The sequence below is a fragment of the Sphingobium trunci genome (genome assembly GCF_022664535.1).
Classification (GTDB): domain Bacteria; phylum Pseudomonadota; class Alphaproteobacteria; order Sphingomonadales; family Sphingomonadaceae; genus Sphingobium.
The window spans coordinates 110,405-168,075 of record NZ_JAKUJY010000007.1; the positions used below are offsets into that span (position 1 = coordinate 110,405).

At 65.6% G+C, this 57,671-nt stretch carries 46 protein-coding genes (2 of these 46 running past the window's edge); 20 read left to right on the top strand and 26 right to left on the bottom strand.

Annotated elements, in window-relative coordinates; translation table 11 throughout:
* Positions 1 to 580: the 5' portion of a prolyl hydroxylase family protein gene (locus MJ601_RS08705; protein WP_242125398.1), read on the bottom strand. The gene continues 107 nt to the left of window position 1, outside the view; only the first 580 of its 687 coding nucleotides appear in the window; its start codon is at positions 578 to 580; the stop codon falls past the left edge of the window.
* Between the two features lie 109 nt (positions 581 to 689).
* A complete protein-coding gene (locus MJ601_RS08710; RefSeq protein WP_242125400.1) occupies positions 690 to 1,616 on the bottom strand; it encodes an RcnB family protein in 927 nt (308 codons plus the stop codon).
* Positions 1,617 to 1,865: 249 nt separating this feature from the next.
* On the opposite strand from MJ601_RS08710, the gene MJ601_RS08715 reads away from it, so the two are divergent.
* The 3 genes from MJ601_RS08715 (at position 1,866) to MJ601_RS08725 (ending at position 5,907) form a co-directional block, all read left to right on the top strand.
* Complete coding sequence (locus MJ601_RS08715) at positions 1,866 to 2,423, top strand: biliverdin-producing heme oxygenase (protein ID WP_242125535.1); 558 nt, start codon at positions 1,866 to 1,868, stop codon at positions 2,421 to 2,423.
* Positions 2,416 to 4,998: an HWE histidine kinase domain-containing protein gene (locus tag MJ601_RS08720; RefSeq protein WP_242125402.1), complete on the top strand. Its 2,583-nt coding sequence runs from the start codon at positions 2,416 to 2,418 to the stop codon at positions 4,996 to 4,998. Before MJ601_RS08715 ends, MJ601_RS08720 begins: the two co-directional genes overlap by 8 nt.
* A 99-nt stretch (positions 4,999 to 5,097) precedes the next feature.
* Positions 5,098 to 5,907 (top strand): DODA-type extradiol aromatic ring-opening family dioxygenase, encoded by an 810-nt coding sequence (locus MJ601_RS08725; protein ID WP_242125405.1) that lies wholly within the window; start codon positions 5,098 to 5,100, stop codon positions 5,905 to 5,907.
* A gap of 9 nt (positions 5,908 to 5,916) precedes the next feature.
* Here MJ601_RS08725 and MJ601_RS08730 read toward each other — a convergent pair whose 3' ends face one another.
* From MJ601_RS08730 to MJ601_RS08740, 3 genes are all read right to left on the bottom strand, one after another.
* A complete protein-coding gene (locus tag MJ601_RS08730) occupies positions 5,917 to 6,453 on the bottom strand; it encodes a (2Fe-2S)-binding protein (RefSeq protein ID WP_242125407.1) in 537 nt (178 codons plus the stop codon).
* Complete coding sequence (locus MJ601_RS08735) at positions 6,450 to 6,923, bottom strand: DUF2721 domain-containing protein (protein WP_242125409.1); 474 nt, start codon at positions 6,921 to 6,923, stop codon at positions 6,450 to 6,452. Before MJ601_RS08735 ends, MJ601_RS08730 begins: the two co-directional genes overlap by 4 nt.
* A 147-nt stretch (positions 6,924 to 7,070) precedes the next feature.
* Positions 7,071 to 8,279 (bottom strand): LL-diaminopimelate aminotransferase, encoded by a 1,209-nt coding sequence (locus MJ601_RS08740; protein WP_242125411.1) that lies wholly within the window; start codon positions 8,277 to 8,279, stop codon positions 7,071 to 7,073.
* A gap of 142 nt (positions 8,280 to 8,421) precedes the next feature.
* Here MJ601_RS08740 and MJ601_RS08745 point away from each other — a divergent pair, with 142 nt between their 5' ends.
* The 3 genes from MJ601_RS08745 to clpS all read left to right on the top strand — a co-directional run bounded on the left by MJ601_RS08745 (position 8,422) and on the right by clpS (position 11,742).
* Positions 8,422 to 10,161, top strand: a complete 1,740-nt coding sequence (locus MJ601_RS08745) for a PHA/PHB synthase family protein (RefSeq protein ID WP_242125413.1) — start codon at positions 8,422 to 8,424, stop codon at positions 10,159 to 10,161.
* Positions 10,162 to 10,304: 143 nt separating this feature from the next.
* A complete protein-coding gene (locus MJ601_RS08750) occupies positions 10,305 to 11,189 on the top strand; it encodes a phasin family protein (RefSeq protein ID WP_242125538.1) in 885 nt (294 codons plus the stop codon).
* A gap of 196 nt (positions 11,190 to 11,385) precedes the next feature.
* A complete protein-coding gene (gene clpS, locus MJ601_RS08755) occupies positions 11,386 to 11,742 on the top strand; it encodes an ATP-dependent Clp protease adapter ClpS (protein ID WP_491572896.1) in 357 nt (118 codons plus the stop codon).
* 106 nt (positions 11,743 to 11,848) lie between these two features.
* On the opposite strand, the gene yihA is transcribed toward clpS, so the two are convergent.
* The 5 genes from yihA to rpmH are packed head-to-tail and all read right to left on the bottom strand — an operon-like array spanning position 11,849 to position 15,041.
* Positions 11,849 to 12,496, bottom strand: a complete 648-nt coding sequence (gene yihA, locus MJ601_RS08760) for a ribosome biogenesis GTP-binding protein YihA/YsxC (protein WP_242125415.1) — start codon at positions 12,494 to 12,496, stop codon at positions 11,849 to 11,851.
* Positions 12,497 to 12,506: 10 nt separating this feature from the next.
* The gene (yidC, locus tag MJ601_RS08765; protein ID WP_242125417.1) at positions 12,507 to 14,210 is read right to left on the bottom strand and encodes a membrane protein insertase YidC; all 1,704 of its coding nucleotides are present in this window, start codon (positions 14,208 to 14,210) and stop codon (positions 12,507 to 12,509) included.
* A 32-nt stretch (positions 14,211 to 14,242) separates the two neighbouring features.
* On the bottom strand, positions 14,243 to 14,455 hold the full coding sequence (yidD, locus tag MJ601_RS08770) for a membrane protein insertion efficiency factor YidD (protein WP_082748686.1): 213 nt from the start codon (positions 14,453 to 14,455) through the stop codon (positions 14,243 to 14,245).
* A complete protein-coding gene (gene rnpA / locus MJ601_RS08775; RefSeq protein WP_242125542.1) occupies positions 14,455 to 14,874 on the bottom strand; it encodes a ribonuclease P protein component in 420 nt (139 codons plus the stop codon). The genes yidD and rnpA overlap by 1 nt, the downstream gene beginning before the upstream one ends.
* Before the next feature lie 32 nt (positions 14,875 to 14,906).
* Positions 14,907 to 15,041, bottom strand: a complete 135-nt coding sequence (rpmH, locus tag MJ601_RS08780) for a 50S ribosomal protein L34 (RefSeq protein WP_007683189.1) — start codon at positions 15,039 to 15,041, stop codon at positions 14,907 to 14,909.
* A gap of 241 nt (positions 15,042 to 15,282) precedes the next feature.
* Here rpmH and MJ601_RS08785 point away from each other — a divergent pair, with 241 nt between their 5' ends.
* From MJ601_RS08785 to MJ601_RS08795, 3 genes are all read left to right on the top strand, one after another.
* Entirely contained in the window at positions 15,283 to 16,791 is a 1,509-nt protein-coding gene (locus MJ601_RS08785; protein ID WP_242125419.1) for a glycerol-3-phosphate dehydrogenase, read from the top strand.
* Entirely contained in the window at positions 16,788 to 18,251 is a 1,464-nt protein-coding gene (locus MJ601_RS08790) for an FGGY family carbohydrate kinase (protein ID WP_242125421.1), read from the top strand. The genes MJ601_RS08785 and MJ601_RS08790 overlap by 4 nt, the downstream gene beginning before the upstream one ends.
* Before the next feature lie 148 nt (positions 18,252 to 18,399).
* Complete coding sequence (locus tag MJ601_RS08795; protein ID WP_242125423.1) at positions 18,400 to 20,184, top strand: sensor domain-containing diguanylate cyclase; 1,785 nt, start codon at positions 18,400 to 18,402, stop codon at positions 20,182 to 20,184.
* A 64-nt stretch (positions 20,185 to 20,248) separates the two neighbouring features.
* Here MJ601_RS08795 and MJ601_RS08800 read toward each other — a convergent pair whose 3' ends face one another.
* The 3 genes from MJ601_RS08800 to lipB all read right to left on the bottom strand — a co-directional run bounded on the left by MJ601_RS08800 (position 20,249) and on the right by lipB (position 22,089).
* Positions 20,249 to 20,929, bottom strand: a complete 681-nt coding sequence (locus MJ601_RS08800) for a hypothetical protein (RefSeq protein ID WP_242125424.1) — start codon at positions 20,927 to 20,929, stop codon at positions 20,249 to 20,251.
* 78 nt (positions 20,930 to 21,007) lie between these two features.
* Positions 21,008 to 21,301: a hypothetical protein gene (locus MJ601_RS08805; protein ID WP_242125426.1), complete on the bottom strand. Its 294-nt coding sequence runs from the start codon at positions 21,299 to 21,301 to the stop codon at positions 21,008 to 21,010.
* A 62-nt stretch (positions 21,302 to 21,363) separates the two neighbouring features.
* Entirely contained in the window at positions 21,364 to 22,089 is a 726-nt protein-coding gene (gene lipB, locus MJ601_RS08810) for a lipoyl(octanoyl) transferase LipB (protein WP_242125427.1), read from the bottom strand.
* 83 nt (positions 22,090 to 22,172) lie between these two features.
* Between lipB and MJ601_RS08815 the strand changes: the two genes are divergently transcribed.
* Positions 22,173 to 22,961, top strand: coding sequence for a DUF7847 domain-containing protein (locus MJ601_RS08815; protein WP_242125430.1), 789 nt, complete (start codon positions 22,173 to 22,175; stop codon positions 22,959 to 22,961).
* Here MJ601_RS08815 and MJ601_RS08820 read toward each other — a convergent pair.
* The 3 genes from MJ601_RS08820 to MJ601_RS08830 are packed head-to-tail and all read right to left on the bottom strand — an operon-like array spanning position 22,943 to position 24,868.
* Entirely contained in the window at positions 22,943 to 23,542 is a 600-nt protein-coding gene (locus MJ601_RS08820) for a GNAT family N-acetyltransferase (RefSeq protein ID WP_242125431.1), read from the bottom strand. The two genes, MJ601_RS08815 and MJ601_RS08820, sit on opposite strands and share 19 nt — an antisense overlap.
* A gap of 7 nt (positions 23,543 to 23,549) precedes the next feature.
* Positions 23,550 to 24,413, bottom strand: coding sequence for an oxygen-dependent coproporphyrinogen oxidase (hemF, locus tag MJ601_RS08825; RefSeq protein WP_242125433.1), 864 nt, complete (start codon positions 24,411 to 24,413; stop codon positions 23,550 to 23,552).
* Positions 24,410 to 24,868, bottom strand: a complete 459-nt coding sequence (locus MJ601_RS08830; protein WP_491572897.1) for a tRNA (cytidine(34)-2'-O)-methyltransferase — start codon at positions 24,866 to 24,868, stop codon at positions 24,410 to 24,412. Before MJ601_RS08830 ends, hemF begins: the two co-directional genes overlap by 4 nt.
* Positions 24,869 to 25,072: 204 nt before the next feature.
* On the opposite strand from MJ601_RS08830, the gene petA reads away from it, so the two are divergent.
* The 4 genes from petA to MJ601_RS08850 all read left to right on the top strand — a co-directional run bounded on the left by petA (position 25,073) and on the right by MJ601_RS08850 (position 28,421).
* Positions 25,073 to 25,639 carry a ubiquinol-cytochrome c reductase iron-sulfur subunit gene (gene petA, locus MJ601_RS08835; RefSeq protein ID WP_242125435.1) on the top strand — a complete coding sequence of 189 codons (567 nt, stop codon included), beginning with the start codon at positions 25,073 to 25,075 and terminating at the stop codon, positions 25,637 to 25,639.
* A gap of 11 nt (positions 25,640 to 25,650) precedes the next feature.
* A complete protein-coding gene (locus MJ601_RS08840; RefSeq protein WP_242125437.1) occupies positions 25,651 to 26,943 on the top strand; it encodes a cytochrome b in 1,293 nt (430 codons plus the stop codon).
* 16 nt (positions 26,944 to 26,959) lie between these two features.
* Positions 26,960 to 27,808, top strand: coding sequence for a cytochrome c1 (locus tag MJ601_RS08845; protein WP_242125438.1), 849 nt, complete (start codon positions 26,960 to 26,962; stop codon positions 27,806 to 27,808).
* Positions 27,809 to 27,884: 76 nt separating this feature from the next.
* Positions 27,885 to 28,421, top strand: coding sequence for an adenine phosphoribosyltransferase (locus MJ601_RS08850; protein ID WP_242125440.1), 537 nt, complete (start codon positions 27,885 to 27,887; stop codon positions 28,419 to 28,421).
* A gap of 81 nt (positions 28,422 to 28,502) precedes the next feature.
* On the opposite strand, the gene MJ601_RS08855 is transcribed toward MJ601_RS08850, so the two are convergent.
* Positions 28,503 to 29,105 carry a 5'-methylthioadenosine/S-adenosylhomocysteine nucleosidase gene (locus MJ601_RS08855; protein ID WP_491572898.1) on the bottom strand — a complete coding sequence of 201 codons (603 nt, stop codon included), beginning with the start codon at positions 29,103 to 29,105 and terminating at the stop codon, positions 28,503 to 28,505.
* A gap of 47 nt (positions 29,106 to 29,152) precedes the next feature.
* Positions 29,153 to 29,962, bottom strand: coding sequence for a class I mannose-6-phosphate isomerase (locus tag MJ601_RS08860; protein ID WP_242125443.1), 810 nt, complete (start codon positions 29,960 to 29,962; stop codon positions 29,153 to 29,155).
* Between the two features lie 182 nt (positions 29,963 to 30,144).
* Here MJ601_RS08860 and MJ601_RS08865 point away from each other — a divergent pair, with 182 nt between their 5' ends.
* On the top strand, positions 30,145 to 30,888 hold the full coding sequence (locus tag MJ601_RS08865; protein WP_242125445.1) for a copper homeostasis protein CutC: 744 nt from the start codon (positions 30,145 to 30,147) through the stop codon (positions 30,886 to 30,888).
* Positions 30,885 to 33,767, top strand: a complete 2,883-nt coding sequence (galA, locus tag MJ601_RS08870) for a beta-galactosidase GalA (RefSeq protein WP_242125447.1) — start codon at positions 30,885 to 30,887, stop codon at positions 33,765 to 33,767. Before MJ601_RS08865 ends, galA begins: the two co-directional genes overlap by 4 nt.
* A gap of 51 nt (positions 33,768 to 33,818) precedes the next feature.
* Here galA and MJ601_RS08875 read toward each other — a convergent pair whose 3' ends face one another.
* From MJ601_RS08875 to MJ601_RS08910, 8 genes are all read right to left on the bottom strand, one after another.
* Complete coding sequence (locus MJ601_RS08875; RefSeq protein WP_242125450.1) at positions 33,819 to 35,726, bottom strand: alpha-L-fucosidase; 1,908 nt, start codon at positions 35,724 to 35,726, stop codon at positions 33,819 to 33,821.
* Positions 35,723 to 37,972, bottom strand: coding sequence for a hypothetical protein (locus tag MJ601_RS08880; protein ID WP_242125451.1), 2,250 nt, complete (start codon positions 37,970 to 37,972; stop codon positions 35,723 to 35,725). Before MJ601_RS08880 ends, MJ601_RS08875 begins: the two co-directional genes overlap by 4 nt.
* On the bottom strand, positions 37,969 to 40,263 hold the full coding sequence (locus MJ601_RS08885) for a GH92 family glycosyl hydrolase (protein ID WP_242125453.1): 2,295 nt from the start codon (positions 40,261 to 40,263) through the stop codon (positions 37,969 to 37,971). Before MJ601_RS08885 ends, MJ601_RS08880 begins: the two co-directional genes overlap by 4 nt.
* Positions 40,260 to 41,678, bottom strand: coding sequence for a glycoside hydrolase family 125 protein (locus MJ601_RS08890; protein ID WP_242125455.1), 1,419 nt, complete (start codon positions 41,676 to 41,678; stop codon positions 40,260 to 40,262). The genes MJ601_RS08885 and MJ601_RS08890 overlap by 4 nt, the downstream gene beginning before the upstream one ends.
* A complete protein-coding gene (locus MJ601_RS08895; RefSeq protein ID WP_242125457.1) occupies positions 41,675 to 44,215 on the bottom strand; it encodes a glycoside hydrolase family 3 C-terminal domain-containing protein in 2,541 nt (846 codons plus the stop codon). The genes MJ601_RS08890 and MJ601_RS08895 overlap by 4 nt, the downstream gene beginning before the upstream one ends.
* Positions 44,212 to 46,833, bottom strand: a complete 2,622-nt coding sequence (locus MJ601_RS08900; protein ID WP_242125459.1) for a beta-mannosidase — start codon at positions 46,831 to 46,833, stop codon at positions 44,212 to 44,214. The genes MJ601_RS08895 and MJ601_RS08900 overlap by 4 nt, the downstream gene beginning before the upstream one ends.
* Complete coding sequence (locus MJ601_RS08905) at positions 46,833 to 49,100, bottom strand: beta-N-acetylhexosaminidase (protein WP_242125461.1); 2,268 nt, start codon at positions 49,098 to 49,100, stop codon at positions 46,833 to 46,835. Before MJ601_RS08905 ends, MJ601_RS08900 begins: the two co-directional genes overlap by 1 nt.
* 203 nt (positions 49,101 to 49,303) lie before the next feature.
* On the bottom strand, positions 49,304 to 52,081 hold the full coding sequence (locus tag MJ601_RS08910; RefSeq protein ID WP_242125463.1) for a TonB-dependent receptor: 2,778 nt from the start codon (positions 52,079 to 52,081) through the stop codon (positions 49,304 to 49,306).
* Between the two features lie 526 nt (positions 52,082 to 52,607).
* On the opposite strand from MJ601_RS08910, the gene MJ601_RS08915 reads away from it, so the two are divergent.
* The 4 genes from MJ601_RS08915 to ptsP all read left to right on the top strand — a co-directional run.
* Positions 52,608 to 53,348 (top strand): GntR family transcriptional regulator, encoded by a 741-nt coding sequence (locus tag MJ601_RS08915; RefSeq protein ID WP_242125465.1) that lies wholly within the window; start codon positions 52,608 to 52,610, stop codon positions 53,346 to 53,348.
* Between the two features lie 29 nt (positions 53,349 to 53,377).
* Positions 53,378 to 54,409: an SIS domain-containing protein gene (locus MJ601_RS08920; protein WP_242125467.1), complete on the top strand. Its 1,032-nt coding sequence runs from the start codon at positions 53,378 to 53,380 to the stop codon at positions 54,407 to 54,409.
* Positions 54,406 to 55,530 (top strand): N-acetylglucosamine-6-phosphate deacetylase, encoded by a 1,125-nt coding sequence (nagA, locus tag MJ601_RS08925; protein WP_242125469.1) that lies wholly within the window; start codon positions 54,406 to 54,408, stop codon positions 55,528 to 55,530. The genes MJ601_RS08920 and nagA overlap by 4 nt, the downstream gene beginning before the upstream one ends.
* A 120-nt stretch (positions 55,531 to 55,650) precedes the next feature.
* On the top strand, positions 55,651 to 57,671 hold the 5' portion of the coding sequence (gene ptsP, locus MJ601_RS08930; protein WP_242125471.1) for a phosphoenolpyruvate--protein phosphotransferase. Its footprint extends 478 nt past the window's final position; only the first 2,021 of its 2,499 coding nucleotides appear in the window; its start codon is at positions 55,651 to 55,653; its stop codon lies off the right edge, out of view.

The following is a 57,671-nucleotide window of genomic DNA, read 5'->3' on the forward strand; positions in this document are numbered from 1 at the left end:
CCCCGTCGCGGTCCATGTTGTTCCACATCAGCAGCATGCCCTCGACCGGCGGCACCATGAATTCGCAATGGGGGAAATGCGTCTCGCCCCCGCCCTCGACCGGCGAGAGATAGATCATCGCCGTCCAGCTCCGCTGCCCGCCCGACGCCCGCATCGCCGGCCAATAGCTGGCGGTCACCGGGAAATAGTCGCAATGGACCTTATATTCCTGCCCCCGTTCATAGCGTTGCCCCTGCAGGGTTTCGCCATGATCGGGCGCCAGCCCCATCAGCGCGCAGATCCGGTCGCTGACCCTGCTCACCAGCGGCTCCCAGGGGCTGAGATTGCAGCTCTGGCTGGTCCTGTATTCGGCATTGGCGCTGCCCGAAAACAGGCTGGACGGCTGCGCGCCCGCGTCGATCAGCGCCCGCAGCCCGGCACATTCCTCCGCGCTCGCAAAGCCATGCCGGCCATATATCTCCAGCTTCGGCGCATCGATCCGGCTGACCATCGGGTTGCGGTCCAGCCGCGTGCGCACGCTCTCGCCGATCCGCGCCCGCACCGCCGACGCCACGCCGCCATCATCCACCATCTCGCTCATGCCGCCCTCCTGCCACCGGCGCCCGGTCCCGCGCAAATGAAAAGGGCCCGAAGCGTCTCCGCTCCGGGCCCAGTGGTTCCTGAAGGCCAGCTCAGGAAGCCTTTCTTCCTTACCAGAAGAAATCGTAGATCACGTCGACCACATAGCCGTCGCGGATATCGACCAGCAACGCATCGTCATAATAGCGGACCCAGCGCAGCGTGCCGTAGGCGGGCGGCAGGCGGTAATAATAGGGATCGTCGATCCAGTAGCTGTTCGAATAGAGCAGGCTGTTCAGGAAGATCCCGATGCTGAAGCGCGAATAGCCATAGCTCCACCCGCGCGGCGCGTAATAGCGGCCAAGCCGGTAGCGGTCGCCATAGCGCGAGCGATAGCTGTACCAGTCATAGCGCCGGTCGTTGCGCCAGCCATTGTCCCAACGCCGCTGCCCTTCCCAGCGGGTGCGGTCGTCGAAACGCCGTCCATCGTTCCAGTCCCGGCCGCCGTTCCAGTTGCCGCCGTTCCAGCGCCGGTCGCCATCGCGCCAGCGGTCGTCGCGCCGGTCGTCGCGTCGATCGTCCCTGCGATCATTGCGCCAGTCCTGCCGGTCGTCGCGGCGGTTGTCGCGCCAATCCTGACGTCCGTCCTGGCGCCAATCCTGTCGATTGTCGCGCCGGTCGTCGCCGCGGGTCGTCACATCCCAGCGCTGCTGGTCGCGGTTCCAGCGGGTCACGGTGGGGGCGCCGCGCTGGTCCGGGCGGGCGTCATTGCCGCGCCACTGCCGCTCAGCTTGCGGCTGCTGTTGAGCCTGGGGCTGGGGCTGGGGCCGGGGTTGGGCCATCTGCGGCGCGGGCTGCTGCTGGCGCATCTCGCCGCGCCACTGGCCACGGCCTTCGCCGCCGCCGCGCTGCCAGTTGCCCTGGCCGCCATCGGCCCGGCCCGACCGCTCGCCGCCGCGTCCGCGCCACCGGTTATCGTCCTGTTGGGCGTAGGCGGGACCGATCGCACCCAACACCGTCGCGGTCATCAGCCCCGCCAGCATCATTTTCCTCAACATGCCACATGCCTTTTTATATCTTGGGGCCTGATGCCCCTCATAGAGCGCTTTTAGGACTCGCGCGATGACATGTTGCTGAACTTGTCTGTCAGCTATCTGAAAGAATTCCGGCGATGCCATGGACAAGTCGTGAGAATAGCTTCACATCAATGCTGGCGACCAAAAAGCCGATAATCGGGCTGGGTTAAGTAAAAGCTGATCCAGATCAGTGCGCTACCTTGCAACACGCCCTAGGAATGCCGAGTGACGATGATGCCCCATGCCGGCCGCGCTCGACAGGCGCTGCGCCAAGCGACGATGAAATGCCATCGGCAGGTCGACGATCTTTTCTCCCTTTTCTCGCTCGACGACCGTTCCAGCTACGCCGCCTTCCTGAAGGCGCATGCCCGCGCCCTGGCCCCCCTGGAGGCGATCGCCCGGCCCGACGCACCCCGCCTGCCGATGCTGAGGCAGGATCTGGCGGCATTGGGCGAATCCATGCCTGATCCTCTGGAAACGCCCGTGGGGGAGGGGGATGCCTTCCGCTGGGGCGCCCGCTACACGCTGGAAGGATCGCGGCTGGGCGGCGCCATGCTGGCGCGTCAGGTGGGCAGGGATCTGCCCCGCGCCTATCTGTCGGCGGTGCATGAGAAGGGCGGCTGGATCGCTTTCCAGCAAAGCCTGGACGCGGCCTGCGACCGGGGCGCCGAACAGGGCGCGGATCAGGATGGCGGGCAGTGGATCGACGAAGCGATTCGCGGCGCGGAGGCCGCCTTCGGCCTGTTCGCCAGCGCGGCCCGTTCCGAAGCGGCCGCCGGGCATGGCTGACGGCACGGACGCGGCGGCCGGCGCGGCAGGACAGGGCTTTTCCGTCGACCTCGGCAATTGCGACCGGGAACCGATCCATGTGCTGGGCACGGTCCAGCCCTTCGGCTTTCTGGTGGCGCTGACCGCCGACTGGCTGGTGTCGCGCGTATCGGCCAACAGCGCCGAATTTATCGGCCTGACCCCGGAACAGATGCTGGGCCAGCCGGTCAGCGGCATCTTCCGGGGCGATGCGATCCATAGCCTGCGCAACCGCATCACCCTGCTGCGCGGCCCCGACGCGGTGGAGCGCATCTTCGCCCTCACGCTGATCGACGGCGTCCCGCCCTTCGACGTCGCGGTGCATTTTTCCGGCTCGCTGGTCGTGATCGAGGCCGAACCTGCCTCCCATGACGAGATGGAGGCCAGCAGCACGGTCCGCTCCATGGTCGCGCGGCTGGCGCAGGCGGACGGGATGGCCGCCTTCCTGCGCGACGGCGCCCGGCAGGTGCGGGCGCTGACCGGCTTCGACCGGGTGATGGTCTATCGCTTCGCGGAGGGCGGCGATGGCGAGGTGGTGGCCGAAGCGCTGCGCCCCGGCATCGACAGCTTCTTCGGCCTGCATTATCCGGCCTCGGACATTCCGGCGCAGGCCCGCGCGCTTTATCTGCGCAACATCTTCCGCGTGATCGCGGACGTGCGGGCAAGGCCGGTGCCCGTCGTGCCGCAACTCGATCCTTCGGGCGCGGCGCTCGACATGTCGCTCTGCCTGACGCGGGCGGTGTCGCCGATCCATATCGAATATCTCGGCAATATGGGGGTGGGGGCATCGCTCTCCATCTCGATCATCGTCGAAGGGCGGCTGTGGGGCCTGTTCGCCTGTCATCATTATGCGCCGCGCCTGCCCAGCTTCGCGCAGCGCAGCGCCGCCGAACTGTTCGGCCAGATCTTCTCGATGATGCTCGAAAACCGGGAGCGCAGCGAGACCGCCGCCTATGAGGGCAAGGCGCGGCAGGTGGCCGACCGGCTGATGTCCGCCGTGGCCCAGGACCATGACCTGCTGTCCAATGCGCGCTGGCTGGGGGACGTGATCTTCGACACCATCCCGGCCGACGGCGTCGGCGTCTATATTGACGGGCAGATGACCTTTGCCGGGCTGACCCCGGACGAGCCCAGCTTCGTCGCCATCGTCACCATGCTGAACCGCGCGGCGGCGAGCCAGTTGTTCACGACCGACAGCCTGACCAGGCTGCTGCCCGATGCGGCCGCCTATGCCGACCGCGCGGCGGGCCTCCTCGCCATTCCGCTCTCCCGCCGGCCGCGCGACTATGTCGTGCTGTTCCGGGCGGAACAGCTCCGTTCGGTGCGCTGGGCCGGAAGCCCGGAAAAGCAGGTCGAATATGGCCCCAACGGCCCGCGCCTGACCCCCCGCAAGAGCTTCGAGGAATGGTCGCAGTTGGTGCGCGGCACCGCTCTGCCCTTCGGCGCCGCCGAATTGCGCGTGGCCGAGGCGTTGCGCACCGCGCTGCTGGAAGTGATCCTGCGCCTGTCCGATTCAGCGAATGACGAACGGCAGAAGGCGCATGAGAAGCAGGAATTGCTGATCGCCGAGCTCAACCACCGGGTCCGCAACATTTTGGCGCTGATCCGCGGCCTGATCTCGCAGACCCGCGACAGCGCCCGCTCGGTCGACGAATTTATCGACACGCTGGAAAGCCGCGTCCACGCCCTCGCCCGCGCGCACGACCAGATCACGGCCGATCGCTGGGCGCCCGCGCGGCTGCATGACCTGATCGAGGTGGAATCGGCCGCCTATCTGGGCGAGCGCCGCGACCGGGTGACGCTGGCCGGACCCAATGTGCTGCTGACGCCGTCGGCCTTCACCGTGCTGGCGCTGGTGATCCACGAACTGCTGACCAACGCCGCCAAATATGGCGCGCTGTCGGACAATGGCAGCGTCGCGATCGGCTGGCGGGTGGACCGGGACGGAAGCCTGCTGATCGACTGGTGCGAAAGCGGCGGCCCGGCGGTGGTCGCGCCGACGCGGCGGGGCTTCGGCTCGACCGTGATCGAACGGTCCATCCCCTATGATCTGGATGGCCGGGCGGAGGTCCATTACCGGCTTGCCGGGCTGGAAGCGCATTTCTGCATCCCCTCCGCCCATGTCGCCTCGGTGCTGCCGGACGTCAGCGCCATGGAGCGCGCCAGGCCCGCCGCCGCGCCGACCCCGACGCTGCTGTGCGGGCGCACGGTGCTGCTGGTCGAGGACAATATGATCATCGCCATGGACGGGGAGGATGCGCTGCGCGACCTGGGCGCCGAAGTCGTCACCGCGGCGACGGCGGGCCGGGCGCGGGAGGCGGTTGCGATCCATGCCGTCGACCTCGCCGTGCTGGACTTCAACCTCGGCAACGAGACCAGCCTTCCCATTGCCGACCTGCTGGCGGAAAAGGGCGTCCCCTTCCTCTTCGCGACCGGCTATGGCGACGGCCTCGACCTGCCCCCCCGGTTCGGAGACGTGACGCTGCTCAAGAAACCCTATTCCGGCGCCACGCTGGCCCAGGCCATCGCCCCCCTGCTGGAGGGATCGCAATCCTGATCGCCCCCTGCGCCCGCGCAGGCGGTATTTCCGGCCTCGAAACGCTCCGTTTCCCGACCCGCCGTTGCGCCGCCTCATGCTTCCACCGATCTAGCGGGCATGAGACAACCGACCCTCTTCATCCCGCATGGCGGCGGCCCCTGCTTCTTCATGGACCCGTCGGACCCCGACCGGCCGCACAGCGACCCGATGTGGCAGCCGATGCAGGATTATCTGGCGCAGATCATCGGCAGCCTGCCCGAACGGCCGAGCGCGATCCTGCTCGTCTCCGGCCATTGGGAGGAAAGCCGTTTCACCGTCCATGCGGGTGAAAGGCCGGGGCTGCTGTTCGACTATCACGGCTTCCCGCCGCACACCTATATGCTGCGCTGGGACGCGCCGGGCGCGCCCGCGCTGGCGCGCCGCGCGGCCGGACTGCTGGAGCAGGCGGGCTTCCCCACCGGCACGGAGCGGGAGAGGGGCTGGGACCATGGCGTCTTCATCCCGATGAAGGTCGCGCTGCCGCAGGCCGACATTCCCGTGGCGCAACTCTCGCTGCGCCACGACCTCGATCCGCAGGCGCATATCGCCGCGGGCCGGGCGCTGGCCCCGCTGCGCGACGAGGGTGTGCTCATCATCGGTTCGGGCATGAGCTTCCACAATCTGCGCGTTCGCGGCCCCCAGGCGACCGGACCCTCGGCGCTCTGGGACGAGGCGCTGACCGCCGCCGTCACCGATCCCGATCCGGCCGCGCGCGCTGCCCGAGTGGCAGCCTGGGCCGATCTGCCCCACGCCCGTTTCGCCCACCCGCGCGAGGACCATCTCCTCCCCCTGATGGTCGCGCTGGGCGCGGGCGGGGACGACATGGCGACGCAAACTCATAACGGAACCGTTATGGGTTGGACGGTCTCCGGCTATCGTTTCGGTTGACGGGATCCCTCATGGTTTCCGAAGCGCCGGAACCGCCTTTGCCGCCTCGTCGGGACTGATCCCCGACGGCGGCACCGCGTCCACCATTTCCTCGCCCCGCATCACTCTCCCGGCCCGCTGGATCGCTCCCCTCAGGCGCGGATAGATACCGCAGCGGCAGATATTGGTGATCGCGGCGTCGATCTCCTCCTCGCTGGGATCGCTGGTCCGGCGCAACAGCACCGACGCCGCCATGATGATGCCGGGGATGCAATAGCCGCATTGCGACACATTGTCCGCCGCGAACACCTGTTGCAGCGGATGGCCGCGATCGGGCGACAGCCCTTCGATGGTGGTGACGAACTTGCCCTCGGCCGCGGCTATGCTGACCTGGCAGGACCGCACCGCCTCGCCGTCGATATCCACGGTGCAGGCGCCGCAATCCCCCGTGCCGCAGCCATATTTCGTCCCCGTCAGGTTGGACGCGTCCCGCAATGCCCAGAGCAGCGGCGTCGCCGGGTCCATGCGATATTGGACGGGCCGATCGTTGACGGTGAACTTGGTCATCCCGCCTCTTCCTCCGCTTGATGATAGAGCACTTCGTTGCGGATATGGATGGTCCGCGACGCCAGCCGGATTTCCAGGATGAAGGTACCGAAGGCCGCCGCCTGCAACACCATTGCCAAGCTGAACAGGATCGCGATCGGCGTCCCCAGATGGGCGCCGAACAGATTGCCCGCGAACAGCAGGATGACCACCAGACAGACAGCGCAGGCCGACGCGACCGACAGGAAGATCGCGCCGTTGACCACGCTCATCCGCTGGTCGAGCACGCGAATCTCGCTGACCATCCGGTCATGCTCCTTGCCGCGCGAGTTGAGAACCTTCTCCTCCACGACCCGCGCGCGGTCGATGATCCGGGCCAGACGGCTGACGCACACATTCAGGAACGCTCCGATGCCCGCCAGCAGGAAGACAGGAGCAAGCGCAAGCTGGATTGTCTGCGCGACCTGGGAAACCTGTGGCAGTGCAATCATGTGAGCGTTGTTCTCCCCATGCCCCAAAGCAGCGCAGGGCGGCGTAAATGACAAGGCCCCAAATTGCATCCGGGGTGAAAAAGAAAGACGCCGCAGCCCGCCGGCCGCAGCGTCCTCAGCTTGTAATGGATGGTCCCGTTACCGTTTTCAGGCAGCGCCCTTGGCCGGGGTGTTGACGCCCATGGACTTCAGATACTGCTTGATGTTGCGCGCCGCCTGCCGCAGCCGCTGCTCATTCTCGACCATGGCGATGCGGACATAGCCCTCGCCATCCTCGCCATAGCCGACGCCCGGCGCGACCGCGACCTTGGCGTGGGTCAGGAGCTGCTTGGAAAATTCCAGGCTCCCCATCTCCTTGAGCGCGGGGGGCAGTGGTGCCCAGGCGAACATCGACGCCTTGGGCGCGGGAATGTCCCATCCTGCCCGGCCAAATGCCTCCACCATCACGTCGCGGCGCTTGTGATAGAGTTCGCGGTTCTTCTGAACGATATCCTGCGGCCCGTTGAGCGCCGCGCAGGCCGCCGCCTGGATCGGCGTGAAGGCGCCATAATCGAGATAGGATTTCACGCGCTTCAATGCCGCGATCAGTTGCTTGTTGCCGACCGCGAAACCGATGCGCCAGCCCGCCATGGAATAGGTCTTCGACAGGGAGGTGAATTCCACCGCCACATCCTTGGCGCCCGGCACCTGAAGGATGGAAGGCGTGGGATTGCCGTCATAATAAAGCTCGGAATAGGCAAGGTCGGACAGCACCCAGACCTTGTTCTCCTTCGCCCAGGCGACCAGCCGCTCGTAGAAGGCGAGGTCGACCGTCTCGGCAGTCGGATTGCTGGGATAGCCGACCACCAGGATCGAGGGACGCGGCACGGTAAAGGCCATGGCCCGTTCCAGCGACTTCCAATAATGCTCGTCCGGCGTCGTGGGTACCGACCGGATGGTCGCGCCCGCGATGATGAAGCCGAACATATGGATGGGATAGCTGGGATTGGGCGCCAGCACGACATCGCCGGGCGCGGTGATCGCGGTGGCCAGGCTGGCAAGCCCTTCCTTCGACCCCATGGTCACGACGACTTCGCTTTCCGGGTCCAGATCGACGCCGAAGCGGCGGCCATAATAATTGGCCTGTGCCTTCCGCAGCCCCGGAATCCCCATCGACTGGGAATAGCCATGGGCGCTCGGCTTCTGCGCGACCTCGCACAGCTTGGCGATGACATGGTCTGGCGGCGGCAGGTCGGGATTGCCCATGCCCAGATCGATAATGTCCTCCCCCGCGGCGCGTGCGGCGGCCCGCATCGCGTTCACTTCGGCGATGACATAGGGCGGCAGGCGCTTCATGCGGTAAAATTCTTCGGACATTTTTGGGGCTTTCCTGAAAGCTCTCGGTAAGGAATAGTGCGTGACACGCATTCGGCCTGTCACAATCCGGCTATAACCCGCCCGATAGCGACGCGCCAGTGAAAGCGGCGGACCGGACCATGCCAGGAGGAGGAAGGTGGCCATGAAAGCAGAAGATGTCATGGAACCCCGCCTCCCGACGTTGCAGGAAATGCAGCAATGGACGCAGGTATTGGGCCGCGCCCAGCAATTGATGCTGGAACAGGCGGCGGGTGCCACCGGCCGGGTGCTGCCCTTCGACCCGGAGACCGTCTCGCGCATCCAGACCGGCTTTGCCGATGAGGGGCTGGCGCTCTGGCAACGCTTCCTGGATTCAGGCGGCCTGCTGCGCGACCAGCCCGAACCGGCGCCGCAGGGCAGTCCGGCGGCTGCCAAGGACCGGCGCTTTGCCGACCCCGCCTGGACCGAACATCCCTTTTACGACCTGATCCGGCAAAGCTATCTGCTGCTCTCCGACTATCTGATGAAGCTGGCCGATGCCGTCGACGGCGTCGATCCCAAGCAGAAGGCCAGGCTGCGCTTTGCGACCAGCGGCATGCTGGATGCCATGGCGCCCAGCAATTTTCCGCTGACCAACCCCATGGTCGTGCAGAAGACGATCCAGAGCGGGGGCGAGAATCTGGTGAAGGGCCTCCAGCATATGCTGGCGGACATGGAGAAGGGGCAGCTCACCCATACCGACGGGACGGCCTTTGAACTCGGCCGCAATATCGCCGCGACGCCGGGCAAGGTCATCAAGGAGACCCCGCTTTACCAGCTGATCCATTATGCGCCGACGACCGGAACGGTGCTGGAAACGCCGCTGATCATCTTCCCGCCATGGATCAACCGTTTCTATATTCTCGACCTGTCGCCGGAAAAAAGCTTCGTCAAATGGGCGGTCGACCAGGGTATCAGCCTGTTCCTCGTCTCCTGGAAGTCGGCCGATGCCTCGATGAAGGATCTGGTCTGGGACGATTATATCGAAAAAGGCCAGATCGATGCCATCGACACGGTCCGCGATCTGCTGAAGGTGCCAAGCGTCCACGCCATCGGCTATTGCGTCGCGGGCACGACGCTGGCGGCCACGCTGTCGTTGCTGGCGGCGCGGGGTGAGGCGGACAAGGTCGCCAGCGCCACCTTCTTCACTGCCCAGGTCGATTTCGCCCAGGCCGGCGACCTCAGCCTGTTCATCGACGATGAGCAGATGAAGATGGTGGAACAGCTTTCGTCCGGCGGTTTCCTGGACGGGCGTTACATGGCTGCGACCTTCAACCTGTTGCGCGGCCGCGACCTCATCTGGAACTATGTCGTCAACAATTATCTGCTGGGACAGGATTATCCGCCCTTCGACCTGCTTTACTGGAACGGCGACACCACCAACCTGCCCGCTCGCTGGCACAGGGACTATCTGACCCAGCTCTATCGCGACAATCTGCTGGTGCAGCCCGGCGCGATCAGCGTTGCGGGGACGCCGCTGGACCTGACGCGGATCAAGACGCCTGCCTATGTCCAGGCGGGCCGGGAAGATCATATCGCGCCGGTGGAAAGCGTGTGGAAGCTGACCGAGCATCTGTCAGGACCGGTCCGTTTCCTGCTCGCCGGTTCGGGCCATATCGCCGGGGTGGTCAATCCGCCGTCGGCCCAGAAATATCAATATTGGGCCTGCGACGAAGCCCAGCCGAGTCTGGACGCCTTTCTTGCGCGGGCGAAAGAGACCAAGGGGAGCTGGTGGCCCGACTGGATCGAGTGGATTCGCAGTATTTCGCCCGCAACGGTGCCCGCCAAGGGTGCGCGCCAGCCGGGCAAGGGCAAACTCAAGACGATCGAAGATGCACCGGGCAGCTACGTAAAAAGCCGTTGATTGAAGGGGTTGGGAGCAATTTGCGGTAAAATGGCTTTTCCCCGCGCCGAGTGGTTTGTGAAGATTATGCTGCACTGCACAAAAAGCCTTGCAATCGACCCCTAAATCCCATATTGTGCACTGCAACAAATGGAGGATGGTCGATGGCCGTGACCCCGAAGCCAGCGCGTCGTAAGCCTGTAGCGAAGAAAGCGTCACCCACCCTGTCAGCCAGCGAGGCCCTGAAGGCGGCCGAAGCTGCGATCGGGACGCCGGTAAAGCCAGCCAAGCCTGCGGCGAAGAAGCCGGCTCCGCCCAAGGCCGCGGTTGCCAAGCCGGCTCCGTCCGCGGTGAAGCCGGAACCCAAGCCGGTGCGCGCGGCACCAGCCGATCCGGTGGCGGTGATCGCGGCCACCACGGCCGTTGATGCTGCGCCCGAGCCGTCCTTCGTTCCGGAAGTGAAGCCGGAGCCAACGCCGAAGATCGAACCGATCGCGAAAGCCGCGACGCCCAAGGAATTCAAGAGCCTGCCGAAGGCCGGGCCGTCAGAGCCCAAGATGCTGCCCGCCACAGAAGGAACCAAGATGATGAACGACATGATCGAGACCGGAAAGAAGTTCGCTGAAGAGACCAAGGCCAAGCTCGAGACGGCCTATGCCGATCTGAACGAGAAGGCGAAGGCGAGCGTTGAAAAGTCGACCAAGGCGATCGAAGAATTCAGCGACATCGCCAAGGGCAATGTCGAAGCGCTGGTCGAATCCGGCAAGATCGCGGCCAAGGGCTTCGAAACCCTCGGTCAGGAAGCCGTCGACTACAGCAAGAAGAGCTTTGAAAAGGCGACGGCTTCTTTCAAGAGCTTCTCGACCGTGAAGACGCCGACCGAATTCTTCCAGTTGCAGAGCCAGCTGCTTTCCAGCAGCTTCGACGAATTCACCAAGGAAGCCGCCAAGAGCAGCGAAGCGCTGATCAAGCTGGCTGGCGACGTGGCTTCGCCGCTGACCGCCCGCGTGACCCTGGTGACGGACAAGGTGAAGTCGCTCGCGGCTTGACCCGCGAATAAGGTGAAGTCGCTCGCGGCCTGATCCAGCCTCGAAATCTTCGAAAGCAAGTTACGGCCTCCGCCACGCGCGGGGGCCGTTTCTTTTTCCGGCAGCGCATGGGAAGGATGGTTTACGGCTCCTCCCACCCCTTGCCTTGAAAGCGGAAATGGCCATATTCTTCTGCATCATGAGCAGAATTTCGACGATGGCATTTCCCGTGAAGATGGCGGGACGGGATCAGGACGACCAGGGCGATGGCTCCGGCGGGCCCAATGTCGGCATTGCGACCCGCACCCGTGCCCGGACGAAAAAGCCGTCCCTTTACAAGGTGTTGATGCTGAACGACGATTATACCCCGATGGAATTCGTCGTCCATGTCCTCCAGCAATTCTTCCGCATGGACATGGAGGAGGCGACTCGCGTGATGCTGCATGTCCATCAGCGCGGCGTCGGCGTCTGCGGCATATTCAGCTATGAGGTGGCGGAGACCAAGGTCAACCAGGTGATGGACTTTGCCCGTCAGAACCAGCATCCGCTGCAGTGCACGCTGGAAAAGGCCTGAAAGTCGGCCATCGGTCGGTCTCGGCCAAAAGGGGGCCCAAAAGTCCTCCTGCAAGCGATAGTGTAGGGACGACCAGGGAAGTCCATTTTCCCAAAAAACCGCAGTCTCAGCCCTGCATCACGCTTTCCAGCACGGCGGCGCGCAGTTCGGCTATCCCCATGCCCTTTTCGCTCGACGTGGCGATGATGTCCGGATGCGCGGCGGGCCGTTTGCGGATGGCTTCCGCCACTGCTTGCTTGACCTCAGCCAGATGGCTGGCCTTCACCTTGTCCGCCTTTGTCAGCACGATGCGATAACTGACCGCCGCCGCGTCGAGCATGTCGAGAATGTCGGTGTCCACATCCTTGATTCCATGGCGGCTGTCGATCAGCACCAGCGTACGCTTCAGCTTCGCCCGCCCGCGCAGATAGTCGTTCACCAGGAAGCGCCACTTGCGCACCATATCCTTGGGCGCGCGGGCATAGCCATAGCCCGGCATGTCGACCAGCCGGAACCGTAGCGGATCGCCGACGTCGAAAAAATTCAGTTCCTGCGTCCGTCCCGGCGTGTTGGACGTGCGGGCGAGGCCGTTGCGGTTGGTCAGCGCATTGAGCAGCGAGGACTTGCCGACATTGGACCGGCCCGCGAACGCCACCTCGTTCACCGCCATATCGGGCAGGAATTTGAGGTCCGGCGCCGATTTGAGGAAGGCGATCGGCCCGGCAAAGACCTTGCGCGCTTCCTCGATCAGTTCAGCCTGTTCCTGTTCGGTCACCAATTCAGCCTTATTTCGCCGTCGCGGCGCTGAGTTGCGGATGGCGCCGGTAGAGGAACCACTGCTGCAACATCGACAGGCAGTTGTTGGTGATCCAGTAGACCAGCAGGCCCGCCGCGAAGGGCGCCATGATGAACATCATCATCCACGGCATGATCGCGAACACCTGCTGCTGCATCGGGTCCATCTGCGCCGGGTTCAGCTTGAACTGGAAATACATGCTGATGCCGAGCAGCAGCGCCAGCACACCGATGCCGAGGAAGGCAGGCGGCGTGAAGGGCAGCAGGCCGAAGAGATTGACGATATGCAGCGGATCGGGCGCGCTCAGATCCTTGATCCACAGGACGAAGGGCTGGTGGCGCATTTCAATCGTCAGCTGCAACACCTTGTAGAGCGCGAAGAAGATCGGGATCTGGATGAAGATCGGCAGACAGCCGGCGAGCGGGTTCACCTTCTCGCGCTTGTACAGCTCCATCATCTCCTGCTGGAGCTTCGGCTTGTCGTCCTTATATTTCTCCTGCAGCGCCTTCATCTTGGGCTGCACGGCGCGCATCGCGGCCATGCTGGCGAACTGGCGCTGGGCGACCGGGAACATCAGGCCCCGGACCACGAAGGTCAGGCAGATGATCGCCACGCCGAAATTTCCTATGACCGTGAACAGCCAGTGCAGCAGCGCGAAGATCGGCTGTTCGAACCAGTAGAACCAGCCCCAGTCGATCGCCCGGTCGAACAGCGGAATGCCCGCACGCTCATAGGCCTGGAGCGTCTTCACTTCCTTGGCGCCGACGAACAGCCGGTTGGTCTGGGTCACGGCCTTGCCCGGCGCGACCATGATGGGCGCGAGCGCAATATCGGTCTGATATTGCGTGCCGTCGCCCTTGCGCATCTGGCCGGTGAAGGCCGCCTGCTGGTCGGGCACCAGCGCGGAGAGCCAATATTTGTCGGTGAAACCGATCCAGCCGCCGGTCGACTGGAAGCTCTGGCTGGACGGCCCCTTGGCCAGATCCTTGTAGTTGACGTCATAATTGGCTGCGCCGTTGAACACGCCCATCGGGCCGACATGGATGGTCCAGGTATCGGGATCGGCCGAGGGATGCGCCCGGCTGACATAGCCATAGCTTTTGACGGCCACCGCGCCGGTGCCGCTGTTCGACACTTTCTGCTGCGCGGTGATCATGTAGTTTTCGTCGATGCCGTAACGAATTTCGAAAGTCTGGCCCGCGCCGTTGTTCCACGTCAGGGTGACGGGGCTGGTCGGGGTCAGTTCCTTCCCCGAAGCGGTCCAGACGGCACTGCCGTCCGGCGTCTTCACCCCTTCGCCCTGCCAGCCGAAGCCCGCGAAATAGGCGTCCTTGGTGCCCGACGGGCTGTAGAGGCGGATCGCGGGCGAATCCTTGGCGATCGTTTCCTTGTAGGTCGGCAGCACGATGTCATCGATGCGTGCGCCCTTCAGGTTGATCGATCCGGTGATCTTGGGCGTGCGAATGGGTATGCGCGGGCTGTCCCCGAGCACCAGCCCCAGATCGCGGATCACGGCCGGGCGGTCGGCGGCCGGAGCCGTTCCGGAAGGAGTGAGCGGCGTGGTCTTGCCGCCCTCGATCCGGGTCGCCGGGGGATTGGCGGTGGGGAAGAAATGCTTGGCGACATAGGGCCAGCCGAACAGGATCGCCGCGGTCAGGATCACCGCCAGAACAATATTCTTCTTGTCGTCCACGCTTGTCGGCTCCGCCGTGTGAAAGTCTCGTGTCAGGGGACCGGGTCGTAACCCGAACCGCCCCATGGGTGGCATCGCATTAGCCGCTTCGTGGCCAGCCAGCTACCCTTCACCGCACCATATTTGCGGATCGCCTGGATCGCATATTCGGAGCAGGAGGGAGCATAGCGGCAGCTGGGCGGCAGGATGCGCGAAGGGCCTAGCTGCCAGAAGCGCGCGATCAGGATGAGGATGCGCCCGATCATCAGCCCCGCCTCTGTTCCGATGCGTGCGGCTTGGGTGCAACCGGCTTCGGCCCGCCAGGCCTTTTCCGGGGTCGGCGCTTTTCAGGCGCCTCGCCGACGGGGCGGCTCATCACCTTGCCCAGCGCCTTTTCCAGCTCCTGGCGGAGCAGGCCGAAATCGCGTTCGATACCCTCGGAGCGCCCGATCAGCACATGGTCGGCACCCGCCACGCCATGGACCGGCAGCAACTCGCGGGCCAGGACGCGAAAACGGCGCTTCATCCGGTTACGGACGACAGCGCCGCCAATTTTTTTCGTGACCGTGATGCCGAAACGCATCGCCCGATCGCCGTCACCGCGTTCGCGCACCAGCAGGACGAAGCCCGGCATCGGCGCGCGACGTCCGCGATTCGCCGCCAGAAAATCGGCGCGCTTGCCCATGACGGCAGGCGCGCTCACCGGCGGCGCGTCGTTCAGGCGCTCAGGCTCTTGCGGCCGCGGGCACGACGAGCGCGCAGCACGTTGCGGCCACCGGGGGTCGCCATGCGAGCGCGGAAACCGTGACGGCGCTTCCGAACCAGATTGCTCGGCTGATAGGTGCGCTTCATCGTTCATTCCTCAAAAAACAAAAAGAATCGGGCGTGACAAAAAAGGGCCGCTGAGTGAGCGGCCGCATGTCAGGCGGCGTCCGATAGGCAAAAGCCACTCTTGAGTCAATGGTGGAGGCGGGGCAGGCATGCGCTTTTGCAGGACGGTCCCCAGGGCGAAGCCGCATCTTCGCTCCTCCAATCCATCCACGGCGGTGCTAAACGGTTCCGCCCGCGGGAAAAGAGCGATAAGCTCCCTTTCGTGACACGGAAGACGGAGCCAGCCGCCTATGACCTCGCCATCATCGGCGGCGGTGTCAATGGCTGCGGCATTGCCCGTGATGCGGCGGGGCGCGGCGCCAAGGTGCTGCTGCTGGAGCGGGGGGATCTGGCGCAGGGCACCTCCTCCGCCTCGACCAAGCTCATCCATGGCGGGTTGCGCTATCTGGAGCATTATGAATTCGCCTTGGTGCGCGAATCCCTGTCCGAACGCGAACGGCTATGGGCCATCGCGCCGCACATCATTCATCCCCTCAGGTTCGTGCTGCCCTGGGTGCCGGGCCTGCGCCCGCGCTGGCTGCTGCGTCTGGGCCTGTTCCTCTACGATCATATCGGCGGCCGACGGGCCTTGCCGCCGACACAGTCCATCGATCTGCGGCACCACCCGGCAGGCCGTCCGCTCAAGGCCGGGTTCCGCCATGCCTATGCCTATTCCGACGGCTGGGTCGACGATGCCCGGCTGGTGATCCTCAACGCCCGCGATGCCGCCGACCGGGGCGCCGACATCCGCACCCGCACCGAAGCCGTGCGGCTGGAACGCAGGGACCGGCTCTGGACGATCACGGCACGCCGGGCGGATGGCGCGCTGGAGAGGTTCCGCGCCCAGGCCGTCGTCAATGCGGCCGGTCCATCGGTGCTCGACCTGCTGCATCGCGCCCATGGTGTCAGCGACCGGCATATGCGGCTGGTGCGCGGGTCGCATATCGTCGTGCGGCGGCTGTTCGACCATGAATTTGCCTATTTCTTCCAGCTCCCCGACGGCCGCATCTTCTTCGCCATTCCCTATGAACAGGCCTTCACCCTGATCGGCACGACCGATCGCGACCATCAGGGACCGGTGGACCAGGTGCAGCCGGACGCGGAAGAAATCGCCTATCTTTGCGAGGCGGCGAATCGCTATTTCGCCCGGACGATCGCCCCGGCCGACATATTATGGTCCTATGCCGGTGTCCGGCCGCTGATCGACGACGGTTCCGCCCGGCCCGAAGCGGCGACCCGCGGCTATCGGCTGGAACTGGAGGGCGGCGAGGAGGAAGCGCCGCTGCTGAGCGTCTTTGGCGGCAAGATCACCACCTATCGCCATCTCGCCGCCGAGGCGGTCGACAGGTTGAAGCCTCTGCTTCCCAAATTGTCCGGCGGCGACTGGACCGCTGGCGCGCCCCTGCCCGGAGGGGATTTTCCGATGAAGGGCCGGGACCAGCTTATTGCCGATCTGGGCTGCGATTATCCCTTTCTCGACTATGCCACGCTTCAGCGGATCGCCTGCGCCTATGGAACGCGTGCGCGCGTGTGGCTGGGCGACGCCTATGCGCCGGAGGGGCTGGGACGGCATTTCGGTCACGGGCTGACCGAAGCAGAACTGCGCTATCTGATCGCGCAGGAATGGGCGGTCACGGCAGAGGACATATTATGGCGGCGGACCAAATTGGGCCTGCGCCTGGATGCCGTACAGAAAGCAGGGCTGGAAGACTGGCTCAGGGAGAAGGCATGAGCGAAGGGCATATATTGGTGCTGGATGAGGGCACCACATCGACGCGGGCGATGCTTTATGCGCCGGATGGGCGGCGGCTCGACATGGCGCAGGCCGAACTGAGCCAATATTATCCGCAATCGGGCTGGGTCGAGCATGAGGCCGCCGAGATTTGGGAGCGGACCCTGGCCTGCGCGCGGCGGATGGTGGAGCAGGCGGGCGGGGCCGATCGCATCGCCGCCATCGGCATCACCAACCAGCGCGAGACGGTCGTCGCCTGGGACCGGCACACCGGCGAGCCGCTGGCCCGCGCCATCGTCTGGCAGGATCGCCGCACCGCTGGCCACTGCGCGGCGCTGCGGGATGCGGGCGAGGAGGCAGCGGTTCAGCGCAGGACCGGCCTGGTGCTCGACCCCTATTTTTCCGCGACCAAGATGCGCTGGCTGCTCGATCATGCACCTGCGGTGAAGGAAGCGGGGGATGCGCTTGCCCTGGGGACGATGGAAAGCTGGCTGGTCTGGAAGCTGACCGGCGGCCTGCACATCAGCGACGCCAGCAATGCCAGCCGCACCCAGCTGATGGCGCTGGACGGAGAAGGCTGGGATCAGGGGCTGTGCGATCTGTTCGGCGTGCCGCTGCGGGCCTTGCCGGAGATTGCCGACAATGCGGGTGCCTTTGGCGCGACGCTGCCGGCATGGTTCGGCCGGCCGATCCCGATTCGCGGGCTGGCGGGCGACCAGCAGGCGGCGACCATCGGCCAGGGCTGCCTGAAACCGGGCGAGGCGAAGGCGACGCTGGGCACCGGCGCCTTCGTGCTGACGAACAGGGGACAGGCCGTTCCCGCTTCGACGCACCGGCTGCTGGGCACGCTCCTGTACCGGCTGTCGGGCCAGCGGACCTATGCGCTGGAAGGATCCATCTTTGTCGCGGGGAGCCTGATCCAATGGCTGCGCGACCAACTCGGGCTGATAACGACCGCCGAAGAAACGGAGGCGCTGGCGAGATCCGTGGCGGACAGCGGCGGGGTCATGATGCTGCCGGCCCTCGCCGGATTGGGGGCGCCGCATTGGCGCCCCGACGCGACAGGGGTGATTGCGGGGCTGACGCAGGGAACGACGCGGGCGCATATCGTGCGGGCGGCGCTTGAGTCGCTGTCGCACCAGATCCACGATCTCGCGGGCGCCTTCGCGGCGGACGGGGTGGGCTGGCATATGTTGCGGGTGGATGGTGGTATGAGCGCCAATGACTGGATCGCGCAGGACATGGCGAACATGCTCGGCCTGCCGGTGGATCGTCCCGCAGATGTCGAAACCACAGCCAGGGGTGCGGCGATGCTGGCGGCGGTCGGTCATGGGCTGTTCCCGTCGCTGGAGGCCGCGTTCGCCGCCATGGGGTCGCAACTCACCCGCTTTTCGCCCGCCATGCCGGTGGAAATCCGGGCTGCCCGATTGAGCGGATGGAACCGCCTCCTGAATCAGTGAATCGGGAAACCGTTTGCGATCAGGTCGGGCAGCGCGCCATCCTGAGACGATTTCGGTGCAGAGAGGCCAGATCGCCCGTCGCTTCGGCAAGTGTAAAATGCTTATCGTGAGTATATTTTAACGATAAGCGTGTAGGGCTGGGCGGAACATGCAAACGACTCTTCGTCATCCTTCTTCCAGCCTTGCGCCGGTTCTTCTGGGCGTTGCCTATTTCGTGATGGCGTGGCTGGCATTGTCCTGGTCGCGCTTCGATGGGGGACTGGCCTTCATCTGGGGCGCCAACGCGCTGCTGATGGCGGATCTGCTGACGTCGAAGATCGGCCATTGGCCGCGTTCGCTGCTGGCCTGCGGCGTGGCGAGCGCGGTCGCGACCGCCCTGTTCGGCATGGGGCCGCTGGTAGCCTTGCCGATGGCCGCCATCAACCTGCTGGAGGCGCTGATCGTCGCGCTGGTCTGTCGCCGTCTGGCGCCGGACCGGAAATTTGCGGGGTCCATGTGGCCGTTGTTTGTCTTCATTCTCGCCCTGGTGGGTCCGGCCAATGTTGTCACTGGCTTCGGTGCCGCGATGGTCGCTTCCGCCCTGACGCCGGTGTCCCTGGGGACGGCCTGGCTGCACTGGTATAGCGGCCATGTGCTGGGCGCGCTGACCTGCACGCCGATCCTCATGATGTTCATGCAGGGTGAATTGCGCCGCTGGTTCAGCCAGACGCCCCTGCGCAGGAAGCTGGAGGCTTCGGCCCTGCTGGTCCTTTTCGCCGTGGCGGCGGCATATGTCTTCTACGTCGCGCGCTTTCCCATGCTGTTCGCGCTGCTGCTGCCCATGGTCGTGATCGTGTTTCGGGTCGGCAATCTGGGGGCGGCGGCCTCGGTGCTGATCTTGGCGGCGATCGGCGGGACGGCGACGGTGAACGGCCATGGCCCGCTCTACATGATCCCGGTGGGCAGCCTGGGTGAGCGGATGCAGTTCTTTCAGCTGTTCCTGGCATGCGCCTTCCTGCTGACCATGCCGATCGCGGCGGAGCTGAACAGCCGTCGGCGGCTGTTCCAGATGCTGCAGGAGAGCGAGGCGCGCTATCGCGCCATCGCCGAACATAGCGGCGATGTAGTCCTCAATATCAGCGTGGACGGGGTCATCGAATATGCCTCACCCGCTGCCGCCGAGCAGATCGGTTGCGCGCCCGAACTGCTGATCGGGCAGGATGCAGCCAATCTGGTGGATCCGGAAGACCGTGCCCCGGTCAGCGCCGCCATTGGCCGGGCGCTCGCCCAGCCGGGCGACGTGCAGACCGTCGAGTTCCGACCCTTCGTCTCGGCCGGGGGGTCCGAATGGTGCGAGATGGTGGCGCGGGCCGTCGTGGATGAGCATGGCATGCCGACCGGCGTGGTCAGCACGATCCGCGACATGTCACGGCACAAGGCCCGGCAGCAGGCGCTGCAACAGGTGGCGGCGCTCGATTCGCTGACCGGCGCGGACACCCGGCGCGCGTTTCTCGAAAAGCTGGATGAGGAGATTGGCCGGGTCCGCCGGGGCGGGCGTGCCTGCCTGCTGCTGATCGACATCGACCATTTCAAGGCGGTCAATGACTGCCACGGCCATGGCGCGGGCGACCGGGTGCTGGCGGGCTTTGTGGAACGGTTGCGGCCGGGCTTGCGCGGCGTCGACAGCATCGGCCGGCTGGGGGGCGAGGAATTCGCCATTCTCCTGAGCGGGACCGATATCGAGCGGTCGAGCATGATCTGCGAACGGCTGCGCGAGATGGTGGACACCCATCCGGTGAGGCTGGAGTCCGGCGAAGCGATTCGCGTGACCTTCAGCGCCGGCCTGGTCAGCTTGAATGCGCAGGATGGCCGGGACGCCATATTGGAGGCGGCGGACAAGGCCCTTTACCGTGCCAAGCATAGCGGGCGCAATTGCCTGCGCCTGGCGGCCTGACCGCTGTGGTCGCCGGAAGCGAAGCCTTCGCGCTCCCGCCACTGCCGGAGCACCATCGCCTCCCTCAGGGCTGAACGCCGGTCTTCTGGTTCCAGGCGATCTGGCAGGCGGGCAGCATCTTGCCCTTCTTCCAGCATTTCGGATCGAAGGAGGGCAGCGCCAACGAATAGCTGCGGCCCGGATCGCCGTAAAATTGCTCGCCGGCGAGCACCAGCGATTTCTTGATCGAGCCAAGGCCGTTGCGCGCCACCTCGTTCAGCGTTCCGCGCTGGGCAAAGATGGCCTGCCGCCCGACCAGCGCCGCCGCCTGGCAGAAGCCACGCTGCGCCTGCACGGTCGAATAGCCCGAATAGATGCGCGTGCCATATTGGTCGGACGCCATCTGGCCCGGCTTGCCCTTGCCCACGGTGCGCTGGAAATAGCCGAGCAGGTCGGCCTGTGCCTTGTCGAGTTCGGCGTCATGATGGGCGATCATGGCATTATAATTGCTGATCGACAGCAGGGTGGGTTCGAACTGGCATTGCAGCGCCGCGACATTGAGCGCCGCGCGCAGGTTCCACACCAGCCCGGCCTTGATCTCCGCAGGCGTGGCGCCCGGCAGGCCCAGGGCCGACGCGGCCTCCACATCCGTCAGCGGCGGCGTGGAGAAATCCGGCGGAGACCAGAAAAATTGCGCCGATGCCGGTTGCACCGTCATGACCGTCAGCCCCAGAGCGGCAACACGCAGGACGGAACGGAAAGTCATCGAAAATCCCCTTGTCGGACAACAGCTTTTCATTTGGGCAGTGGGGTCTGTATCACGCCTGAACGCTCCTGCCAGCCCTTATTGGTCCGAAAGCACCTCGGTGTCGGCGGCGGGCTTCTGCGCGTCCTGTTCCTTGGGCGCGGCGGCGGGCGCCGAACTGTTTTCGCTGCGGTTCGCGGGCAGCGTCATGGCTGTGCCTTCGCTCTGCACCCCGTCCAGATCGGTCATGGCGTCGCTGGCGGTGCCATCGACCACTTCCATGTGGTTCATGGGAACGGCGGTGCCGGTCTCCTTCTTGCTGCCGCATCCGGTCAGCGCCATGCACCCCGTCACAAGCAGCGTCGTCCATATCGTCTTCGCGTCAAGACGCATCCGGGTCTCCTTAAGCCTCTAAAGAATGCCCGGTAGCCCCCCACCTGGCGAAGGCCGCGACCCTAGCGACCTGTCCGGCATTGCTCAACCCCCGTGCCATCGGGTGCGGGGCAGCGCCGCAGGCGCCCGATAAAGGCGGGGAAATGGTTTTTCAGTGCGGTGTCGAGGTCCGCCATCGAGGCTTTCACGCCCAGGGCGGCGATGCTCGTCACCGGATATTCGGCCAGGCCGCACGGCACGATGCCCCCGAAATGGGACAGGTCGGGGTTCACATTGATCGAAAAGCCATGCAGCGTGACCCAGCGCCGCACCCGGATGCCGAGCGCGCCGATCTTCGCCTCCCGTCCCTCCGGATCGTCGGTCCAGATGCCGATGCGGCCCTCCGCCCGGCGAGCCGCGATGCCAAGGTCGCCGAGCGCCTCGATCATCCAGCCTTCCAGATGATGCACGAAATTGCGCACATCCTTGCCCCGTTCGCGCAGGTCGATGTTGAGATAGCCGATGCGCTGGCCGGGCCCATGATAGGTGTAGCGCCCGCCCCGCCCGGCATCATGCACCGGGAAGCGGGGGTCGAGCAGCTCGTCCGGGTTGGCGCTGGTGCCCGCCGTGTAGAGCGGCGGATGTTCGAGCAGCCAGACCCGCTCTGTGGCACCGCCCTCGAAGATCGCCGCCGCCCGCGCTTCCATGTCGGCCAGGGCGGCCGGATAATCGACGGGCGTCGTTTCGACGCGCCATTCGATAGTCTGGGCGCGCGCTTCGGCGGGAGAGGGCTGGGTGAGGGACGACATGGCGTTTCCTTGACTTGGGCCGGGCGAGCGATCAAGTCTCACCCGCAAATTTCAGAGCATCGCGAAGAGAACAGGGCAAAGATATGGCGACAATGTCTATCGGCAAGGCTTGGGGGGAGGCGGTCGCCTTCGTCTCCCGCGAAAGCAGCCTGCTGTTTCCGGTCGCCCTGCTGTTCGTCGCCCTGCCGGGGCTGATCCTTCAGGAAATGACGCCGCCGGAACTGGCCAACTGGAACATGGCGCAATCCAGCCTGCCCAATGTGCCGGGCAGCTTCTGGCTGGCGATGCTGCTGGCGGTTGTCATCATCTGGTTCGGGTCGCTGACCCTGTTCGCGCTGGCGCTGCGCCCCGGCATCAGCGTGGGCGAAGCGCTGCGCCTCAGCTTCGCGCGCCTGCCCGTGCTGCTGGGCACGGCGATGGTGGTGGCCGGTTTCCTGGCCGGTGCGGTCATTGCCGCGACGCTGGTCGTCACGGTCCTGACACTGATCGCCAAGCCTCTGGCGGCGAGCCTTGGCCTGCTGTTCGGTGCCGCCGTCGTCATCGCCACCATCTTCACCAGCGTGCGGCTGCTGCTGCTGAATCCGGTGGTGATCGACGGTACGGATGGGGTGATGAATTCGCTGCGACAGGGCTGGGCACTGACGCGGGGGCATTTCTGGCGCCTGCTGGGTTTCGTGCTGGTGCTGACCGTGCTCTCGGCCATCATCGGCGGCGCCGCGCAGGCGGTGTTCGGGCTGGTCGGCACGCTGATCGGCGGGCAGACGGGCGGGCGGCTGACGGGCGGCGTGGCGGCCGCCGCCGTCTCCACCGTGGTGCAGGTCTATATGCTGGTGATGCTGGCCCGGCTCTATCGTCAGGCTGTCGGCAACTGACCCAGCATCGGCACATGCGGCGCGGCCTGGGGCGATAGCAGCCCTGCGAGGCGCGGATCGGCAAAAGTCTCGACCTCGCGTCTATAGGGCACGAATCCCTCCTTTTGATAGAAACCCAACGCAGCCGGGCTGTCGAGCGTGCAGCTATGCACCCAGAAGCGCGTCACATCCTTGCGCCAGGCAAGCGCCTTGGCCTGCGCCATCAGCCATTTGCCGAAGCCCTTGCCGACATGCTGCGGGACCAGTCCGAAAAAGGCCAGCTCGCAGTCGGGGGGGTATCGGAAATCCAGCTCCAGCAGTCCCACCTCGACCCCGCGCGGATCGGTCACGGCATAGATTTGCACGGCGGGGTCGTGGATGACGGCGCCGAGCGCCTCGTCGCTCATCACAAGGCGGGAGAACCAGAGCCACGGCTCGCCCACGCGCCGGAACAGCGTGCGATAGGCGTCCAGCGCGGGCGCTTTCCACGGCACCAGCCGCAGCGGGGCGGGCGGAATGGGTGCGGGGCGGGGCCGTTCGCGCATCTCCAGATGGGTGACGATGGTGGCGATCTGGTCGTCCGGAACCGGGGTCAGGCTCATGCGGCAGTCAACTCCAGCTTGCCATGGGCGGCAGGCTCATCAGGATGGCGTCGATATTGCCGCCGGTCTTGAGGCCGAACAGCGTGCCGCGATCGTGCACCAGATTGAATTCGGCGTAGCGGCCGCGCCACTCCAGCATCCGGGCATAGTCCGCCTCCGTCCAGTCTTCTCCCATCCGTCGCCGGACGATGGGCGGGAAGGCCTGGAGGAAGGCCTCGCCCACATCGCGGGTGAAGGCGAAATGGGCGTCGAACGCGGCATCGTCGGCGCATTCCAGATGATCGTAGAAAATGCCGCCGACGCCGCGATGGACGTTGCGGTGGGGAATGAAGAAATATTCGTCGGCCCATTGGCGGAAGCGGGGATAATAGTCCGCGTCATGCGCATCGCAGGCGGCTTTCAGCGCTTCATGAAAATGTGCCGTATCCTCCGCGCGCGGGAGCGGGGGGTTGAGGTCCGCGCCGCCGCCGAACCAGCTTTTCGCCGTCACCAGATAGCGCGTGTTCATGTGCACGGCGGGAACATGCGGATTCGCCATGTGCGCGACCAGGCTGATGCCGGTGGCGAAGAAGCTGGGGTCGTCGGAAGCGCCATGGATGGTCTTGGCGAATTCGGGGGAAAAGGCGCCGCTGACGGTCGAGACATTGACGCCGACCTTCTCGAATATCCTGCCCTTCATGACGCCGCGCACGCCGCCGCCGCCTTCCCCGGGCGTCAGGCCGGGCGCTTCACGATCCCAGGCGATATAGTCGAACCGGGCTTCCGACCCCGCCTCGCGCTCGATCGCCTCGAATTCGGCGCAGATGCGGTCGCGTAGCGATTCGAACCAGTTTCGGGCGGCTTGCTGTTGGGGATTCAGGTTCAGCGTCATTGCGGAAAACTTCCAGTCTGGCGAAGGGCCTCGGCGACCGCGATGCCCGTCGAAACGGCGATGTTCAAGGATCGAAAGCCGGGCGCCATCGGAATGCGCACGCGCACATCGGCCAGATCGCGCACGCTGTCGGGCACGCCGGCGCTTTCCGACCCCATCAGAAGAATGTCGTCCGGGCGGAATTCGACGTCCGGCAGGCGCTGCGCGGCATGGCTGCTCATCAGCACCAGCCGCCGTCCTTCCGCCCGTCGCGCCGCGTCGAAGGTTTCGAAATTGGCGTGGCGAGTGATGTCGGCCGCCGCGCCATAATCCATCGCCGCCCGTTTCAGCTTCGCGTCGGAAAAGGCGAATCCCATCGGCATGACGATATCCACCGGCACGGAAAAACAGGCGGCAAGGCGCAGGATCGCGCCGACATTGCCAGCGATTTCGGGTTGATACAGGGCAATACGCATGTCCCGCGCCATAGAACAGCCCGGCAAATTGTCATAGCCTGTCTAAATTGCTTGGCAAAGGGCGTATCCTACGGTTATCAGGCCTGCAAACCGCGCCAGGGGGAAAGGCGCGTCCACTTGCCTGGGCGCCGCGGCTCTCCTGATAATCATAGCCAAACAGGCAATGCGGCGGGGCCAGTGACGTTCTTGCAAGGGTTGAGGTGCATGACGACTGTTGAGCATGTGGAGAGTGAGGGGCCATCGGGGGGTGACGGAGTTCGCCGCCGCGATTTCATCAACATCGCAGCCGTGAGCTTTGCTGGCGTCGGTGCGGTCGCGGTCGTCGTGCCGCTGATCGACCAGATGAATCCCAGCGCTGACGTGTTGGCTCTGGCGTCGACGGAGGTCGATCTTTCCGCGATCCAGCCGGGCCAGGCGATCAAGACGACCTTCCGCTCGCAGCCTTTGTTCGTGCGGCACCTGACCGACAAGGAAATCGCCGAGGCGGACAAGGTCGATCCGTCCACGCTGCGCGACCCGCAGACGCTGGAGCAGCGCACCGTCGACGGCAAGAAGCAGTGGCTGATCACCATGGGCGTGTGCACCCATCTGGGCTGCGTGCCGCTGGGCGCGGGCGAGGGGGAGAATCGCGGCGAGTTCGGCGGCTATTTCTGCCCCTGCCACGGATCGTCCTACGACACCGCGGCCCGCATCCGCAAAGGCCCTGCGCCGAAGAACCTGGAAGTGCCGAAGTACAGCTTCACTTCCGATACCGCCATTCTCGTGGGTTGAGGGGGTAGAAGATGAGCTTTCCCTGGGCTGAACAATATACTCCCAAGCATCCCGCGATGCAGTGGATCGACGAGAAGCTGCCGCTGCCGCGCCTCGTCTACAACGCAATCGGCGCTGGCTATCCCGTGCCGCGCAACCTCAATTATTTCTGGAATTTCGGCGTCCTCGCCGGTCTCGCGCTGGTGATCCAGATCGTCACCGGCGTGATCATGGCGATGCATTATGGCGCCAATACCCAGGTCGCCTTCGCCACCGTCGAACAGACGATGCGCGACGTGAATGCGGGCTGGCTGATGCGCTATGCCCATGCCACGGGCGCCAGCTTCTTCTTCATCGTGGTCTATCTCCACATCTTCCGCGGCCTCTATTTCGGCTCCTACAAGGCGCCCCGCGAAATGGTGTGGCTGCTGGGCCTCGTCATCTTCCTGCTGATGATGGCGACCGCCTTCATGGGCTATGTGCTGCCCTGGGGCCAGATGAGCTATTGGGGCGCCAAGGTCATCACCGGCCTGTTCGGCGCGATTCCCGTGGTGGGCAATCCGATCCAGACCTGGCTGCTGGGCGGCTTTGCGCCCGGCAACGCTTCGCTCAACCGCTTCTTCTCGCTGCACTTCCTGCTGCCCTTCGTGATCGCGGCCGTCGTGATCCTGCATATCTGGGCGCTGCACATTCCCGGCTCGTCGAATCCGACCGGCGTCGAAGTGAAGGGGCCGCAGGACACCGTGCCCTTCCACCCCTATTACACTGCGAAGGATGGTTTCGGCGCGGGCGTGTTCCTGATCCTGTTCGCGATCATGCTCTTCTATGCGCCCAACTATCTGGGTCACCCGGACAATTATATCGAGGCGAATCCGCTTTCGACGCCCGCGCATATCGTGCCGGAATGGTATTTCTGGCCCTTCTACGCGATCCTGCGGGCCTTCACCGTGGACTTCTTCTTCGTCCCCGCGAAGCTGCTGGGCGTGCTGGCGATGTTCAGCTCGATCCTGCTGCTCTTCTTCCTGCCTTGGCTCGACACCTCGGCAGTGCGGTCGGGCAGCTATCGCCCCACCTTCAAGAAGTTCTTCTGGATCCTGATCCTTGACGTGCTGGTGCTGGGCTATTGTGGTGGTGCACCGGCGGCGGAACCCTATGTGATGATCTCCCAGGTTGCGGCGGCCTATTATTTCGCCCATTTCCTGATCATCCTGCCGCTGATCTCGCGCTTCGAAAAGCCGCTGCCGCTGCCCAACTCGATTACGGAGGCAGTGCTGGCGAAATATGGCAAGACCGGCGGCGAACCCGTCGCGGTCCCGGCCGAATAAGGGGGAGTTGACAAGCATGGTACGCATCGGCGCATTTCTTGTCGGGCTCTTCTTTGCCGGCTGGCTGCTCGTGTCTTTCCTGGTCGGCGCGGTGGCCTATGTCACAGAGCCGCCCGCCGTCACCGTGGAGCATGAATTCCACCGCAATCCCAAGGAAGTGTCCTTCTCGTTCGACGGCCCCTTCGGCAAGTTCGACCAGGCGCAGCTCCAACGCGGGTTCCAGGTGTTCAAGGAGGTCTGCTCGGCCTGCCACAGCCTGAAGTTCGTGGCTTTCCGCGATCTCAAGGGCATTGGCTATAACGACGCGGAGATCAAGGCGATCGCCAAGAACTGGGCGATCAAGACCCCGGATATCGACCCCAAGACGGGCGAGATGTCGACTCGCGCTCCGGTTCCTTCGGATTATTTCCCCAAGCCCTTCGCCAACAATGTGGCGGCGATGGCGGCGAACAACAATGCGATCCCGCCGGACCTGTCGCTGATGACCAAGGCCCGGCATCATGGCAGCGCCTATGTCTATTCGCTGATCACGGGCTTCCAGCCTCAGCCGGCCGAACTGCTGAAGGAATTTCCCGACGCCAAGACGCCGCAGGGGCTGCATTACAACCCCTATTTCGCCAACCTGAACCTCGCCATGGCGCCGCCGCTGACGGCGGACGGCCAGGTGACCTATGGCGACGGCACCAAGGCGACCGTCGACCAGATGGCGCAGGACGTCGCGGCTTTCCTGACCTGGACGGCCGAACCGAAGCTGGAAAACCGCTGCCGCGCGGGGCTGGCGACGATCTTCTTCCTGCTGATCGCAACGGGCTTGGCTTACATGGCCTACCAGAATATCTGGGCGGACAAGAAAAAGGCCGCCTGATCGCGGTCCGGAACAGGCAAATGAGAGGGGCGCGGTTTCATGGGAACCGGGCCCCTTTTCCTATGAGGGCAAGAGAATGAGCGCTGACAGTCTGGTGGCCCTGGTCCGCACCATCCCGGACTTTCCCAAGCCGGGTATCCAGTTCCGGGACATTACCACCTTGCTGGCGGACGGGCAGGGTCTGGCGGAACTGGTAGAGCGCATGGCCGCCATCGCCCGGCCGCTCGATCCTGGACTGATCGTGGGAATCGAGGCGCGGGGTTTCATTCTGGGCGCGGCGTTGGCGCATGCGCTCGGCACCGGTTTCGTGCCGGTGCGCAAGAAGGGGAAGTTGCCGGGCAAGACCGTCGGCATCGATTACGTCCTGGAATATGGCACCGACCGGCTGGAACTGCACGAAGGGCAGATCCCCGATGGCGCGCGGGTACTGCTGGTCGACGACCTGATCGCGACGGGCGGAACGGCACTGGCGGCAGCGCAACTGATTCGCGAACAGGGCGCGACGGTGCTGATGGCGCTGTTCGCTATCGACCTTCTCGAACTGGGCGGTATGGCAGCGCTTGAGGCGGACGGGGTTGCGTCGGCGGCGATCATCGCCTTCGAAGGACACTGACGGTTCGATACTCAGCCATGGGCGATCAGGGATTGGAAAGCGGACCTCTCCAATCCATCATCCGATAGCAGCCCCCACAGCTTAGACGTCCAACGCGTCTGCCAGCATATCCACCGCCTGCGCCAGTCGCTCGTCGAGGAGCGCAAGCAACTGTGTCCAGCCCAGCATGTCCGCCAGTTCACCGGGCCCGTCGGAAATGCCGCGCAGCCCCATGACCGGCACGCCGAAGCGCTGGCAGGCGCGCACGACGGCGAAGGTTTCCATATCCACCATATCGGCGTCGATCGCGGCATAATCTTCGCCGCCGACGATATCGGCACCGGTCGACAGCCGCGCAGAGCGCAACTCAAGGGGCGTGTGCAGCGGCATTTCCGCCGGATGGTCCGAAAAGGGCGTGATCCCCTTGGGAAAGCCAAGGCGCGAGGCGTCCATGTCGCGCCAGGAGACGCTGGCCACCTGATAGACCTCACCCAGCGTGCAGATGCGCGACCCGGCCGAGCCGAGCGAGACCACCAGATCGGGCAAAACCTGCCGCTGACGCATGTCCTGCAGCGCGATACCGGTGGCGAGCGCCGCCTCCACCGGGCCGACCCCGGTCATCAGCGGGTTGAAGCGCGCCCGGAGATGGGGGCCATATTCGGCCTCTACCGCCATCACGAACAAGACCCGCCTGTTCGCAATCATTTCCCCATCCGGCATCGATGATCCCCTTTGACGAGCGCCAGCCTGTGTCAGGGCAGGCGGGCGAGCAGCCCGCTCATGCCTGTGTCCGCCGCAAGGGCGGCGCTTCCCTCGATCAGCCAGCATTCGCCCTGCCGCCAGAGCTGGCCGTCGATCGTGCCGCTCCCCGCCAGCGGAACGAACCACAGCATCTCGCCTTCGATTCGTTGCTCCGAACCCGGTCCCGCCTGCACCATATCCAGGATGAAGGGCGTGCCTGGACCCGCGACCAGCCTTTCCTCCGCCGTCACAGGCACGATGCGGTCGGGCAGCGCATAGGGGGTCGCGACGCTGACGGCCATGGCTTGCTCCAGATGCAGTTCGCGCGGGCGGCCATAATCATAGAGGCGATAGGTGACGTCGTTATTCTGCTGGACCTCCACCAGCGTCACGCCGCCGCCAATGGCATGTACGGTGCCGGCGGGAATATAATAGAAGCTGCCCGGCACGACCGGCTTCCAGTCCATCAGACCCTCGATGCTGCCGTCCAGCGCCGCGGCCTGCAATTCTTCGGGCGTCAGGTCGCGGGTCAGGCCGATGCCCAGCCGCGCATCGGGCTGTGCATCCAATATGTACCAGCATTCGGACTTGCCCCCCGCCAGTCCCCGTTCGCGCGCTTGCGCGTCGTCGGGATGGACCTGCACGGACAATTTCTCGCTGGTGAAGATATATTTGACCAGCAGCGGCAGGCTCTTGTCCTGCTCAGGCGAGAACCAGACCTCGCCGATGCGCTTGCCGTCGGCGGCAGCGATATGAGCGGGAATGTCAGTGCGGCCCCAGGGCTTTTCGACCGTGTGGGCAAGGAGGCGGGTCGTCGTCATGCAGTTCCTTATGAGAAGTCTTTTCCGCGAGGCAAGCAGCCCCTGCTCGAATGAGCGGAGTTTACCGTCCGGAAGGGCTGGGACTTGGCAATGGTAGCGCTATACAATAGCGTCCGCCACCGCCGTCGCCTACCGTCTTTTCCCAACCCGGCATCTTCCATCGACAGGATTTTTTGAAATTTATGAGCCGTATCCAGCTGGAAATCTGCGTCGATCGCCTTTCGGATCTCGAAACCGCGATCAGCGGCGGTGCGGATCGGATCGAGCTGTGTGGAGCGCTGGCTCTGGGGGGGCTCACTCCTTCGGCCGGCCTCGCCCGGCTGGCGGTCGAAAGGGCGCGGGCGAGCGGCCGGACCGTGCGCGCGATGGTGCGTCCCCGCGACGGCGACTTCGCCTATGATGCCGCGATGCTGGAAACGGCCGTGGCGGAGGGCGAGGCGCTGATCGATGCGGGAGTGGACGGCCTGGTCTTCGGCGCCGTGCGTCACGGGCGGCTGGATGCGGATGCGCTCGGCGGCTGGACCGCGGCGATGCGGGCCAGGCGCGGCGATGTCGGGCTGACGCTGCATCGGGCGATCGATCTGGTGGACGATCCGGTGGCCGCGGTCGATCTGGCGGTCGAACTCGGTTTCGACCGCATCCTGACATCGGGCGGTGCGGTGCGGGCCATGGACGCGCTGCCGGTGCTGGCGGCGATGCATCGGCGGGCCGGCGGCCGCATCGTCATCATGCCGGGATCGGGTATCCGGGCGGCCAATGCGCACCAATTGCTCACGGCGACCGGCGTGCAGGAGGTCCATGCCTCCGCCAGCATGGAAGGCGATGCACCGGACACCGGGGCGCTCGCCATGGGCTTCGCGCTGGGACCGGCACGGCGGACATCGCTGGCGGAGGTCCGGGCCTTGCGCGGGGTGCTCGACGCATGAGCGACTTCACCCGGCGGGAAGCGATGATGCTGGCCGTAGCGGCGGGATTGATGCCCGATACCGCCGTCGCGGCGGAGGCGACGGCGGCGGAACTGGACGCTCTGGGTGAGCGGGAATGGCAGCCCTTGCCGAAGGGCGATCCTTTGCGGCTGTTGCTGGACCGGGGCTGGCGCTTCCATGCGGGCGATATCCCGTTGGAGCCGCCGGTCGGCCACCATCAGACCTATCTTTCGGTCAAGGCGGGCAATGCGCGCGGGGCGGCGGCCATCGACTGGGACGACAGCGATTGGGAGACGGTCTGCCTGCCCCATGACTGGGCGTCCTTCCAGCCCTTCGTCGAAAGCGCCAATGTCTCGCAAGGCTACCGGCCGCGCGGCATGGGCTGGTACCGGCGCAGCTTCCGGCTGGAGGAAGGCGACCGGGGCAAGCGGCTGGAACTGCAGTTCGGCGGCATCGCGACGCACTCGACCATCTGGGTCAACGGCAGCGTCGTGGCGCGCAATTTTTCCGCCTATAATGCGATCATCGTCGATATCACGCCTTTCGCTCGCTTCGGCGACGAGGCGAATGTCATAGCGGTGCAGGTGGATGCGACCGCGATGGAAGGCTGGTGGTATGAAGGCGCGGGCATCTACCGCCATGTGTGGCTGGCGAAACGGCCTGCGCTTTCCATCGCCACCGATGGGGTGCATTGTGATCCCCGGCTGATCGACGGGCGTTGGACGGTGCCCGTCGCGGTGACGCTGGAGAGCATATCGGATGCCCCTGCGGCGGCGCAGGTGACGGCGGTGCTGCGCGATCCCGATGGGCAGGAGGTTGCACGGCAAGTCGCTGCGGCGGAGGTCGATCCTCTCGCATCGGCGCGGGCCGCGCTGTCGATCGAGGCGGGCGGCATCCGCCTCTGGTCGGTGGAAACGCCGTCGCTCTACACCGTCGAGATAGAGGTGAGGGAGCAGCGGGGCGTTGACCGGCGGATCGTCCCCATCGGCTTTCGGTCCATGGCCTTCGACGCCAACCGGGGCTTCCTGCTGAACGGCAGGCCGGTGAAGCTGAAGGGCGTATGCCTGCATCAGGACCATGCCGGTGTCGGTGTCGCCGTTCCCGATGCGCTGCTCGCCTGGCGGCTCCAGCGATTGAAGGATTTCGGCTGCAACGCGATTCGCTGCTCCCACAATGCGCAGGCACCGGAATTTTACGCGCTTTGCGACCGGATGGGCTTTCTGGTCATGGACGAGAATCGCATCTTCAACCCGGCGCCCGAAAATATGGCGCAGCTGCAATGGCTGGTGCGGGCGCATCGCAACCATCCCAGCATCATCCTCTGGTCTGTGTTCAACGAGGAACCGATGCAGGGCACGCAGGCCGGGGTGGAGATGGTTCGGCGGATGCGCGCGGCCGTGCATGCGCTGGACGACAGCCGCCCGGTGACGGCGGCGATGAACGGTTCCTTCTACGCCCCGCATAATGTGTCGCAGGTCGTCGATGTGATGGGGTTCAACTATTATCCAGACGATTATGACCGTTTCCATGCATTGAATCCGGCCAAGCCCTCGACCAGTTCGGAGGATACGAGCGCCTTCATGACGAGGGGGGCCTTTGCCAGCGATCCGGCCAGACATGTCATCTCCTCCATGGATGAGGAGGCTGCGGCCTGGGGCGCGACGCATCGCAAGGCCTGGGCCGAGATTGCCACGCGCCCGTTCATCGCGGGCGGCTTCGTATGGACGGGCTTCGACTATCATGGTGAGCCGACGCCCTATGAATGGCCGACCATCGCCAGCTTCTTCGGCGTGCTGGACCTGTGCGGCTTCGCCAAGACGGCCTATGACATCAGGCGGGCGCAATGGATCGATGATGCGGTTGTGGTGGGCGTCGCGCCGCACTGGACCTGGTCGGGTCACGGGCCTGGGCGCGAGGGGCAGAGCATCGACCTGCTGGTAACGTCCAATGCCGATCGGGTGCGGGTGAAGGTGAATGGCCGGGTGATCGGGGAACAGGATTGCGACCGGATCATGGGCAACAGGTTCGCTGCGACCTATGCGCCGGGCCTGCTGGAGGTGGAGGCGCTGAAGGGCGGGCGCGTCATGGCGCGGGCGGTGCATCATACGGCGGGCCAGGCGGTCTCGCTGCGGCTGAAGCCTACCCGGCGCGCTCTGCGGGGCGACGGCGAGGATGTGGTGGCGGTGACGGTCGATGCCGTGGACGCGCGGGGTCATCATGTGCCGGTGGAGCAGCGGAAGGTGCGCTTTGCCGTGTCGGGTGCGACGCTGATCGGGGTCGGCAATGGCGATCCCAATTGCCATGAAAGCGAAAAGGCGCCGGAGCGTTCCCTGTTCAACGGTCTGGCACAGTTGATCGTACAGGCCGATGAAGGGCGCGGCCGCGTGACGATCGATGCGCAGGCCGACGGGCTGAAGCCTGCGCGGCTCGTGCTCCCTGTGCTGGCGAGCGAGGTCAGGCCCTTCGTCCCGGTAGAGGCGGCCCGCGCACTGGTGACGGAATGGCGCCTCTCCCCTGCCTTTGCCGAACGGCCGGACCCCGCGCTGCGTCCGGCCGACGGCGACAATAATCTCTGGGCCTTCACCCGCAGCGGCACCGCCGTGGAGCCGGACAAGACGGCGCAGTGGCGAATCTGGCGGGCCGCGCTGCCCGAGCGTAGACGGATCAGGGCTGAGGGCGGGCGGCTGCTGTTCGACCAGGTCGCGGGACGGGCGGAGCTTTGGATCGACGGCCAGCGCGTGAGCGTGAAGGATCAGGCCGGGATCGGCGCGATCGCCGCCAATGTCCCGGCCGGAGCGCATGAGGTGGCGTTGCTGGTGCAGTCGGCTCCCGGCGAAAAGTCAGGCATTCTCGGAACCGTGCAACTGGTCGGAAAGTAAGTGCCGCTTTGGGCGAGACATGCCTTCGAGCTACCATGTCTCGCCAGTCCATCACCGAAAGGCGCCGATCGTGGCGACCGCAATCGCAGGCGCCTCGACTGCCGGGCGCGGGAAGCTGAAACGCAGATAGCGGGCTTCGCGCGGGGTGGGGAAGGGGATGCGCTGGGTCGCGCGGGCATAGTTGATGTTCTGGAATTCGCCTTCCTGCGGCTTGGTCCAATATTTGCCGTCGGTGCTGGTTTCCACCTGATAGCGGGCGGGCGGGGCAGCTTGCGGATCGACATGGCGCGTGGGTGTCAGCGAGAAGGCCGACAGTTTCCCGATCTTGCCCATGTCGATGGTCAGGCTGGCCGGGGCCGGTGAGATCCAGGCGGTCCTGGCATCGTCATCCAGGACGGATTCGGCGCCCGGCGCGCTGGCGGCGACGATCGTCCAGCTGTCGCGGGCAATGATGCTGGGATCGTTGACCTTGGCCGGGGGCAGTTCGGCCGGGGCGACCGAGAGGAACAGGGCGAATTCGCGCAGGGTCGGGCCAGCCTCCGCCGCGGTCGGGCGGAAACGGACGCGGCGGGGCGCGATGGGCTGGTCCAGCCGGACGAGGCGCTGGGGACCGACCATCTCCTTTTCCGCAACCTGCCGCCAGTTCCGGCCATCGTCGGAAATGTCGATGGCGAAGCGGGTGGTGCGCAGGCCCAGGGGCAGCCATTCCTGGAGGCGGATGGTGTCGAAGCGGGTGCCCGGTTCCAGATCCAGGGTCAGGGTGGCATCCCTGGCTTCCGCGGGGGCGCACCAGAAAGTGTCGGGATTGCCGTCCGTTACGTGGGCGGCCGTGCTGCCGATGTCGGCGCTCGCACTGACGACGGCATTGCGCGCCAGGTCGTTGGCGAAGGTCGCCCGTACCGCATCGCCAAAGGCCTGGAGGCTCGCAACGTCGCGATCCGCGATACGGCCGCGCCTGTCGGGCGGCAGATTGAGGTGGAAGGTGGTGCCGTGGCCGATCGACTGGTCGAACATCTCCATCAGCTTTTGCGGGGTCTTCACCTGGGCATCCTCGTCGGCATGATAGAACCAGCCCGGCCGGATCGAGACGTTGGTTTCGGCGGGCCACCACAGTTCTGCCCTGCGAACGCCCGTATTGCCCTTGGCCTGATCATAGGGTTGGTTCGGCATGGTCGGCCAGCACGGGTCGCCCGCATGGCCATCCTCATTGCCGACCCAGCGTATGTCCGCCCCCAGCGGGTCGAAAGTGCAGGCATTGGGTTGCAGCTCGTGCACCAGATCGATGATGCTGGGCCAGTTATAATAGGGCACAGCGTCGATCTTCCGGGTTTCGCGGGCGCCGCCATAATAGCCGTCCCCGCCATTGGCGCCGTCGAACCAGACCTCGAACAGCTCGCCATAGCGGGTGCAGAGTTCCGTCAGCTGTGCGCGGTAATAGTCGATATAGCTGGGCCGGCCATAATCCGCCCGGTTGCGGTCCCAGGGCGAGAGGTAGACGCCGAAGGCGATTCCAGCGCGGCGGCAGGCCTGCTCCAGCTCGCCCACGATATCGCCCTTGCCATCCTTGTAAGGCGTGTTGCGGATGCAATGTTCGGTCAGCATGGTCGGCCACAGGCAGAAGCCGTCATGATGCTTGGCCGTGATGATAAGGCCATTGAAGCCGCCTGCCTTCACCGCCGCGACAATCTGGTCGGGGTCGAAAGCCGTGGGGTTGAACAGGCGCACATCCTCGTCGCCATAGCCCCATTCCTTGTCGGTGAATGTGTTCATCGAGAAATGGATGAAGGCATACATGCGCCGGTCATGCCATTTGAGCTGCCGGGCCGACGGGGTGGCGCCCCATGCTGCGGGGAAAGGCGGCTTGCCGACCGTCGTTGCCGGGCCGCGCGGGGTGCAGGCGGCCGCCCCGGCGAGCAGCGATCCGGCCATCAGCGAGCGGCGGGTGAGATGCGGGGTCATGGGATGGCCTTCGATGTTGTGGGTTCGGGAATGAGCCAGACTTCGGCGATCTGGCGGCCTCGGCCGCTGCCGCCCATGCCCGGCGGACGGCTCCAGACGAGATCCAGCATGCCGCCGGCGGTCAGGGGCTGGGGGATGGCGAGTTCGACGCGCTGCGGGTTGCTGGTGCGCGCGGCTGGCGCGGGCAGGGGCGTGCCGTTGGCGCTGAGGGTCAAGGGCAGACTGTAATCCTCGCCCGCCCAACTGTATCGCAGGCGATAGGAACGGTGTTTCTCCAGCCCCTCATAATGCAGGGTCAGCGGCTGTTCGAACAGCGCCTCGGCATAGCTGAGTTCGGCCATGCGCCAGCCCTCATCGAGCCTATGCTCAGCCACGCCGTCGATCGCCGTGCGCCAGAGCTGCGGATCGGCGGGATAGCCGGGGCCGCGCACCAGATGCGGCTCGCCGGCCGGATCGCCCAGATCGTCATATAGCGCGAAGTCGGCCATGCCCCAGCGGTCGCCCAGTGCGCTGAGCGCCGCAATCCGTTCGGCTTCGGCGGGAAGGGCGAGAGCGGCGCCCATATCGCGCTCGACGGCGACCCGGTCGTTGAGGTCGATCAGCGCCCGGTCGAAATTGGCGCCTCGCCGCCAGTCGGAGGCACCTCTGTCCAGGGAAAGCTGCATCCCCGCATTCCGACGGAGCCGGTCGGCCAGAACCGTCAGCCGCTGATGGAGGTCCGCGGATCGGGCGCTGTCGGGACGGGCATAGGCGAAGCGGGCGGCGGCGACGGCGGGTTCGGCGCCGATGGCTGGGGTCTGGCGCAGCGTATAGAGCGCTTCGGCCTGGTTGGCGCGGGCGCGGGTCAGCCGCTCGCGGATCAGCGCATCATAGACGGCGCGATAGCGGTAGAGGTCGATATGCCAGTCGGCCCATGGCGCCGGGTGGATCGCGTCGATCGCATCAAGCGTGCGGTCGATGCCGCTGTTGGCAGCGGGGCTGCCCTGCCAATCGGCTTCCAGCATCGCCGGAATGGCGGCGAAAGCCGGGTCGCCCATGTAGAAATTGGCATAGTCGCGGGCGATGTCGGCCCTGGCGTCCCAGCCCATGGCAAGCCATTGGTGGACGTTCCAGTCGTCATTGATCCCTTCGGAATAGCTGATTGCGCCGCGCGTGCCGGGGCTGATATGCGCGAAGATCGCCGCCTGCGCCGAGGGACGGGGATTGACCGGCTCGCGGCCCTGCGTCAGCGCAAAGGCGGGATGCCAGTCGGGGATGGGGAACTGCGCCTGCATCACGTGGGCGGTGTCGGGATAGAGTTCGACGGGCAAGCGGCCTGCAAGGCGACGGAGATGGGTGGCGGCGCTCTCGCGGGTCTGGGGACCGACGAAGATGGCGGTGAGCCATGCCGGGCGGCGGGCCAGTGCGGCGTGAAAGGCTTCAAGGTCCTTGGCATCGAAGCCCTGGGTGGAAAGCAGCACCTCCGCTACGGGAAAGCGGGCGCGCAGCGTCCTGGACAGGCGCTCGACTAGCGGGAAAAGCCGCTCGGGACGGGTATGACCGGGATCGCCGCCGGGAAAATAGAGCGCGTTGAGCGCCGGCAGGGTCTTGAGGAAAGCGTCGAGATTGCGGGCCTCCGCTTCATCCGCCGCGCCGCCGTCATAGTCGCCCAGCAATGGATAGAAGACCGCGACGTCCAGCCCCAGCTCATGCGTCGCCTGTGCCATTTCGCGCGCCGCCTGTTCAGGCGGAACCGGCATCAGCGGGGAGGTCGGCGCATCGTCGGAGCGCGGCGATATGATCTGGATTCGGTTGGCGCCCCAGAGCGCGAAATCCTCGATCCGGCGCCTGAGCATCGCCGGCGTCCAGGCGTCGTAGCTGTTATTCTTGAAGCGATAGCCGATCTGGGTGCCGCGAACCGACTGTTGTGGCTTTTCGCTGACCGGCCCGTCGAGCGAGAGCGTCAGATCGTCGCTATGCCGCAGCAGCCAACCCGCGCCATAGACGAAGCCGCGCCTGCTGGCGGCGCTGATCGTGACGGTAGCGGTTTGCCGGTCGATGCGGAAGCCTTCCCTGGACAGGTGGCCTGCCCGGAAGCTGATCCGCGCAGCACATCCGCTTTCTGTCGCGCCGCGTTCCAAAAGGCGACGGCGCAGTAGGTCGGCGGCTGGCCCGGCCATGCCGGTCCCGGTCACGCAGACCGATTGCAGCGGCAGAGTCTGCGCCGCACCAGCGGCGAGCAGGGTCAGGGCCGCCGCGACGCTCACGCAGGGCGGCCGGGGCGGTCTTCAGGGCGGCTGGCAAATGCCTTGTCGGGCGTGCTGCTCATCTCGAAACGCAGCGTGCCGCCCTTCGCCAGATCGGCATGGGCGATCCACCCCCTGGTCCAGGGCTGGCCGTTCCACTGGACCGCGCGCACATAGGGCGTGCCGGGGCCGTTGCCGGGTGCCTCGACCATCAGCTTCCTGCCCTGGCCCAGCTTCACCGTCGCGCGGGGGAAGAGCGGGCTGCCCAGCACATAGGTCGCGCTGACCGGATCGACCGGATAGAAGCCCAGCGAGGAGAGGATGAACCAGGCGCTCATCTGGCCGCAATCGTCGTTGCCGATCACCCCGTCGGGCGCGGCCTTGTACATCTCCGTCAGCAGGCGGCGGACCATGGCCTGGGTCTTCCAGGCCGCGCCGCAATAGGCGTAGAGATAGGCGACATGGTGGCTCGGCTCATTGCCATGCGCATATTGGCCGACCAGTCCGCTAATGTCCGGCGGCGCGCCTTCGGGCAGAGTGGAATCGGCGGTGAACAGGGCGTCCAGCTTCGCCTCGAACGCGGCGTCGCCGCCCATGGCCGCGATCAAGCCATGGACGTCATGCTGGTTGAGGAAGGTCGCCTGCCAGCTGTTGCTTTCGGTGAAGTCGCGCCATTTCCCGGAATGGCCCACCTCATTGGGTGCGAAAGGCTCGGCCCAGCGGCCGTCGGCCAGACGCGGGCGGGCGAAATTCAGTTTCGCGTCGAAGACATTGCGCCAGTTGCCGCAGCGCTGGCGCAGGCGCGCGGCCCTGTCGGTCGCGCCCGCCGCGTCCGCGATGTGGGCGGCGGCATAATCGTCATAGCTATATTCCAGCACGCGCGACACGCTTTCGAAAATGCGGTCGGCGGGAATGAAGCCCATCTCGTCATATTCGCGGATGCCGAGGCTGTTATCGAGATGCGGCGTCGACCAGTCGAACAGCCGCTTTTCGATCCCCGGCCAGGCGGCGGCATAGTCGGCGGCTATGCCCTTCGCCCGCGCCTCGGCCAGCACGGCGACGGAGTGCCAGCCGATCATGCAGCCGGTCTCCACGCCCTGCAACGGCCACACGGGCGGGCCAAAGGGGCTTTGCCAGGTCTGGCGGATGAGGTCGGCGGTGAACTCGGCGGCACGGTGGGGACGGATCAGCGTCTGAAGCGGGTGGAAGGCGCGATAGGTGTCCCAAAGGGAATAGGCGCTATAGGCCCGCTCCCCCTCGCCCAGTGTATGGACCTGATGGTCGAGGCCCACATAACGTCCATCCACGTCGGAGAAAAGCGTCGGGCCAAGGCTGGCATGGTAGAGCGCCGAGGCGAGGATGGTGCGCTGCTCCGCCGTGCCGCCTTCAGCTATGATGTGGCCCATCTCCGCCGCCCAGGCCTGCGCGGCGGCGGCGCGGTAGCGGTTGAAATTCCAGTGGGGCGCTTCGGCCTCGAGATTCCTCCTCGCACCGTCAAGGTCGACCGCCGAGATGCCGCAGTGGATCATCAGCGGGGCGCTGCCTGCGTCTGCATAATGGAGGACGGCCTTGAGGCGCTTGCCCTTGGCGCCGGTCGCTCCTGCGCGTTGGTCGTCATCGGTGAAGAATTCGACCCGATCCGCCGCGCGGGAGAATTGCATCGCGAAGAAGATGCGCCGGCCCTTGGCCCAGCGGAACACGCGGCGTGTGCCGGTGAGCGTGCCCTCGGGTTCGAGGGTCAGCAAGGCCTCGTCGATCAGTGGCGCTTCGCCGGGGCCTTCCATCACCAGATGGCTCATGTCGATCAGGATATGCGCCGGACCGGCGGGGAATTGATAGCGATGGATGCCGGTGCGCGGCGTCACCGTCAGTTCGGCGCGCACCCCGCTTTCAAGCGTGACGGCATAGTAACCCGGCTCGGCCTGTTCCTGGCTGTAGCGCTGGCGATAGCCCTCGTCCGGCCTGTCGAGCGGGCCGGGCTGGAGCTGCACCGGTCCGCGCGTCGGCACCACCAGCACGTCCAGCATGTCGCCAATGCCGGTGCCGGACAGGTGGGTGTGCGAGAAGCCCAGCAATGAGGCGTCGCCATGATGATAGCCCGAACAGGTGTCCCAGCGGGCCGTATCGGTGTCGGGCGATAGCTGGACCATGCCGAAGGGCATGGACGCGCCGGGGAAGGTGTGGCCGTCGCCGCCGGTGCCGATGAAGAGATCGGGCCTGGCTTCGGAGGCAGCGGCTTCGAGCCGGGCGGCGGCACCAAGCGCCAGGGAGGCGCTGGCGCCCAGCAAGGTGCGGCGGGTAAGGTTCATCATAGCGGCGCTCCGAGCAGGGCAGGCTTGCGGCGGGCGAGGTCCAGCATCAGTTCGCCGAACAGGCCGTTGGCCCAGGCGAACCAGTGGCGCGTGTAGGTGGTGGCGTCATCCTGATCGAAGGCTTCGTGGATGAAGCCGGTGCCGCCATGGCTGGCCTTCAGATGGCGCAGACATTGCCGGATGGTGGCGTCGTCGTCGCTGTTCAGGGCATGCATGATGATCGACATGGGCCAGATCATGCGCAGGCCCGCATGGGGGCCGCCTATGCCCTCGGCGACTTTACCCCGGAAGAAATAGGGGTTGCGTTCGCTCCATGCGGCGGCGGCGGTGCGCTGGAACAGCGGGTCGCTGGCGGGAACAGCGCCCAGATAGGCCAGGGCGGAAAGACTTGGCACATTGGCGTCGTCCATGAAATGGCCGTTGCCGAAACCGTCCACCTCATAGGCCCAGAGCCGCTCGCCCGTCGCCGGGTCGATCATCGTGCCATGGGCGCGGGTTGCCGCCTCCACCTCGTCGGCGAGCGCCCCGGCGTCGGCGGCCAGCCTGTCGTCCTTCGCCGCCTCGCTGGCGACAATGGCGAGCTTGCGCAGCGCCGCGACGGCGAAGAGGTTTGCGGGAACGAGGAAGGGGAAGATGCAGGCATCGTCCGAGGGGCGATACATGCTGTGGATCATCCCGACCTTGCGGGTGGGCGCGCCATAGCCGTTCAGGATGAGTGTCTCGGTGGCGAGCTTGTCGCGGCGCAGGAAGCGATAGGGGCCGGGGCCGTCCTTGCGCTGCTGCTCGCGGAAGGTGCGGATGCTGGTGCGGGCGGCTTCGGCCCAGAGCGCATCGAACGGCGCGGCGTCGCCGCTCGCCTTCCAATAATCATGGGCGAGGCGCATCGGATAGCAGAGGGAGTCGATCTCCCATTTGCGCTCCGCGACGCCCGGCTTCATCTCGGTAGCGTCGGCCAGGGCCCAGGGCAGGTTCGTCTTCGCCGCGGGATCGCGCATGAAAGCATTGGCATAAGGATCGATCAGGATCGACCGCGCCTGGCGGGCGATGAGGCCGTGGAACAGTTCGCGCAACCTGGCGTCCTGTCGGGTCAGGTGGACATAGGGATTGAGCTGCGCCGAACTGTCGCGCAGCCAGAGACATTCGATGTCGCCGGTGATGACGCAGGCGTCGGGCTTGCCGTCGACCGTGCCCATGAACACCGTCGTGTCGAGCGTGTTCGGATAGCAATTGCCGAACATCCAGCGCAGTTCGGGATCGCCGATCTTGGCCGACACGCGGGCGATCTCGCGTTCGACGGCTGGACTGGTGAAATGGCGGTTTGCCGGACGCCTGCTTTCGAAACGGGGTGCGCCGATGCCGGGCGTTGCGGCGAGCGCGAGGCTGCCCGCCAGCATGGAGCGGCGGTCGATCCTCATTTCGGCAGCTCCTGAGTCCCGGTGATGGTGAAGGCGACCTCCGTGCCCTTGACCTCGCCCGGCTGGCCGCCGCCGATGAACAGGCGATAGGCGCCAGGCCGCACGGCGCGTTGGCCGTCGCGATCGACCGTGCTCAATGCCCGCGGATCGAGAGTGAAGGTCAGCGTCCTTGCCTTGCCTTGCTTCAAGGACACGCGCTGGAACCCGACCAGATTGTGGCGCAGCACCGGGTCGTTGAATTCGCCGATGGTGCGCAGATTTTCGGGCGGGATGAGATAGGCCTGCGCCACCTCCTCGCCCTCGCGCGCGCCGCTGTTGGTGAGGCGGGCCTTCACCGTCAGCGTCTCGCCTGCCGTGATGGTCGCGGGGGCCTGTGCGCCGTCATAGGCGAAGCTGGTGTAGCTCAGGCCATGGCCGAAGCCCCACAGCGGAACGCCATGGAAATAGCGATAGGTCCGCTCGCGCATATTATAGTCGACAAATGCGGGAAGATCGCTGGTCCTGGCATAGAAGGTGACGGGCAGGCGGCCCGAAGGTGCATAGCGGCCCTCAAGCAGGTCGCTGATCGCCGTTCCGCCCGCCTCGCCCGGATACCAGGCGGCGACCACGGCGTCGGCATGGTCCTTGGCCCATTGCATGGCGACGGCGCTGCCGGAGAGCAGGACGACGACCAGCGGCCTGCCCGTGGCCTTGATAGCTTCGAGCAATTGTTGCTGCGCCTGGGGGAGAGCGATGTCGGTGCGGTCGCCGCCGGAGAAGCCGGGCACCTCGATCTGGAGCGCTTCGCCCTCGACGGCGGGCGAAAGGCCGACGAACGCCACCACCGCGTCGGCCGCACGCGCTTCGGCCACGGCCCGGCTGCGCTGGGGCAGGGCGGGCGCGACCCATGTCATACGGATGCCCTGATCCTCGCTCGCATGGGCCAGTTCGAGGCGAATGCTGTGCGGACGGGCATCGGCGAAGGTCAGCCGCGCCTCGACGCTCTTGTTGTCGCCAGCGTCGGCGATGACCGGCTGGCCGTCGATCCACAGCCGCACCGCATCATGGCCGCTGCAATCGAAGCAGCGCGGCACATCGACGCGCAGCAGATGCTCGCCCGGCCCCTCGGGCAGCAGGGTGCCGGTCCAGCGCACGCCATAGCGGTTGCTCGGCACGCCCTGCGTGGGGGCGGTGCGGTTCCAGTCGAAATCGACCTTGGCATGGGTCTGGGTCGCGACCGGCGTGCCGCTGAAGTCGGGATTGGCGAAGAACTCCGCCTTCAGCCCAGGGGCGAAGGCGGTTTCCGGGATGACCACCGGGACGCCCTCGGCCAGTGTCGACCCTTGCGCATAATGCACCTCGAACCGCTTGCGCAGCGCGGCGAGCGGCGTCACGGGATCGGCGGCGGTGCCATGATAATTGGCCTCCAGCACATCCAGGCTGTCGGCATTGGGACCGATGACGGCGATGCGCGCGCCGCGCTTCAGGGGGAGCACGCCATTGTTCTGGAGCAGCACCAGCGACTTGCGCGCAGCCTCCAGCGCGAGATTGCGGCTGGCGAGCGTGTCGACGGCGCTGGCCGGAACGCTGTCCCAGCGGCTTTTCGCGCCGAACGCATCGCCCAGCGCCTTGCGTGCCGCGAAGGTACGCGCAAGGGCGGTGTCCACCGTCTCCTGATTCGTCAGGCCCTGCGCCAGCGCCTGATCGAGCGCTGCGTAAGCCTTGCCGCAATTCAGGTCCATGCCGGCGTTGATCGCCACGGCCGCAGCGGCGGCATTGGTCTGGCGATAGCGCTGATAATGGTTGATGTTGCCGATCGCGTCGCAGTCCGACACGACAAGGCCGGTGAAGCCCCAATCCTTGCGCACCCGCTGGTTGAGCAGCCAGTCCGACGCGCAGACCGGCACGCCATGGACGCTGTTATAGGCGCACATCACCGACAGTGCCTTGCCGTCCGTCAGCGCCATGCGGAAGGCGGGCAGGAAGGTCGCCTCCAGATCATAGGCGCTCGCCTGCACGTTGAAACTGTCGCGCCCGGCTTCGGGGCCGCTGTGCGCGACCAGATGCTTGGGCGTGGCGATGACGCGAGGCTGGCTGAGGTCCGGCCCTTGCAGGCCGCGCACATAGCCGGCAGCGAGGCTGCCGGTCAGCAGCGGGTCCTCGCCATAGGTTTCCTGACCCCGTCCCCAGCGCGGGTCGCGGAAGATGTTGATGTTGGGCGACCAGATGGTAAGGCCCTGATAGCGCTTGCGATCCTTGCCGGGCAGGCCGTTATATTTGGCGCGGGCTTCGGTGGAGACGACCGTGCCGATACGCTCCATCAGGTCCGGATCCCAGGTCGCGCCCAGGCCGATCGCCTGCGGGAAGACGGTGGCGACGCCATTGCGGGCCAGGCCGTGCAGCGCCTCGTTCCAATAGTCATAGGCGGGCAGTTCGGGACCATCCTGCGGCGCGGCGGACTGGAGCTGGGCCGCCTTCTGCGCCGGGGACATGCTCGCGATCTTCGCCTGAATGTCGGGATCGGCGGACGCTGCGAGGAGGAAGAGGAGGGCGCTCATTGCGCGGCTCCCAGATGGCGCAACTCCAGCGCAGCCTTGAGCTTGGCGAGGCTGGCCGTGGAGGTGATGGAGACGGTCACGCTTTCACCGGGCAGAAGGTCGAAATAATTGTCGGATGTGCTGGCGTCCACGCCGCCAAAGCCGATCCACAGGCCACGGGCGAAGCGGGTGGCCTTGACGGTAAGTTGCGGCTTGCCGTCCGGCGCGCTGGTCCAGCTGGTGGCGAGGCCCGGATCGGGCAACGCCATCGCCTTTTCCGGCAGCGCCGAGACAAGGGCGCGGGAGGCGATCTTGCCGTCGACCAGCAACTCCGCGACGGCAAAGCTGCGCGCCTTGTCGGCGCCGCCGAACAGGGCGTCGTCGGTCATGTCGCCGATCTTCGTGGCGGAAAGCGGCGCGAGAGTGGCGTCGCCTTGCTTGACGATGCTCTCCTTGCCGTCGACGTCGACCATGCGGATGCGCCAATGGGCATCGACGGCTGTTGTCCTGTCGGAGATCAGCGCCACTTCGGTCGTGCCATTCTCGCGGCGGCCCGCCGATATCGCCACGGGCGCGAAGAAGCGGCGCGCGGCATAGTGCAGCGCCTTCCAACGGCCGAAATAGTCGATGCTCGACCATGAGGCACCGGGCCACACATCGTTCAACTGCCAGTAGAGCGAACCGGTGGTTTCCGGGCGGCATGCGCGATGATGCAGCGCGCCCAGGGCGATGCCGTCTGCCTGCATGGCCTGGCTCAGGTAAACGAAATCCCCGAAATCCCGAGGGGTGCGATAGCGTTGTTCGATATAGAGGAGCAGCCGTTCCTGCCCCTCGCCCTTCAGGAATTTCTGATGGGCGCGCATCACGGGCGAAGTGATGCCGAGATCCTTCACCTCTGCAAAGGCGTTGATGGTCGGCATGACCGGCATGGCCTGCAAGCCATATTCCGACATGAAGCGGGGGCAGCTTTCCAGATAGGCGGTTGCCGCTTTCTTGCCGCCCCAGACGTCCCAATAATGGCGGTCGCCATCATTATCGACATCCGGCTTGCCCTCATAATTGCTGCTGGGCGACCCGGGCCAATAGGGCACGTCGGGATCGCGCCGTTCGGCGGCATCGCGCAGCACCTGGTTGAACAGGATCGCCATGCCCACGCCGATCTTCTCCTGCTCGTCCGCGCCCACGCGCTTCTTGTAGGCAATGCGGTCGGACCAGCTTTCCCAGCCGGAAAGCACCTCATTATTGCCTGACCAGAGTATGATCGAGGGGTGCGCCTGCACCCGGTCGACTTGCTCCTCCGCCTCGATCCGCACATTTTCACGGAAATCGCGATCATAGGGCGTGACGGCGCCGCCGAACATGAAGTCCTGCCACACCATCAGGCCCAGCCGGTCGGCCGCATCATAGAAGCTGTCGGGCGGATAATAGCCCCCGCCCCAGATGCGCACCATGTTCATGTTCGCGTCGCGGGCGTCGGCGAGGAGGCCCGTCATCCTCTCCGGCTTCACGCGAGCCTGGAACATGTCGAAGGGGATGATGTTCGCCCCCTTCATGAAGATGGGAAGGCCGTTGATCCTGAGCTGGAAACCGCGCCCCTTGGCATCGGCCTTCCGCACCAGTTCCACCGTGCGCAGGCCGGTGGAGCGGGTGGCGCTGTCGGCCTCCTCGCCCTCGAAACGGACTTTCGCTGCGACGCTGTAAAGCGGCTGCGCGCCATAGCCCGCCGGATACCAAAGCTGCGGATCGGGAAGGGTGACGGGCACCGCGACCTGATTGACGCCTGCCGAAAGCATCACGTCGCGGGTGGAGACGACGGCGCGGCCGTCCGGCCCCTTAACGACCGTCTCCACCTGAGCACGGCCGTCGCGGCTGGCGATCAGTTCGACCTCGGCGGCGATGCGGGCTTCCGTTTTCGTCACCGCTTCCTGTACGATCCTCAGGGATTCGATCCGCGCGGCATCCCACGCATCGATGCGGACAGGACCGTTCGGACCAATGCTTAGGATGCGTGGCCCCCAATCCCAGCCATAATGATATTTGGGCTTGCGGATATAGGGGGAGGTCTGCCGCGCTTCCGGTTCGTCGCCGAAGACGCTGTCATATTCGCCCGGCAACGGATTGGTGAGCGCCAGCACCTTGGGCTGCAAGGCTTTCAGCGGGCTTTGGAAATGGATGAGAAGGATGTTGGTGCCGGGCTTCAGCAGCTTCCTGATGTCCACCCGCCAGCGGCGATGGGCATTGTCGGCGGACAGGATGACCTGGCTGTTCAGCTCGACCCAGGCATAGGTATCGAGGCCGTCGAAGACGAGGTCGACATGCTCGCGGGCGAGCAGGGCAGGAGTCGCCTCGATCCGTCCGCGATAGTCCCAGTCGCTGCGCCCCACCCACTGGATCGTGGCTTCGTTGAGGCCGACATAGGGATCGGGCGTGAGCTTCTGCGCAATCAGGTCGGCCTGGACCGCGCCGGGTACGGAGGCGGGCAGCCATTTGGCGGCCTTGGGATGCGCCTTGGTCGCTTCGCTCTCGCCGGGAGCGAGGCGAAGCTGCCAGTTCTGATCGAGCGGGATAGTGGTGCGCGGAGCGGCGATCAGGGCAGTCGGAGCGACTGCCAATAGCAGGGCTGCGGCACGACGGAACATTATCGGCGGTCCTCCAGCATGACCTTTTCAACGGCGTAGAAGGGGTCGGATAGCGGCGCGGTGAACTGGAAGCAGAGATTCGCATCGCCCTTCTGGTCCGTCATTGGCGCGCTGCAACGCATCCGGTTGGGTGCGGTCCTGGGGTCAGGCAGCGGGAAGGTGCCCACCACGACGCCTTCGCAACCGCCCGCGCGCACGACCAGTTCGCCATGGGCGGTGACCGCATAATGGGCGCGCAGCGCACTTTCCTCATGTGCCAGACCATAGTGGCGGGGCAGGCGGGCGACATCGATGGTTACGGCCCTGGCCTCGCCCAAGGGGGCATCGGCCCATTGCGTGCAGGTGTCGAAGATATTGACGTTGAAGGCCGGGCTGTCCTCGCCCTGTCCCGCGTTGAGTGGCACGCGCAGGCCAAGCGCGCCCTGCGGGCAGGCGGCCAGATCGGCCGGTCCTGCCGACAACAGCGCGCTGCGCGAGGCATCGAAGCGGCGCGGCGCGGCGGTGGCGCGGCCGTCCTTATAATAAGCGCCGGCTTCGATGCTGGCGCCGGTCCTGATCGTGACCGGCGCGGTGTAGGCGCGTGCTTTTCCGCTGGCCCTGGCGCCATAGCGGATCGTGCCCGCGCCCGTCTGCGTATCCATGGCGAGCGTCAATTTGCCGCTGCGCAGCGCGTCGCCCCGCTTGCCCTGCATCCGGAAATTGACGGCAAAGGCGCTGTCGGCTGCAGCAATTCCCTCATGCGCATAGCGCAGCATCTGCGGGTTGAGCCGGTCGACGAAAGCTTTGAAGTCGCGCTTGTCTCTGGGCGACCAGGTCAGTTCCGCAATGGCCGAGAGGCGCGGAAATACCGCATGTTCCTTTTGCTTCGCCGTGGCCAGATATTCGGAGAAGGCCGTTGCCTGTGCTCCCATGACATGCTTTTCGCGCTCGGCATCGATGCCTGCGGGCACCGGGTCGAAGGCATAGACCTGCTCCAGCGTCTGGATCGACAGGCGGCCGGGCGGTTCGTCGGCGCGGCCGGACTGGAGGCTGTCGAAATAGAGCACCGGCGCGGGGGCAAGGACGACATCATGTCCCTTGTTCGCGGCCTCCACCGCGCCCTTTTCGCCGCGCCAGGATATGACCGACGCGCTGGTCGGCACGTCGCCCTCCAGGATTTCGTCCCAGCCGATCAGGCGCCGGCCCTTGCTGGCGAGATATTTGCCCAGTTCGCCGATCATCCAGCCCTGCATCTGGTTCTCTGTCCCGATGCCCAGCGCCTTCATCTGCGCCTGGACCTCCGGCGAGCGCTGCCACTGGTCCTTCACCGCCTCGTCGCCGCCGACATGGACAAATTCCGACGGGAAAATCGCGATCAGTTCGTCCAGCACATTCTTGATGAAGGCCATGGAGCGGGGGCTGGGCGAGAAGAGCCAGGGATTGACGCCCCAGTCATGTCCGGTTTCCGGCCGGTCGCCCAGCACGCCGATCTCTTCGGGATAGGCCGCGACCGCGGCCTGCGCATGGCCGGGCATGTCGATTTCGGGGACGATCGCGATACCCCGGTCGGCGGCATAGGCGACCAACGCCTTCAACTGTTCCTGCGTGTAGAAGCCGCCGACCTTCTCGCCCGATGCCCCGCCGGAGGAGGGTGGCGTGCGCCAGCCGCCGATTTCGGTGAGCTTGGGATAGCGCTTGATCTCGACGCGCCAGCCCTGATCGTCGGTCAGATGGAGGTGCAGCGTGTTGAGCTTCTGCGCGGCCATCGCATCGATGATCGGATAGAGCGTCTCGATCGGCTGGAAATGGCGCACCACGTCCATCATCAACCCCCGCCAGCGGAAGCGCGGCGCGTCGTTGATCGAGAGGGCGGAGAGGGTGACGGGCTTGCCGAACTGCGCGTCGGGCGAGAGAAGTTGCGCCAGCGTCATCGCGCCCCAGACAAAGCCCCGCTCGCCGCTCGCGCTGACGGTCGCGCCCTTCGCATCGATATCGAGCCTGTAGGCCTCCTCGCCAGCGATGGCGGGGTCGCGCTGGAAACGGATCGCGCCGCTGGCTGCTCTGGCCAGCGTCAGGCCCCGGTCGATGCGCACCCTGTCGATCAGCAGTTGGGCTGCCATGGCGGCGCCCTTGTCGTCCGCCGCAGCCGTCACGAAGCTGCCATTGGCGATCAGCAGCCGGCCCGTGCCCGGCGTCACGACCGCGGGGAAGGGAATGAGCGGAAGGCTGGTCTGAGCCTCAGCTGGAATGGCGGTCAACGCGAGGGGAATCGCGAGAAGGCTGCGCATGGGCTTTGGCTCCCTACAGGTGGCCGACGCGACGGTCAGCGCATCGTCAAGAAAAGGGACGGGCGACCCCGTGCAGTGGGCCGCCCGCGGCAGTTTCCTGCCATGGAGCCCGTCTGCCCTGCAAGGGCTGACGGACGGAGAGAAGGGTGGAACTGGCCCGGCGGGGAGGGATGGGAGGGGGGCCGGGCCAGCTCCTAACTGGTTCAGAAGCGGACGCTGACACTACCCGCGAAGGTGCGCCCGTTCTTGTAGAGGGCCGAAGGGCGATCCTTCGTGCCGCTATATTGCCTGTAGGTTTCGTCGAGCAGATTCTGGGCGTTGAAGGTCAGCGATATCGCCTCGTTGATGGCGACGCTGGCCGAGAAGTCGAGCTGGTTGTAGGGTGCGACCTTCTCGATCGAGCCGAGACGGCCGATCGTCCGGAAATAGTCGGTGCGATAGTTATAGCTCAACCGTGCTTGGAACGGTCCCTTCTCGAAATAAGGGATGACGTTGACCGTATGCTTCGAGAGATAAGGCAGGTTGAGTGAACCGGAGTCCACAATTCCTGGAATGATCGAGGTGCTGCTGTCCTGGTAGGAATAGTTGGCCTGGATGCCCAATCCGCCCCAGATTTCCGCCTGACCGTTGACCAGGATGCCGTTGACCTTCGCCTTGCCGCCGTTGATCGGGCGCTGGACGCTATAGCCGCTGTCGAGCCTGCCAGTCAGCGAGTTGAACAGCGTAACCCCCTCCTGGCGCGTGTTGATGATATAATTGCTGATGTCGCGGCGATAGAGTTCGAGCGAGAGCAGCGCACCAGGCCGGGGATAATATTCGGCAGTGATTTCGTAGTTGGTCGATTCATAGGGCTTCAGGTTCGGGTTGCCGCCGCCTGCGTCATGCGTCGTATCGTTCTGCGTGATCGATGCCGCCAGATCCTGATAGCGGGGGCGCGAGATCACTTTGGCCACCGCGCCGCGCAGGATCAGCTGCGGGCTGACCTGATAGGCGATGTTGAAGCTGGGCAGGAACTTCAGATAATCGGTGTTGGTGGTGGTTGGCACCGGCACCGGCGTCGGGTCTGCGATCGTAGGCAGCGTCAGCGCATAGTGCGAGATATCCTGCGTGTAGACCAGGCGACCGCCGATATTGCCGCGGAAACCGCCCTGTTCAAAGTTCGCCTGAACATAGCTCGCCGCGATGGTTTCCTTGACCCTGGTCGAGGCGCCGATCTTGTTCACGAGATCGGTGTTGATCGCATTGGCCAGGATGTCGATGACCGACTGTTCGGGCAGGTTCAGGTAAACCGTGGCATTGCCATTGGCCCCGGTGCCGCTGAAGACCCCGCCGGGCGTGGTCAGCGTCTGGACGTTAAGCTGGTTCGCGGTGAGGGATGACTGGAGATAGGTGTTGATGCCGCGTGCGTCGACACGGTTCACGTGCTCGGTATAGCGCGATCCGATCAGCACCTCGGTAAAGGGACCGAAGGAAACGGGAATGGTCGCATCATAGCCTGCGAAAATGTCCCTGTCGGTGGTCACGCTATAATCAAGGCCGCCGATCTGCGCGGCGTTGAGCTGCGTGCCGTTGACCAGCACCGGGCTGCCCTCGATCTGGGCAGGGTTGTTGTTCGGGTTGGTGAAATAATTGGCCGGGTTGGTCAGGTCGCCGACGAAATTCACTTCGGCTGAAGTGGGGGTGATGCTGTAGCTGAAGGGCAGCTTCGTCTGGACGTTGAACAGATATTCCGGATTGCGCCCGCCGCGCGCGCGGCTCCACCCCGCCGTGACGGAGAATTTGGCGCCGCTGTCGCCTTCCCAGTCGGCGTAGAAGTTCAGATTGTCGGTCTGGAGCTTGGTGCGGCGGACCAGCGTGTCGAGCTGCGCGCTCTGGTTGGGAGCCGCGCCGAAGCTGGCCTGCGTCACCACGCCGTTGGATACCGTGGCCGATTGCAATACGCTGCCGGTCCAGGCGCCGGGGATGGTGTACATCGACTGGCTGTAATTGTTGTAATTGCCCTCGATGTGCAGGCCGTTGAGGGTCAGCGTCAGGCTGTCCGTCGGCTTGAACTGCATCGTACCGGAAATGCTGGCCCGTTTGCGCTGCTGCTGGAAATAGGCATAGTTGATGCCGAAGGGCGATGCCGCCTTGTAGAGATCCTCGATCGTGCCGCCGCTGATGGTGGCGTTGGGATTCTTGAGCGAGAGCGCACCGGTCGTGGCATCACGGTTCACGAACGGGCTGTTATAGGTGCCGTCGGCATTGGGCTGGTTATTGTCATAGCCGAAAAACTCAACGCCCGAACGGACCAGGTTCTGCTTGTCATAGGTCGCAGCGACCAGAATGCCGAAAGTCTCGTCCTGATTCTTCCAGCTATAGAGGCCGGATGCGCGGATATTCCCCTTGTCGGCGCGATCATTGTAGGAATAACCCGCCGAGGCGAAGAGCGAATTCGCCTTGAGATCCAGCGGACGGCGGGTGCGCACGATCACGGTGCCGCCAAGGCTGCCGTCTTCGATCCGGGCTTCGGGCGACTTGTAGACTTCGAGCCGGTCGACCAGTTCGGGTGCGAGCAGCGAATAGTTGAAGGTGCGGCTGGACGGGTCATTGTCATTCCCGCCCCAGTCGGCGGAGGCCAGGGCATGGCCGTCGAGCAACATGCGGTTCAGTGCCGGGTCGGTACCCAGGATCGCGACCTTCTCGCCTTCGCCGAAGCGGCGGTCGATGCTGACGCCAGGTACGTGGGACAGGGATTCGGCGACGTTGCGGTCGGGGAATTTGCCGATGTCTTCAGCCGAGATGACGTCGACGACCGCGTTCGCCTCTTTCTTGAGGTTGATGGCGTTTCGCAGTGACGCGCGGATGCCGGTGACGACGATTTCGCTCTGGTCGGCGGCAGGGGCCTGGGCGGCGGGCTGCGTGTCGGCCTGCGCGAAGGCGGCGGCAGGGAGCGCGACGAGCGCGCTGGTGGCGAAAAATACGGTCCGTCGCAATGCCATGAATCTGTCCCCTAACTGGCGCCTGCTGGCGCTACCCTTGTTACCTTGGTCCGTCCGGCGTGCCTGGCCGGCTGGTCCTGCTGAATTTGGTTCTATTCAGGTATTCTTATTCTCTTATTTGGTCTTGTTATTGTTATACGCTACCATCACAAAATCTACATAAAAATGAAATTTCGCGAAAAATTGCGTGATAAAATCAGTAAACGTAGGAAAATGAACGATATTTTATGGGAGTTTGGCCGCATATTGGTATTCTTTCGGTTGCGATCGAGGGGGTTGGTGGACCGTTTGCGCGTCCTCCGATTGAGGGGTTGCGGGCGTGGCATAAGCAGAAAACAAGCGATTCTCAGCGGCAACAGGACGGCTTGCGGCGGCGACGGGATGAATGGTCGGCAGGTTCGATGCTGCATTGGTCCGGTTTTTAGCGCTTGAACAATACCAATCTATAACCTATCACCTGCATTGTGATATGTGGAACCCTCCTTTACGCTCCCTGCCCGAGAGCCGCGTTGCGAATGAGGAGGGTATGACGTCTTTTTCCGATCGTATTGGTCTGCTTCAGGAAGACCTGAGGGTGCCGCTCTACCTTCAGTTGCAGCAACTGGTGCGGCAGGCGATCCAGAGCCGCCTGCTTGTCCAGGATGACGTCATCCCGGCCGAGCGCGACCTGGCCGAGGAATATGGCGTCTCGCGCATCACCGTACGCAAGGCGATTGACGGGCTGGCGCAGGAAGGGCTGCTGGTGCGGCGGCGCGGTGCGGGCACCTTCGTCGCCGCGCGCGTCGACAAGAGCTTTTCCAAGCTCTCCTCCTTCTCGGAGGACATGATGGCGCGCGGACGCCGGCCCAGCAGCGAATGGCTGTCCAAGTCGGTCGGATCGGTGACGCCGGAGGAATCGCTGTCGCTGGGCCTGTCGCCCGGCACGCGGGTCTATCGCTTCCAGCGCATGCGCTTTGCCGACGATGTGCCGATGGCGGTCGAATATTCGACCATCGTCGGCCACTGCCTGCCCTCGCTCGATGCCGTGGTCGATTCGCTCTATACCGCGCTGGAGGCCAATGGCTGCCGTCCGGTGCGGGCGTTGCAGCGGCTGCGGGCGATGCATTTTCCGTCCGAACAGTCGAAGCGGCTCGGTGTCGAAACCGGCCATGCGGGGCTGTTCATCGAACGACGCGGTTTCCTGGCCGATGGCGAGGCCGTGGAGTTCACCCAGAGCTATTATCGCGGCGATGCCTATGACGTCGTCGCGGAGCTAAACGCCAGCTAGTCCGGCAGGTCCGGGCCAAAGGGGATTCAATGCCAGATGTGAGTGTGGAGCAAGGCTGTTCCGCGATGCGCCGGGAAGCCGGTGAAAGTGGCCCATCCTTCGCCCGTTTCCTGGACCGCAACGCCGATACGCTGCGCCGGTTGGGCGAGCGGCTGCGCGCCGATCCCCCCGCCTTCGTCGTGACCTGCGCGCGGGGGTCGTCGGACCATGCGGCGACCTATGGAAAATATCTGATCGAAACCCTGCTGGGCCTGCCGGTCGCTTCGGCGGCGCCGTCCGTCACATCGGTGTTCGCCACCGAATTCCAGCAGACCGGCGCCCTGCTGATCGCCATTTCACAGTCGGGCCGCAGCCCGGACCTGCTGTCCACCGTCGAGCGCTACAAGCGGGCGGGCGCCTATGTGGTGGTGCTGGTGAACGACGAGACGTCGCCGCTCGCCGCCATGGCCGACACGCTGCTGCCGCTTTGCGCCGGGGCGGAAACCTCGGTCGCGGCGACCAAGTCCTTCATAACCTCGATCGCGGGCCTGGCCGCGCTTGCAGCCTATTGGAGCGAGGACGAGGCGCTGGTCGAGGCGTTGCATGCCCTGCCCGCGCAACTGGAGCAGGCCTATGCGCTCGACTGGACGCCGATGGTCGAGGCGCTGGCCGATGCGCGCAACCTGTTCATCGTCGGGCGCGGCTATGGCCTGTCGGTGACGCAGGAAGCCGCGCTCAAGCTCAAGGAAACCTGCGGCCTTCATGCCGAGGGCTTTTCCAGCGCGGAGGTCCGGCACGGCCCGATGGCGATCGTGCATAACGGCTTCCCGGTGCTGGCCTTCGCGACCAGCGACAGATCGGGCGACGATGTGCGGCAGGCGGCGGCCGAATTTGCCGAACGCGGCGCCCATGTGCTGCTGGCCGATCCTTCGGGCAGGCTGCCGGTGCTGGCGGCCCATGCCGTGCTGGAGCCGATCCTGATGATCCAGTCCTTCTACGGCGCAGCGGAAAAGCTGGCCTGGAGCCGCGGTCTCGATCCCGACCAGCCGCCCTTCCTGCGCAAGGTCACCGAAACGCGATGAGCGTGACCGGCTTTCGCAACGGGCGGATATTGACCCGCGATGCCGTGCTGGACGGCGGCGCCTTCGAACTGGACGGCGTCCGGATCGGCGCGATCGCACAGGCGGGCGAGGATGCGCTGGACCTGGAGGGCGGCTGGATCGTCCCCGGCTTCATCGACACGCAGGTCAATGGCGGGGACGGCGTGCTGTTCAACGACCAGCCCGACGTCGATGCGATCGCGCGGATCGGCGCGGCCCATGCGCGCTATGGCACGACCGCCTTCCTGCCGACGCTGATCAGTTGCCCGCTGCCGGTGATCGCGCGGGCGCTGGACGCGGTGGACCGGGCGATCGAGCAGGGCGTGCCCGGCGTTGCCGGCATCCATGTCGAGGGGCCGTTCCTGAATGAAGCGCGCAAGGGCATTCATGACGCCGGGAATTTCCGTCCGCTGGACGAGGAAGCGCTGGCGCTGCTGGCCGCGCCGCGCAGGGGCAGGGTGCTGGTCACGCTGGCGCCCGAACAGAATGACCCCGCCGCGATCCGCAAGCTGGCCGAGGCGGGCGTGATCGTCAGCATCGGCCACAGCAATGCCACCTATGCACAGGCGCGGGCCGCGATCGATGCCGGGGCGACGGGCGTGACCCATCTGTTCAACGCCATGTCGCCGCTGCACCATCGCGAGCCGGGTGTGGTCGGCGCGGCGCTGGAGGACCGGACGCTCTATTGCGGGCTCATCATCGACGGCGCGCACATGCACCCCGCCGCGGCGCGGATCGCGCTGGCGGCGCGGCCGCTCGACCGGTTCCTGCTGGTGACGGACGCAATGCCGAGCGTCGGCAGCATGGACAAGGCCTTCATGCTGAACGGCGAGCGCATCACTGTCGAGAATGGCGTGTGCGTCAATGAATCGGGCACGCTGGCCGGGTCGGACCTCGACATGGCGGGGGCGGTGCGCAACATCCACGCGCTGGGCCTGCCGCTGGAACAGGCGGTGGCGATGGCGGCGGCCAACCCGGCGGCGTTCCTGGGCCTGGGCGGGGAGCAGGGCGTGCTGGCGCCGGGGCTTCGCGCGGATTTCGTCTGGCTGGATCGCGAACTGACGGTTCGCGGCACCTGGATCGGCGGCAAGCGGGTCGCCTGAGCGCCCGCCTTCGCTGCCTTGGTTTGATGGTCCCGGCAGCGATTGCCGGAATTTTGATGCCGCATTTTCCGGGCCGCCGACCGCCAGGGGCCGACCCGGAAATGCACTGAAGGGGACGCAATGGGTTCGATCATCCTCACTTCGCCCTTGCAGGGCTGGGCCACGGCCATAGACGATGTGCCCGACGCCGTGTTTTCCGGCCGGATGCTGGGCGACGGCGTGGCCATCGATCCGATCGGTAATATGCTGCACGCGCCCTGCGACGGCGAGGTGCTGACGCTGCACGCAAGCCATCATGCGGTGACGCTGCGCGGCGAAGGCGGGGTCGAGCTGCTGATGCATCTGGGCATCGACACGGTGGCGCTGGGCGGCAGGGGTTTCGAGCCGCTGGTGGCGGTGGGGGAAGCGGTGACGCGCGGCCAGCCGCTGGTGCGCTTCGATCTGGATGGGGTGGCGCAGGCGGTGCCGTCGCTGATGACTCCGCTGATCGTCACCAATGGCGAGAAATTCCGCATCACCCGCACCGAGACCGGCAAGCTGGTGGGCGTGGGCGAGGGGTTGATCTATCTCGAACCCGCCGAACCGGCGGTGGAGGTGACCCGCGACGATCAGGGCGTGCGGGTCAGCGGCAAGGTGCGCGTGCCGATGGTGCATGGCATCCATGCCCGGCCCGCGGCGCGCGTCGGGGAGACGGCGCGGGCTTTCGTCGCGGAAAGCTGGATCGTCAAGGATGGCTGCGAAGCATCGACCCGATCGCCCATCGCCTTGCTGAAGCTGGGCATCCGTCTGGCGGACGAGGTGGAGGTGGTGGCCAGCGGCGTCGACGCGGACGCGGCGGTCGCGGCGCTCATCGCGCTGATCGAAGGTGGCATGGACGAGCATGACCATGCCGAAGCCGCGCCGGTCGCGGTGGCGGAGCCCGTGGCGCTCGCCATTCCCGAAGGCGCGCTGGCCGGGACGCTGGCGGCGCCGGGCTATGCCGTCGGGCAGGCGCGCTGGCTGCGGGTCGACGACATTGAGGTGCCGCGCGACGGGCAGGGGCTGGACCATGAGACGGAGCGGCTGAATGCCGCGCTGGACAGCATGCGTCTGCGCCTGTCCGATGCGTCGGGGGATGAGACGGGCGCGGCGATCCGCCGTGCCCATGCGGCCTTTCTGGAAGATCCGGCGTTGCAGCTCGATGCCTATGCGCGGATCGGGCAAGGCAGGGATGCGGGCCATGCGTGGCGGCACGCCTGCCGCGCCACGGCCGAGACGATGCGGACCATGGGCGATGCGCGCTTTGCCGAGCGGGCCGACGATCTGATCGACCTGGAGCGGCAGATGCTGCGCATCCTGACCGGGACGCAGGAGGAGGCGTTGCGCTTCGCGCCCGGCACCATCCTGCTGGCCGACGAACTGCTGCCTTCACAGGTGATGGCGCTGGATTCGCATGTCATCGGCCTTGTGCTGGAGCGGGGCGGGCCGACATCGCATGTCGCGATCCTGGCGGCGACCATGGGCCTGCCCGCGCTGGTGGCGGTGGGTCCGGCGCTGGCCGGGATCGCCGACGGGGTGACGCTGATCCTCGATGCGGATGGCGGGCTGGTCCATGCCGATCCGGCGGCGGACCGTCTGGCAGAGGCGCAGGCGGAAGTCGCGCGGCGCGCGGCGGCGCGGGAGGCGGCGGTGGCGGCCGCGGCGGAACATTGCGTCAGCCGCGACGGCGTGCGGATCGAGGCCTTCGCCAATCTCGGCTCGGTCGAGGACGCGGCGATCGCCATGGCGCATGGCGCCGAGGGATCGGGCCTGCTGCGCACCGAATTCCTGTTTCTGGAGCGCGACACCGCGCCGACCGTGGCGGAGCAGGCCGCGCTCTACGGTGCGGTGGCGGCGAAGCTGGAGGGCAGGCCGCTGATCGTGCGCCTGCTCGACATCGGCGGCGACAAGCCCGCGCCCTACCTGCCGATCGCGGCCGAGGACAATCCGGCGCTGGGCCTGCGCGGCATTCGCGTCGGGCTGGCCATGCCGGAGGTGCTGGATGAACAGTTGCGCGCCATCCTGTCGGTGAGGCCGCACGGCCAGTGCCGGATCATGGTGCCGATGGTGGCCAGCGCGGCGGAATTGCTGAAGGTGCGGGAGCGGGTGGCCGCGATCGCCGG

Coding starts and splice junctions, on each gene's coding strand:
- MJ601_RS08820 (WP_242125431.1), bottom strand. CDS start 23,542: ATGAGCCTGACCCCGGTTCCGGACGACCAGATCGCCACCATCGTCACC.
- MJ601_RS08815 (WP_242125430.1), top strand. CDS start 22,173: ATGGCGACAATGTCTATCGGCAAGGCTTGGGGGGAGGCGGTCGCCTTC.
- MJ601_RS08840 (WP_242125437.1), top strand. CDS start 25,651: ATGAGCTTTCCCTGGGCTGAACAATATACTCCCAAGCATCCCGCGATG.
- MJ601_RS08905 (WP_242125461.1), bottom strand. CDS start 49,100: ATGCGCAGCCTTCTCGCGATTCCCCTCGCGTTGACCGCCATTCCAGCT.
- galA (WP_242125447.1), top strand. CDS start 30,885: ATGAGCGACTTCACCCGGCGGGAAGCGATGATGCTGGCCGTAGCGGCG.
- nagA (WP_242125469.1), top strand. CDS start 54,406: ATGAGCGTGACCGGCTTTCGCAACGGGCGGATATTGACCCGCGATGCC.
- MJ601_RS08830 (WP_491572897.1), bottom strand. CDS start 24,868: ATGCGTATTGCCCTGTATCAACCCGAAATCGCTGGCAATGTCGGCGCG.
- MJ601_RS08890 (WP_242125455.1), bottom strand. CDS start 41,678: ATGAGGATCGACCGCCGCTCCATGCTGGCGGGCAGCCTCGCGCTCGCC.
- MJ601_RS08845 (WP_242125438.1), top strand. CDS start 26,960: ATGGTACGCATCGGCGCATTTCTTGTCGGGCTCTTCTTTGCCGGCTGG.
- MJ601_RS08730 (WP_242125407.1), bottom strand. CDS start 6,453: ATGACCAAGTTCACCGTCAACGATCGGCCCGTCCAATATCGCATGGAC.
- MJ601_RS08745 (WP_242125413.1), top strand. CDS start 8,422: ATGAAAGCAGAAGATGTCATGGAACCCCGCCTCCCGACGTTGCAGGAA.
- MJ601_RS08885 (WP_242125453.1), bottom strand. CDS start 40,263: ATGATGAACCTTACCCGCCGCACCTTGCTGGGCGCCAGCGCCTCCCTG.
- yidD (WP_082748686.1), bottom strand. CDS start 14,455: ATGATCGGGCGCATCCTCATCCTGATCGCGCGCTTCTGGCAGCTAGGC.
- MJ601_RS08720 (WP_242125402.1), top strand. CDS start 2,416: ATGGCTGACGGCACGGACGCGGCGGCCGGCGCGGCAGGACAGGGCTTT.
- MJ601_RS08910 (WP_242125463.1), bottom strand. CDS start 52,081: ATGGCATTGCGACGGACCGTATTTTTCGCCACCAGCGCGCTCGTCGCG.
- MJ601_RS08790 (WP_242125421.1), top strand. CDS start 16,788: ATGAGCGAAGGGCATATATTGGTGCTGGATGAGGGCACCACATCGACG.
- MJ601_RS08865 (WP_242125445.1), top strand. CDS start 30,145: ATGAGCCGTATCCAGCTGGAAATCTGCGTCGATCGCCTTTCGGATCTC.
- MJ601_RS08715 (WP_242125535.1), top strand. CDS start 1,866: ATGATGCCCCATGCCGGCCGCGCTCGACAGGCGCTGCGCCAAGCGACG.
- MJ601_RS08740 (WP_242125411.1), bottom strand. CDS start 8,279: ATGTCCGAAGAATTTTACCGCATGAAGCGCCTGCCGCCCTATGTCATC.
- MJ601_RS08875 (WP_242125450.1), bottom strand. CDS start 35,726: ATGACCCCGCATCTCACCCGCCGCTCGCTGATGGCCGGATCGCTGCTC.
- MJ601_RS08710 (WP_242125400.1), bottom strand. CDS start 1,616: ATGTTGAGGAAAATGATGCTGGCGGGGCTGATGACCGCGACGGTGTTG.
- MJ601_RS08900 (WP_242125459.1), bottom strand. CDS start 46,833: ATGTTCCGTCGTGCCGCAGCCCTGCTATTGGCAGTCGCTCCGACTGCC.
- MJ601_RS08855 (WP_491572898.1), bottom strand. CDS start 29,105: ATGATTGCGAACAGGCGGGTCTTGTTCGTGATGGCGGTAGAGGCCGAA.
- MJ601_RS08805 (WP_242125426.1), bottom strand. CDS start 21,301: ATGCGTCTTGACGCGAAGACGATATGGACGACGCTGCTTGTGACGGGG.
- MJ601_RS08750 (WP_242125538.1), top strand. CDS start 10,305: ATGGCCGTGACCCCGAAGCCAGCGCGTCGTAAGCCTGTAGCGAAGAAA.
- MJ601_RS08850 (WP_242125440.1), top strand. CDS start 27,885: ATGAGCGCTGACAGTCTGGTGGCCCTGGTCCGCACCATCCCGGACTTT.
- MJ601_RS08725 (WP_242125405.1), top strand. CDS start 5,098: ATGAGACAACCGACCCTCTTCATCCCGCATGGCGGCGGCCCCTGCTTC.
- MJ601_RS08800 (WP_242125424.1), bottom strand. CDS start 20,929: ATGACTTTCCGTTCCGTCCTGCGTGTTGCCGCTCTGGGGCTGACGGTC.
- MJ601_RS08795 (WP_242125423.1), top strand. CDS start 18,400: ATGCAAACGACTCTTCGTCATCCTTCTTCCAGCCTTGCGCCGGTTCTT.
- lipB (WP_242125427.1), bottom strand. CDS start 22,089: ATGTCGTCCCTCACCCAGCCCTCTCCCGCCGAAGCGCGCGCCCAGACT.
- MJ601_RS08735 (WP_242125409.1), bottom strand. CDS start 6,923: ATGATTGCACTGCCACAGGTTTCCCAGGTCGCGCAGACAATCCAGCTT.
- petA (WP_242125435.1), top strand. CDS start 25,073: ATGACGACTGTTGAGCATGTGGAGAGTGAGGGGCCATCGGGGGGTGAC.
- clpS (WP_491572896.1), top strand. CDS start 11,386: ATGGCATTTCCCGTGAAGATGGCGGGACGGGATCAGGACGACCAGGGC.
- MJ601_RS08860 (WP_242125443.1), bottom strand. CDS start 29,962: ATGACGACGACCCGCCTCCTTGCCCACACGGTCGAAAAGCCCTGGGGC.
- hemF (WP_242125433.1), bottom strand. CDS start 24,413: ATGACGCTGAACCTGAATCCCCAACAGCAAGCCGCCCGAAACTGGTTC.
- rpmH (WP_007683189.1), bottom strand. CDS start 15,041: ATGAAGCGCACCTATCAGCCGAGCAATCTGGTTCGGAAGCGCCGTCAC.
- rnpA (WP_242125542.1), bottom strand. CDS start 14,874: ATGGGCAAGCGCGCCGATTTTCTGGCGGCGAATCGCGGACGTCGCGCG.
- MJ601_RS08895 (WP_242125457.1), bottom strand. CDS start 44,215: ATGAGCGCCCTCCTCTTCCTCCTCGCAGCGTCCGCCGATCCCGACATT.
- MJ601_RS08920 (WP_242125467.1), top strand. CDS start 53,378: ATGCCAGATGTGAGTGTGGAGCAAGGCTGTTCCGCGATGCGCCGGGAA.
- MJ601_RS08915 (WP_242125465.1), top strand. CDS start 52,608: ATGACGTCTTTTTCCGATCGTATTGGTCTGCTTCAGGAAGACCTGAGG.